General features: G+C 66.0%; 49 protein-coding genes and 2 pseudogenes. 15 read left to right on the forward strand and 36 right to left on the reverse strand.

Annotated elements, in window-relative coordinates:
• The first annotated feature begins 51 nt into the window (after window positions 1–51).
• From J2X46_RS20075 to J2X46_RS20085, 3 genes are read left to right on the forward strand one after another with little or no spacing between them, the layout of a single operon-like run.
• Window positions 52–432 (forward strand): hypothetical protein, encoded by a 381-nt coding sequence (locus J2X46_RS20075; protein WP_310253712.1) that lies wholly within the window; start codon window positions 52–54, stop codon window positions 430–432.
• On the forward strand, window positions 429–866 hold the full coding sequence (locus J2X46_RS20080; protein WP_310253714.1) for a MarR family winged helix-turn-helix transcriptional regulator: 438 nt from the start codon (window positions 429–431) through the stop codon (window positions 864–866). The genes J2X46_RS20075 and J2X46_RS20080 overlap by 4 nt, the downstream gene beginning before the upstream one ends.
• The gene (locus tag J2X46_RS20085; protein WP_310253716.1) at window positions 863–1,867 is read left to right on the forward strand and encodes an IS481 family transposase; all 1,005 of its coding nucleotides are present in this window, start codon (window positions 863–865) and stop codon (window positions 1,865–1,867) included. Before J2X46_RS20080 ends, J2X46_RS20085 begins: the two co-directional genes overlap by 4 nt.
• A gap of 1,126 nt (window positions 1,868–2,993) precedes the next feature.
• Here J2X46_RS20085 and J2X46_RS20090 read toward each other — a convergent pair.
• The 3 genes from J2X46_RS20090 to J2X46_RS20100 all read right to left on the reverse strand — a co-directional run bounded on the left by J2X46_RS20090 (window position 2,994) and on the right by J2X46_RS20100 (window position 5,431).
• Window positions 2,994–3,227, reverse strand: a complete 234-nt coding sequence (locus J2X46_RS20090; protein WP_310253718.1) for a LapA family protein — start codon at window positions 3,225–3,227, stop codon at window positions 2,994–2,996.
• A gap of 75 nt (window positions 3,228–3,302) precedes the next feature.
• On the reverse strand, window positions 3,303–3,614 hold the full coding sequence (locus tag J2X46_RS20095) for a PLD nuclease N-terminal domain-containing protein (RefSeq protein WP_310253719.1): 312 nt from the start codon (window positions 3,612–3,614) through the stop codon (window positions 3,303–3,305).
• A gap of 239 nt (window positions 3,615–3,853) precedes the next feature.
• Window positions 3,854–5,431 carry a LuxR C-terminal-related transcriptional regulator gene (locus tag J2X46_RS20100; RefSeq protein ID WP_310253720.1) on the reverse strand — a complete coding sequence of 526 codons (1,578 nt, stop codon included), beginning with the start codon at window positions 5,429–5,431 and terminating at the stop codon, window positions 3,854–3,856.
• A 269-nt stretch (window positions 5,432–5,700) separates the two neighbouring features.
• Here J2X46_RS20100 and J2X46_RS20105 point away from each other — a divergent pair, with 269 nt between their 5' ends.
• A complete protein-coding gene (locus J2X46_RS20105; RefSeq protein ID WP_310253722.1) occupies window positions 5,701–5,994 on the forward strand; it encodes a hypothetical protein in 294 nt (97 codons plus the stop codon).
• 194 nt (window positions 5,995–6,188) lie between these two features.
• On the opposite strand, the gene J2X46_RS20110 is transcribed toward J2X46_RS20105, so the two are convergent.
• Together J2X46_RS20110 and J2X46_RS20115 are read right to left on the reverse strand one after the other, a co-directional pair.
• Window positions 6,189–12,161: a DUF5979 domain-containing protein gene (locus tag J2X46_RS20110; protein WP_310253724.1), complete on the reverse strand. Its 5,973-nt coding sequence runs from the start codon at window positions 12,159–12,161 to the stop codon at window positions 6,189–6,191.
• Between the two features lie 542 nt (window positions 12,162–12,703).
• Entirely contained in the window at window positions 12,704–15,067 is a 2,364-nt protein-coding gene (locus J2X46_RS20115) for a LuxR C-terminal-related transcriptional regulator (RefSeq protein WP_310253726.1), read from the reverse strand.
• A 153-nt stretch (window positions 15,068–15,220) separates the two neighbouring features.
• Between J2X46_RS20115 and J2X46_RS20120 the strand changes: the two genes are divergently transcribed.
• Complete coding sequence (locus J2X46_RS20120) at window positions 15,221–16,174, forward strand: AraC family transcriptional regulator (RefSeq protein ID WP_310253728.1); 954 nt, start codon at window positions 15,221–15,223, stop codon at window positions 16,172–16,174.
• Between the two features lie 192 nt (window positions 16,175–16,366).
• Here J2X46_RS20120 and J2X46_RS20125 read toward each other — a convergent pair whose 3' ends face one another.
• The 7 genes from J2X46_RS20125 to J2X46_RS20155 all read right to left on the reverse strand — a co-directional run bounded on the left by J2X46_RS20125 (window position 16,367) and on the right by J2X46_RS20155 (window position 22,022).
• A complete protein-coding gene (locus tag J2X46_RS20125; protein ID WP_310253729.1) occupies window positions 16,367–17,137 on the reverse strand; it encodes an SOS response-associated peptidase in 771 nt (256 codons plus the stop codon).
• 126 nt (window positions 17,138–17,263) lie between these two features.
• The gene (locus J2X46_RS20130) at window positions 17,264–18,532 is read right to left on the reverse strand and encodes a Y-family DNA polymerase (protein ID WP_310253730.1); all 1,269 of its coding nucleotides are present in this window, start codon (window positions 18,530–18,532) and stop codon (window positions 17,264–17,266) included.
• A gap of 3 nt (window positions 18,533–18,535) precedes the next feature.
• On the reverse strand, window positions 18,536–18,937 hold the full coding sequence (locus J2X46_RS20135) for a S24 family peptidase (protein ID WP_310253733.1): 402 nt from the start codon (window positions 18,935–18,937) through the stop codon (window positions 18,536–18,538).
• 397 nt (window positions 18,938–19,334) lie between these two features.
• Window positions 19,335–20,063, reverse strand: a complete 729-nt coding sequence (locus tag J2X46_RS20140; protein WP_310253734.1) for a hypothetical protein — start codon at window positions 20,061–20,063, stop codon at window positions 19,335–19,337.
• 100 nt (window positions 20,064–20,163) lie between these two features.
• The gene (locus J2X46_RS20145) at window positions 20,164–20,559 is read right to left on the reverse strand and encodes an MmcQ/YjbR family DNA-binding protein (RefSeq protein ID WP_310253735.1); all 396 of its coding nucleotides are present in this window, start codon (window positions 20,557–20,559) and stop codon (window positions 20,164–20,166) included.
• Window positions 20,560–20,600: 41 nt separating this feature from the next.
• Window positions 20,601–21,248 (reverse strand): nitroreductase family protein, encoded by a 648-nt coding sequence (locus J2X46_RS20150; protein WP_310253737.1) that lies wholly within the window; start codon window positions 21,246–21,248, stop codon window positions 20,601–20,603.
• A 234-nt stretch (window positions 21,249–21,482) separates the two neighbouring features.
• Window positions 21,483–22,022 carry a carboxymuconolactone decarboxylase family protein gene (locus J2X46_RS20155; protein WP_310253738.1) on the reverse strand — a complete coding sequence of 180 codons (540 nt, stop codon included), beginning with the start codon at window positions 22,020–22,022 and terminating at the stop codon, window positions 21,483–21,485.
• Window positions 22,023–22,151: 129 nt separating this feature from the next.
• Between J2X46_RS20155 and J2X46_RS20160 the strand changes: the two genes are divergently transcribed.
• Window positions 22,152–22,796: a TetR/AcrR family transcriptional regulator gene (locus tag J2X46_RS20160; protein ID WP_310253741.1), complete on the forward strand. Its 645-nt coding sequence runs from the start codon at window positions 22,152–22,154 to the stop codon at window positions 22,794–22,796.
• A 763-nt stretch (window positions 22,797–23,559) separates the two neighbouring features.
• On the opposite strand, the gene J2X46_RS20165 is transcribed toward J2X46_RS20160, so the two are convergent.
• The gene (locus tag J2X46_RS20165) at window positions 23,560–24,279 is read right to left on the reverse strand and encodes a TetR/AcrR family transcriptional regulator (protein ID WP_310253743.1); all 720 of its coding nucleotides are present in this window, start codon (window positions 24,277–24,279) and stop codon (window positions 23,560–23,562) included.
• 95 nt (window positions 24,280–24,374) lie between these two features.
• Here J2X46_RS20165 and J2X46_RS20170 point away from each other — a divergent pair, with 95 nt between their 5' ends.
• From J2X46_RS20170 to J2X46_RS24125, 3 genes and pseudogenes are all read left to right on the forward strand, one after another.
• On the forward strand, window positions 24,375–25,286 hold the full coding sequence (locus tag J2X46_RS20170) for an SDR family NAD(P)-dependent oxidoreductase (RefSeq protein WP_310253797.1): 912 nt from the start codon (window positions 24,375–24,377) through the stop codon (window positions 25,284–25,286).
• A 262-nt stretch (window positions 25,287–25,548) separates the two neighbouring features.
• Window positions 25,549–25,689 (forward strand): hypothetical protein, encoded by a 141-nt coding sequence (locus J2X46_RS20175; protein ID WP_310253745.1) that lies wholly within the window; start codon window positions 25,549–25,551, stop codon window positions 25,687–25,689.
• A 41-nt stretch (window positions 25,690–25,730) separates the two neighbouring features.
• Window positions 25,731–26,159 (forward strand): annotated as a pseudogene (locus tag J2X46_RS24125) (SDR family NAD(P)-dependent oxidoreductase); the annotation flags it as partial.
• Between the two features lie 91 nt (window positions 26,160–26,250).
• On the opposite strand, the gene J2X46_RS20180 reads toward J2X46_RS24125, so the two are convergent.
• A complete protein-coding gene (locus J2X46_RS20180) occupies window positions 26,251–27,468 on the reverse strand; it encodes a helix-turn-helix domain-containing protein (RefSeq protein WP_310253747.1) in 1,218 nt (405 codons plus the stop codon).
• Window positions 27,469–27,624: 156 nt separating this feature from the next.
• Here J2X46_RS20180 and J2X46_RS20185 point away from each other — a divergent pair, with 156 nt between their 5' ends.
• From J2X46_RS20185 to J2X46_RS20195, 3 genes are all read left to right on the forward strand, one after another.
• Complete coding sequence (locus J2X46_RS20185; protein ID WP_310253749.1) at window positions 27,625–27,831, forward strand: hypothetical protein; 207 nt, start codon at window positions 27,625–27,627, stop codon at window positions 27,829–27,831.
• A 174-nt stretch (window positions 27,832–28,005) separates the two neighbouring features.
• Entirely contained in the window at window positions 28,006–29,502 is a 1,497-nt protein-coding gene (locus tag J2X46_RS20190) for a class I adenylate-forming enzyme family protein (RefSeq protein ID WP_310253799.1), read from the forward strand.
• 82 nt (window positions 29,503–29,584) lie between these two features.
• Complete coding sequence (locus J2X46_RS20195; protein ID WP_310253751.1) at window positions 29,585–30,859, forward strand: thiolase family protein; 1,275 nt, start codon at window positions 29,585–29,587, stop codon at window positions 30,857–30,859.
• A 62-nt stretch (window positions 30,860–30,921) separates the two neighbouring features.
• On the opposite strand, the gene J2X46_RS20200 is transcribed toward J2X46_RS20195, so the two are convergent.
• The 5 genes from J2X46_RS20200 to J2X46_RS20220 form a co-directional block, all read right to left on the reverse strand.
• On the reverse strand, window positions 30,922–32,487 hold the full coding sequence (locus J2X46_RS20200; protein ID WP_310253753.1) for an AMP-binding protein: 1,566 nt from the start codon (window positions 32,485–32,487) through the stop codon (window positions 30,922–30,924).
• 162 nt (window positions 32,488–32,649) lie between these two features.
• Window positions 32,650–33,249 carry a hypothetical protein gene (locus J2X46_RS20205; RefSeq protein ID WP_310253754.1) on the reverse strand — a complete coding sequence of 200 codons (600 nt, stop codon included), beginning with the start codon at window positions 33,247–33,249 and terminating at the stop codon, window positions 32,650–32,652.
• Window positions 33,250–33,708: 459 nt separating this feature from the next.
• Window positions 33,709–35,256 carry an AMP-binding protein gene (locus J2X46_RS20210; RefSeq protein WP_310253755.1) on the reverse strand — a complete coding sequence of 516 codons (1,548 nt, stop codon included), beginning with the start codon at window positions 35,254–35,256 and terminating at the stop codon, window positions 33,709–33,711.
• Window positions 35,253–36,515, reverse strand: a complete 1,263-nt coding sequence (locus J2X46_RS20215; protein ID WP_310253757.1) for a thiolase family protein — start codon at window positions 36,513–36,515, stop codon at window positions 35,253–35,255. Before J2X46_RS20215 ends, J2X46_RS20210 begins: the two co-directional genes overlap by 4 nt.
• 307 nt (window positions 36,516–36,822) lie before the next feature.
• A complete protein-coding gene (locus J2X46_RS20220; protein WP_310253759.1) occupies window positions 36,823–37,623 on the reverse strand; it encodes an SDR family NAD(P)-dependent oxidoreductase in 801 nt (266 codons plus the stop codon).
• 256 nt (window positions 37,624–37,879) lie between these two features.
• Between J2X46_RS20220 and J2X46_RS20225 the strand changes: the two genes are divergently transcribed.
• Complete coding sequence (locus J2X46_RS20225; RefSeq protein WP_310253761.1) at window positions 37,880–39,037, forward strand: helix-turn-helix domain-containing protein; 1,158 nt, start codon at window positions 37,880–37,882, stop codon at window positions 39,035–39,037.
• A gap of 66 nt (window positions 39,038–39,103) precedes the next feature.
• Here the strand turns inward: J2X46_RS20225 and J2X46_RS20230 are convergent.
• Window positions 39,104–39,490, reverse strand: a pseudogene (locus J2X46_RS20230) (transposase); the annotation flags it as partial.
• A gap of 168 nt (window positions 39,491–39,658) precedes the next feature.
• Here J2X46_RS20230 and J2X46_RS20235 point away from each other — a divergent pair.
• On the forward strand, window positions 39,659–40,102 hold the full coding sequence (locus J2X46_RS20235) for a hypothetical protein (protein WP_310253762.1): 444 nt from the start codon (window positions 39,659–39,661) through the stop codon (window positions 40,100–40,102).
• An 82-nt stretch (window positions 40,103–40,184) separates the two neighbouring features.
• Here the strand turns inward: J2X46_RS20235 and J2X46_RS20240 are convergent, their stop codons facing one another.
• From J2X46_RS20240 to J2X46_RS20305, 14 genes are all read right to left on the reverse strand, one after another.
• Entirely contained in the window at window positions 40,185–41,438 is a 1,254-nt protein-coding gene (locus J2X46_RS20240; protein ID WP_310253763.1) for an ABC transporter permease, read from the reverse strand.
• The gene (locus J2X46_RS20245; protein ID WP_310253764.1) at window positions 41,435–42,160 is read right to left on the reverse strand and encodes an ABC transporter ATP-binding protein; all 726 of its coding nucleotides are present in this window, start codon (window positions 42,158–42,160) and stop codon (window positions 41,435–41,437) included. The genes J2X46_RS20240 and J2X46_RS20245 overlap by 4 nt, the downstream gene beginning before the upstream one ends.
• Window positions 42,157–43,413, reverse strand: coding sequence for a peptidoglycan-binding domain-containing protein (locus tag J2X46_RS20250; RefSeq protein WP_310253766.1), 1,257 nt, complete (start codon window positions 43,411–43,413; stop codon window positions 42,157–42,159). Before J2X46_RS20250 ends, J2X46_RS20245 begins: the two co-directional genes overlap by 4 nt.
• Window positions 43,410–44,306 carry a hypothetical protein gene (locus tag J2X46_RS20255; protein ID WP_310253767.1) on the reverse strand — a complete coding sequence of 299 codons (897 nt, stop codon included), beginning with the start codon at window positions 44,304–44,306 and terminating at the stop codon, window positions 43,410–43,412. Before J2X46_RS20255 ends, J2X46_RS20250 begins: the two co-directional genes overlap by 4 nt.
• Before the next feature lie 76 nt (window positions 44,307–44,382).
• A complete protein-coding gene (locus J2X46_RS20260) occupies window positions 44,383–45,393 on the reverse strand; it encodes a hypothetical protein (protein ID WP_310253768.1) in 1,011 nt (336 codons plus the stop codon).
• Window positions 45,380–45,988, reverse strand: a complete 609-nt coding sequence (locus J2X46_RS20265; RefSeq protein ID WP_310253801.1) for a sigma-70 family RNA polymerase sigma factor — start codon at window positions 45,986–45,988, stop codon at window positions 45,380–45,382. Before J2X46_RS20265 ends, J2X46_RS20260 begins: the two co-directional genes overlap by 14 nt.
• A gap of 109 nt (window positions 45,989–46,097) precedes the next feature.
• Entirely contained in the window at window positions 46,098–47,198 is a 1,101-nt protein-coding gene (locus tag J2X46_RS20270; RefSeq protein ID WP_310253770.1) for a CU044_5270 family protein, read from the reverse strand.
• The gene (locus J2X46_RS20275) at window positions 47,185–47,703 is read right to left on the reverse strand and encodes a sigma-70 family RNA polymerase sigma factor (RefSeq protein WP_310253772.1); all 519 of its coding nucleotides are present in this window, start codon (window positions 47,701–47,703) and stop codon (window positions 47,185–47,187) included. Before J2X46_RS20275 ends, J2X46_RS20270 begins: the two co-directional genes overlap by 14 nt.
• Window positions 47,704–47,760: 57 nt before the next feature.
• Window positions 47,761–48,261, reverse strand: a complete 501-nt coding sequence (locus tag J2X46_RS20280) for a peptidase inhibitor family I36 protein (RefSeq protein ID WP_310253774.1) — start codon at window positions 48,259–48,261, stop codon at window positions 47,761–47,763.
• Window positions 48,262–48,877: 616 nt separating this feature from the next.
• On the reverse strand, window positions 48,878–49,519 hold the full coding sequence (locus tag J2X46_RS20285) for an ABC transporter ATP-binding protein (RefSeq protein ID WP_310253776.1): 642 nt from the start codon (window positions 49,517–49,519) through the stop codon (window positions 48,878–48,880).
• A 58-nt stretch (window positions 49,520–49,577) separates the two neighbouring features.
• On the reverse strand, window positions 49,578–50,384 hold the full coding sequence (locus tag J2X46_RS20290) for an ABC transporter ATP-binding protein (RefSeq protein ID WP_310253778.1): 807 nt from the start codon (window positions 50,382–50,384) through the stop codon (window positions 49,578–49,580).
• Window positions 50,377–51,399 (reverse strand): branched-chain amino acid ABC transporter permease, encoded by a 1,023-nt coding sequence (locus tag J2X46_RS20295; protein WP_310253780.1) that lies wholly within the window; start codon window positions 51,397–51,399, stop codon window positions 50,377–50,379. Before J2X46_RS20295 ends, J2X46_RS20290 begins: the two co-directional genes overlap by 8 nt.
• The gene (locus J2X46_RS20300; RefSeq protein WP_310253803.1) at window positions 51,396–52,247 is read right to left on the reverse strand and encodes a branched-chain amino acid ABC transporter permease; all 852 of its coding nucleotides are present in this window, start codon (window positions 52,245–52,247) and stop codon (window positions 51,396–51,398) included. Before J2X46_RS20300 ends, J2X46_RS20295 begins: the two co-directional genes overlap by 4 nt.
• Window positions 52,248–52,347: 100 nt before the next feature.
• On the reverse strand, window positions 52,348–53,502 hold the full coding sequence (locus J2X46_RS20305; protein ID WP_310253781.1) for an ABC transporter substrate-binding protein: 1,155 nt from the start codon (window positions 53,500–53,502) through the stop codon (window positions 52,348–52,350).
• Between the two features lie 770 nt (window positions 53,503–54,272).
• On the opposite strand from J2X46_RS20305, the gene J2X46_RS20310 reads away from it, so the two are divergent.
• Window positions 54,273–54,641, forward strand: a complete 369-nt coding sequence (locus J2X46_RS20310; RefSeq protein ID WP_310253782.1) for a hypothetical protein — start codon at window positions 54,273–54,275, stop codon at window positions 54,639–54,641.
• Window positions 54,642–55,672: 1,031 nt separating this feature from the next.
• On the opposite strand, the gene J2X46_RS20315 is transcribed toward J2X46_RS20310, so the two are convergent.
• Together J2X46_RS20315 and J2X46_RS20320 are read right to left on the reverse strand one after the other, a co-directional pair.
• Window positions 55,673–56,791 (reverse strand): hypothetical protein, encoded by a 1,119-nt coding sequence (locus tag J2X46_RS20315; RefSeq protein ID WP_310253784.1) that lies wholly within the window; start codon window positions 56,789–56,791, stop codon window positions 55,673–55,675.
• A 257-nt stretch (window positions 56,792–57,048) separates the two neighbouring features.
• The gene (locus J2X46_RS20320; RefSeq protein ID WP_310253785.1) at window positions 57,049–57,519 is read right to left on the reverse strand and encodes a hypothetical protein; all 471 of its coding nucleotides are present in this window, start codon (window positions 57,517–57,519) and stop codon (window positions 57,049–57,051) included.
• Window positions 57,520–57,671 lie beyond the last annotated feature (152 nt).

The raw sequence follows: 57,671 nt of genomic DNA on the forward strand, positions 1-57,671 counted from the left end.
TGTCGCGGCCACTTGAGCGTAGATGTATGCGAAGCGCATACACTTCTGGTCATGGAACCCAACCTGGAAGAAGCGATCAACGAGTGGCACGCGAGCGTCAATGCCGGCGACCTGCACCGATCGGCGCGGGCGGTCGGTGATCCGGTCGTCGTGCTCGGCCCGAAGGGCGCGGGTCCGATCACACCCACACAATTCGCCGAGTGGGTGGAGCGGTCGGGGATCAAGTTGATCCCTCGGTCCTGGCACCCAGTCAGCGAGCGACTGATGGTGGTCGAGGAGGACGCGACCTGGCCCGAGAGCCCCGAATCCACGCGAGTAGCGACGGTCTTCCGCGCTTCCGCCGGCAAAGTCACGGCTGTTCTGAGGCTGCCAGACCTCAAGTCCACTCTCGAGCTGGCCTACATCTGCCGCGAGATGGCGGCAACCGAGTGAAAGACCTTGGCCCGGGACAGGTCCTGTTCCATTTCGTCAGGCACTGGTCACGACGGTCTGTCGCGGCAGACACGGGCGGTGAGCAGGGGCGGCTCGTCCTCGTTTGCGAGGCTGTCCATGCACTGAGTCTGCGCGCGACCTCGGCAACGGTGAACGCGATCGCGCAGGAGGTCGGGATCGACCAGAGCGGCGCGTCACGGTTGATCAAGAGCGCCACGGCAGCCGGGTATCTCGTCATGGCGGCGTCTGCGACCGATGGGAGACGACGCGAAGCATCGCTCACCTCTGCGGGTCAGTTGATGCTGGACCAGGCGCATCGTTGGCAGGAAGAAGTGTTCGTTGAGCTGACCCGAGGCTGGAGCGACAAGAAGTGCCGCGACTTCCAACAGGCGATGACCGGCCTGATCGAGCGTTCCTACGCGATGGACGTATGAGCCACGCTGACGCCCCGCTCAGCATCGAGGGCCGCCGCCGACTGGTCGAGCGATGCAAGACACGTCCCATCGCTCACGTGGCCGCCGAGATGGGTATCTCACGTGCCTGCGCATCGAAGTGGGTCAATCGGTGGCTGCATCACGGCGATGCCGGACTGCGCGACCGCTCATCGGGCCCCCACCGGAGCCCGAATGCCACACCATCCTGGGTCATCGAGCAGATCGAGACCTGGCGACGCGAGCACAAGTGGTCAGCGCAGCGCATCACCGATGAGCTCGCCTACCTCGGGTTCACGATCAACCGCCGCACCGTCACCCGCCACCTGACCAGGCTCGGGCTGGGCAGACGCAGATTCATCGACCCCGGCGGCGAAAATAACCGCAAGCCCGGGAAGATCACCGCCCACTGGCCCGGACACATGGCGCACCTCGACGTGAAAAAGGTAGGCAGGATCCCTGACGGCGGCGGTTGGCGCATCCACGGCCGCGACAGCGACCAGGCCAAGATTGTCGATCGAGCGAAGTCAGCTGGTGCGAAGCGCGGCTACACCTACCTGCACTCAGCCGTCGACGGGTTCTCCCGACTCTCCTACACCGAGCCCCTGCCCGACGAGAAGGGAGCCACCGCTGCAGCGTTCCTGGCCCGAGCCAAGGTCTGGTTCGCCGCCCACGGCATCACACACATCCACCGGGGCGTCACCGACAACGGGGCCTGCTACCGTTCCGGTGACTTCGCCCGAATCGTCGGCCGACGCACGCGACATCGGAAGACGAAGCCGTACACCCCGCGCCACAACGGAAAGGTTGAGCGCTACCAGCGAATCCTGGCCGAGGAACTGCTCTACGCCCGCGAGTTCAATAGCGAGGACGCCCGCTCTTCCGCGATCGCTGTCTGGAACATCCACTACAACTACCACCGACCGCACAGCGGAGCCGCTGGACGGCCGCCCGCATCTCGACTTCGCGGTGGCGTCACCAACGTCCTGCCCTCATACACCTAGTCGTGGTGCACGGTCGATTCGCTGGCAACGACGCTGGTTCGCTAGAACCGATCTCACCTAGCTGAACGTGCGCTCTTCTCCTCGGTCAGTGCGCGAGACCGCGACCAGTGCCGGCAGATGGGGCCCAGCCGCCGGGACGAGGCGCACATCGTTCCCTATGTCCTCGCCCGCCGAAGCGACCCAGTGTCTGCTCGACCAAACCCCAAGTGGGTCACAGCGCCGATCGCCCAACGAGGTCGGGCCGAGGTAAGACCATCGCGCCAAGCCGTCACAAACACCCCGACAGTGCGCTGGCCCGCCCATCGCCCGGTCGGCCAACTGACGACGCTCGCTGAACGAGGTGCATGGGCCGTGAGTATCCGCTTTACGACAGAAGCGCTGACCGGTCTCAATGAGCCGTCAAAGCGCCTCAAGCGCGTCGGCGAGCACGCCGTCGTTCGGAGCACCTTCGCCGACGCCAAGGCCGACGTGGCCGCGCGAGCTGAGGTCTTGCGAGAACACCTCCACTCGATCAGCTGCGATTATCAAGTGCACTCCACTTCTGGCGCGCGCCTGTACGAAGTCCGGTTCGACTACGGACCATCCTCGTCCGACCCGAATCTGCCGTTCAGGACGGTCGTCCGCGTCCACCTGTGCGATGACACCAGTCCGTTGCCATGCGAGAGCCACCCGACCCGACTACCCGGGAGCAATCCCACCAGTTCGCACCCCCGAGTCTTCGGACCACGCGGCATCGACGGGAGGGGTGGATACCCTCACCCCGGCTGACGTGAGACCGAGGCATCGGGACGCTCTAGGAACGCCTCGACATCCGAGGGCTCATACGGGTCCCCCGGCCCGCACGGCTCCGTCTGGTGCACCAGCCGCACCACCGGCGCATTCCGCGCGGCCAGGCTCCTGGCCGCCGTGTCCTACGCAATGTCGCCCGCAGCGTCGCCCGCGCTGTCGCCAGTGGTGTCTCTCACCGCGTCTGCCGCGTCGGCTGGTAATGCGAGCCCGACGGTGACTGTGACGGTGAGTGTCGCTAGGAGGACGGCGACGACGGTGATGGCTACCGGCCGGTCGTTCCGGGGCGGGTGCAGCCTGATGGACGCCATGCCAGTTCTTCGCTGAGGTTAGGTCGAGGTCAGGAGCGCTTCTTCCGGGGCCGCAGCCACGGGAAGATCGACCCGACGACGAGACCGGCAGCGAAGATGACCAGCAGCCAGATCCAGGCCGGCATCGACAGCGTCCAGAAGAGGAAGTCCACCTCACCCTTTCCTGTGTTCTGGACAACGAAGACGAGGGCTAGCACGGCGATGATGGCGGCGATGATGAGCCGAGGGCCGGGCGTGGTCGATGCTGGCGTCTTCTCTGACATGCGTTACTCCTTTGTTCGGCATCCCGGCCGGCAGCGCGTGCGTGCGGCCGCGGGGGCGGGTGGTGTCTGTTCTGGTCAGTCGATGAGGGCCGCCTTCGCGGTGGCGAACTCGGCGTCGCTCAGGTCCCCGGCCCGGTGGAGGTCAGCGAGGTGTTGGAGCTGGGCAGGCAGGTCAGCCGATCGGCCCGGCGCAGCCTGGCTGGAGGTCTGGCCATCGGCGGTGACGACTGCGTGGTTGCCGTTGACGACGAGGTAGACGAGCGCTCCCAAGATGGGGAGCAGGAAGATGACGATCACCCAGAGAGCTCTCGACCAGCCGGGCAACGAGGAGTTGACGATGATATGGAAGAGCGCCGAGATCCACAGCAGCGTCACCGGGATTACCACGATCGCGATCCACACTGCATGCCAGAACCAGTTCATTTCGAGACTCCGTATTCGTGAAGGGATGGCCGCCGCACCTCGTCGGTTGAAGTGCGGCGATGTCTGGGCCGAGGGTCCGGGTCAGTCGCGTACCCCGGTGAGCCACGGGGCGGGTGGTTGGCCCGCGGGGCCACTCCCCGTGCGAACGGGCTCTGCTGGATCGCCGACGGCTCGTCTCCAACCGTTGATGCGGACGCGCGGCTTCATTCGATCAACCCGAGCTCATAGCCCTTGGCGATGGCCTCCGGCAACGATGCGACTCCGAGCTTGCGGTAGATCGAACGCACCTGTGTCTTGATGGTGTTACGCGAGACGTACTGGCGGCGCGCGGCCTCTTCGAACGTCAGGCCCTGGGACAGCACCGTCAGCACTTGCCACTCCCGGGTAGAGAGCAGAGTGCGGGTGAGCTTGGGAGTCGGGAACGGTCGCGTGCGCGCAGTCCTCAACCGCTCCAGAACGGGTGCGAGTCCGTCCAGGCTCTGCACAGGGGCCGGTACCTCTGGATCCAGCGACGCCCAGGGTGTGGTCATGCCGTCGGCTTGACCCATCGCGAGCGCCCGACCCAGCAGTGCTGCCACTTCGTCGGAGTGTCCCAGGCGGTGGCGAGCATTCGCCGCGAGGATGAGGCCCTCCATCCTGGCGTAGAGCCACGGATGCACCGTATGAAGAATGGGAGCTAGCTCGGCCAAGGCCTCCCACGGCTCGTCGCGGGAGAGCTGAAGCCGGGCTCGGTTGACTTGCAGCATCGGGTGCCGGAGCGACGTTGCAGCCAGAGTCTGTGCAGCCTCTTCAGGCTGGCCGAGCGCCAACAGAAGGCGTACTTCACACGCGGTGATGACCGTCGCGGCCAGGCTGTCGCCGCTCAGCGGGGTGATCCTCTCGCGGCGGTCCTCGCGTATGTTGCTGAGAACGGCTGCCGGTTCCCCCCATGCCAGCGCCCAACGGGTCTCGACCAGCCGTCCGCCGAACCAGAACTCGTCCGCCGAGGTCTCCGCGCCGATGCCTGTCACGGGAAATTGGATGCTCGTTGGATCGAGTGCTTCGACCCGGGCCAGGGCCGCGCTGCTCTTCAGCGTGGACTCAGCCAGGTCGTGGAGCCAACCGGTGCGACGTGGGAGCGGGTCGGCGGTCTCGACGAGGCCACGGGCGCTGTGCATGTGTCCGGTGACCGCGGCGATAAAGGCCAGCTTGCCGAGGACATCGCGGCGCTGCCCCACACTGATCGACTCCTGCACGGGGCTGCTGATGCGGGTCAGGCAGCGTCGAGCGTGGTGGACCTCGCCTGCGAGCAGGTGACACGACCCGGCTTGCTCGAAGTAGACCCGGAACTCGGCCGCGGGAAGCTGGATCTCATGGCCCATTGCCCGCTCTGCCCGTGCCTCGCTCGCCAAGGCCGTCCTCGAGGCCGCCGCGACCTCGCCGCGTAGTCGGGTGTCGATCATCTGCAACGTGGCGTCGGCCAGCCCTAGCTCGGTGTGCGGGCGAGTGTCAGCGGGGATCTCTCGGCCGGGGCAGATGATCCGGCTCAGGGTTCGGGCCCGGGGATAGGAGACGAAGGCATCCTCTGGCACGTCTCCCAGAGCGTTCTGGATCTCCTCGAACCCGTACTTGAGCAGGAGCCGCCAATGCTTCTCGGCCAGCTCGAGTACCTCATACCATTGCTGATGCCAGTGCGCGGTTCCGAGCTGTGTCAATGCCTCATCGGCTGCAACCTGCTCCCCCGCACTCACGGTAGAGCGGGGATCTGCCCCTGACGGTCCGTTCTGGTCCTGGGAACTCATCCTTGGGGCCGACCGTTGGCGGGCCTCAGTCGCTCGAGGTCTCCGGATGGTCTCGCAGCGTCCTCGTTCACGACCCTGCCCACAGGGCTGCTGCACCGACGCTCGATGGCCGGCCGAGGCCGGTGTTCGGGGTTGGTCGTCGCTTGGGTCACAGTCACTCTTCGTTTGTGTGCTCTCCGGGAGGGCCGCCTCGTCGTCGCCAGCCGTCATCGCCCGCCTCGCCCTGGTGGCCGGCTGTCTGAAACGGCGGACTGCGTCCGGCCGATTCGATGCTGCTGGTGGTGGACCAGGGCATGGATGAGGGCGCTGGCCTGGTAGAACTCCTGGGGTTCTGGGAGAAGGCCCTCGACTCGCCACCTCCGGAACTCGCGGGGCTCGACCTCGGCGATGAACATGAACTCCATCGCACTGATCTGCTCGTCGCCGCCGCGGCTCCGAATCGCTTCGCTGGTGACGTGCAGGCAGGCTGCGACCTCGTCGACGGGATATCCCAGGCGAAGTGTCCCGGCGATCAGCGAGCGGGTGAGCCTAAAGGCCCAGCGTCGCGCGCTGCCCTCGGTTGAACGTTCCTGCGCCTGGGCCCGAGTCAACGCCCGGGCCAGCCGATTCGGCAGGCCAGGTGGCTGCGGGCGCCGAGGGGCGAGGCGGGACACCTGGCCCCGTCCCGTCTCGCCCGGCGAACACATAGCGCTGCCTCTCACGTTCCCTCAGCGGACCGAGTCGACCAGTGGATCGGATCGATCGGATCTGATGCGTCTCAACGCAGTCGCCTCCTTGACACCAAGGTCAGCGCACCGCCCAGGCCGACCAGCAGCAGTGCTCCGGCCAGGAGCATCGGCGAGAACGGCGCGCCGGTGTCTGGGAGGTTAGTGTCGTCGTCCTGGGTTCCCTTACCTCCCACGGCCGGCTCTTTCTTGAAGGTGTTGGTCACGTGAATGGCGGCAGTGCCGTCCACGGCTACATGTCCCTTCCGAGCGCCCTGGGAGTTGAGGTAGCCGACCCTTGCCTCGTCGGGGACCTGAACTTCCTCCACGGTGCAGTCGGCCCCGAGCGAAACAGCGATGGTGCGCGACCCGCCACCCTTGAGCGTGAACGCTGCATCAGCGGTTGGCAGCTTCACTGGACCCTGCCCGGTGGTGCAAGCCAACTCGAACGAGTAGGGGCCGGGACCACCGTTGACGACCTTCTTGCTCACCGTCAGCTCACCCGCGTCGAAGGTGTTGACCACCGAGATGGATGACGCGACGCCCTGCCCGACCGCGACCGCGTCGGCCTGGGAGCCGTGGTCGATGGCCACCGTCGTGGCGCCACCGGTCTCGGTCTCGACCGCCCAGCACTGTGCACCGACCGGCAGGTCGGCGATCGTCACGGTCTGGCCTGCCCTCACCTGGTGCTCCTGGGCGGTCAGGATCGGCGTCGGCTGCGCGCCGCCCTGGTCCAGGACGCAGCTGACCTGGACCGTGAACGCCCGGTCGCCGACGAAGCCGCTCGCTCTGCCGTCGACGATTTTGGTGATCTGCAGGGGCGCGGCCTCGAAGGTGTTGGTGGCCGCGATCGTCATCGCCTGTGCCTGAGCTGGGTCGTCCTGGACAGTCGCCACCACCGCGTTGTCGAAGCTGTCGTGGTCCACGACGGCGGAGGTGGCGCCGCCGGTGTTGGTCTCCTCACCGAAGCAGTGGGTGCCGACGGGCAGCTTGACGACCTCGCCATCGGCGCCGGTGAGCGCCTCGATGCTCTGACCGCCCTTGATGTCGACGGGCGCGGAGAACACGGTTGTCCGTACGGGATCACCGTTCTGGTCGGTGGTCTCGAGCTGGCAGGTCACCTGGACGGTGAAGGTCGCACCGGTGGCGTAGTCGGCCTCGGCGGCGGTGCCCGTCAGCGTCTTGGTGAGCCCGATGGTGGCGGCCGAGAACTGGTTCGCCTCGTCACCGGTGAACCCGGCAGTGACGTTCTGGTTCGGCTCGATGGTGACGGTGACCGGGTCAGGGGTGTCGTCGGCGCCGCCGTTGTCGGTCTCGGTGACCGCACAGACCGCACCCGCCGGTAGACCGGTCAGCGGGTCGGAGGTGAACGTCGTCTGGTCGCCGTCGCCCTCGGGGATGGTGATCGACTCGACGACGGCGTGGTCGACGCCGTTGAAGGCGCAGTCGACGCTGAAGGTGAACGGGCCCTGGGCGAGCTCGGGGGTGCCGGCGCCGGTGGTCTCCTTGTTGACCACGACTCCGCCGGCGTCGTACCGGTTGGTGACGGTGATGTCCTGGGCCTGGCCGGTCTGCGTGGTGACCTCGCCCGAGCCGTCCTGGCCGGTGGCGCCGGCGGGGTCGTAGATCACGACGCTCGCACCGCCGGAGTCGGTCTCGAGCACCGAGCACTGCGAGCCGGACGGAACGCTGGCCTGGAAGACGCCCCGGTCGGGGTGCAACCTGATGTGCTTGGGGTCGAATCCGTCGATGGGCGTGCCGTTGAAGGTGCAGGTCAGGTCGACGTCGAACGCGTCCGGTGCGTACTGCTTGGCATCACCGGTGACCTGCTTGTCGAGCGCGACGACTGTCATCGGGAAGTCGTTGGTGATCACCGCGGTCTGCACCGAGGTCTCCTCGGTCCCCGGTGTGATGGTGACCTGGACGGGACTGTCGGCGTCGTGGTCGGACGTGCCGCCGCGCGCGTCGGTCTCCCACACCTCGCAGTCCGCGCCGGCGGGCAGGCTAGGCACCGTGATCGGCTGGTCGGCCGAGACCTGGTAGGTCTCATCCAACACGACCTGAGGGTCGTGGCCGATGGGCTCGATGGTGCAGGTGACCCGGAACGGGAAGGTCTCACCGTCCAGTGGCAGGTTGGAGGGGTTCTCTCCGATCTGCTTCTCCAGCCGCAGGTCGCCGTAGGCCAGGGCGACACCGACCTGGATCGGCTCGGTGGGCGGCAGGACGTGCGGTGCGCCGTTGCGGTCGGTGGTCTCGGCGTGGGCGTAGGAGTTCCAGGCGATGGTCGGGTCACTCACCTTGGTCACGTCCAACGGCGTGTCCATCGCGAAGGTGATGTCGACGTCCTCGCCGGGCGCGAGTCCGGGGTCGAAGCTCAACTCCATCTCGGCGGCGACGACCTCGGGCCCGAAGTCTGCATTCCATGCGGACTCGGGGCACTGGGTTGCGTCGGATCCGACCCCGCCCATGGCCAGGTCGTCGGTGCAGATCGGCTCTGACGTGGTGTAGCGGGTGGTGAGCGTGCCTGGGCCGCTCAGCGAGGGCCGGGAGGCCAGGGTGGGCCGCTGGTCCCACTCGGTGCCGCGGTCGGCGTCCACGATCACGCCCTGGTCGCCCTGAACGGGGAACCGGTCGATGATCCGCATGTTGGTGCCCGACTCGGTGCCGGAGTTCTGGACCCGCAGGAGGTATTTGTACTGGTCCCCGGGGTTGACCAGCGCGATGCACGGGTAGGCGGTGTACTCGCGGCCGGCCGCATCGGTGGTCGAGGCACACGAGGCGTCGCCGACGGGCACCGCTGCGTGGTCGCGGGTGTTGTACCAGCCCAGGTCGGGGTTGCCGGCCACCCACTTGCGGGCGTTGAACGCGGCCCCCGCCTGCGCGGTCAGCGCGGCGTCATCCGTGCAGTAGAGGCCCTCACCGAACGGACCGTCCTTGTCGGAGCCCGAATCAGCACTGCAGGTCAGGTCCGGTGCCGTCGAGGTCGCGCCCATGGTGTTGCTGATCTCGTCGCCGGCAAGGACACCAGCCTCGAGGCTGACGTGGATCTCGATCGTCAACGTAGCGCCGGGTGCGAGCACCCAGGGGTTCCCGTCGGCATCCTTGCTGAAGTCCCAGGCCAGGCCGCTGACGCGCTCGCCGGTGTTGGTCGTGGAGAAGACCGGCGAGGGAACCGGTGGTGTCCCGTCGGGGACCCGGGTGTCGATGACGGTGAAGGGTTGACCGTCATCGCCCACGAAGGTCTCGTCGAAGGCGATGCCGCGCGGCAGGGCGTCCTTGACGACCAGGTTCGGGATGTTCGCGGTGCCGGAGTTGGTGACCCTGAGCAGGAACGGCGCGTCCTCACCGGGGGCGATGGCGCTGTCCGGCGTCTTGCTCACCGAGAGCTGCGGGGAGCCTTCGGTCAGCTCCAGGGTGGCGTCGTTGGGGTCGATCTGTTTCGGGTCGTCGGGGTCTTGGGCCTGGGTCAGGAACTCACCTGTGACGGTGTTCTCCAGGTGCGCCGGCACCGGTCCGCCGTTGCTGCGCAGCGTCTCGCGCGGACTGATCTGGAAGACCAGCTGTCCTTGGCAATCGGCGCCGTCGGCACACGGCACGATGACATAGCCGTCGTTGTTGGTGTTGGTCGAGGAGAACCTCGCCCGGATCCCCTGTACGTCGCCGGGGTCGACCCCGGCTGGCAGGGCGCCCTCGGGCGCCGGCGTACCGTCAATCCAGGCGCCGTCGACGAAGGCGTCGATCTGGACCTGGTTCGCCCCGGCCGGCATGGTGACCGAGCCGATCTTGACGAAGTCGACGGCGTCGAAGAAGTCGGCGTCGTTGTCGCTGACTTCCAGCATGCTCGCCGAGAGGTTGCCGTCGTTGCGGACCTGGAGTGTCACATCGGCGAACTGTTGCGGGAGTCCGGGTACGAACTCGGGCAGCGTGCCTGGTGCGATGTTCTTGTTGAGCGAGGCGGAGTCGTCGACCGGGGCCGTCTCGATCTGCGGCGCGCAGGCCGGGTCGCCCTGGCCGAGGTCGGATGAGGGGGTGAAGCAGTTGAGGATGTCGACGCCGTCGGGGACTCCTTCGCGGCGTTCGGTGACCAGGTTCAGGGTCACCTTCTTGTCGGGTGTCAGCGCACCGTCGACGGTGGCCCGGATGCCCTTGGCCCGGGTCAGGAGGGCTGTGTCGGCGGCGTCGTAAGCGACCCAGGTGCCGCCGCCGGTGTTGGGGTCGAAGACCTCGAGGTCGACCTCAGGTACGTCGGCGGGCTTGGTGACGCTCGCCGAGATGATCTGCAGCGAGTCGAACGGGTTGGGGAAGTTCGGGTCCGGCTTGCCGTCCGGTCCGGTACGGGGGTCGGTGATCTGCGCACCCGGCAACGGCTTGTTGCCGTTGTTGGCCAGGGTGAGGGTGAACGGGATCGGCTGGCCCGGCGGTACGTCGGTCTGGCCGACCGTCTTGACGCCCTCCCCACTGGTGCGTGGCTCTTGGATGCTCAGGTCCTTGCAGGCGGTGCCGCTCGCGGTTCCGGTGCCGTCGACCCGGCCTGCGGAGCCCTCGAAGCCGGCACAGTTCGCGATGCCCGGGCTGGAGCCGTCGGGCAGATCCTCGGCAGTGACCTCGTCGGTCAGCGTGCCGTGCAGGTCGAGACTGGAGGTGGAGCCCTCGGTGATGGCCGGCTCGCCGTCAGCGTCGACACCGGTGTAGGTGACCTCCACCTTGGCGACCTGGGTACCGGCCTTGGCGACGTCGGCCGTGGCGTTCTCGGTGAACTGCTTGGTCGTGCTGGTGCCGTCGGCATAGGTGACGGTGAGTGTGGCGTCGGTGGCACCGGCCGGGAACCTGACCCGGACCTTGTCGATGTCGAGCTTCTCGAACTCGGTGGCCGAGTTGGCGTCGGGCTCGGTGATGGTCAGCGTCTTGATCGGGAACGGGGAGTTGTTCTTCACATCGATCGTGGTGCTGACCGGGGAGTTCTCGCCCAGGACCGCGTACTCGCCAGTGTCCTGTCCGAAGTTGCCATTGGTGTCGGGGAAGAACTTCTTGGTGCCGTTGAGCAGGAGTGTGTCGGGCAGGATGTCGTAGCCCTTGCAGGCATCGGCGCCCTCAACATCACCCTTCTGCTCTTCGACGGCAGCGGGGGTGGCGCAGTTGTTGACCGTCTGCTTGTCGGTCGGGCGCAGGGGGCTGCCATCGGAGCGGTGGGTGTCGCGCAGCTTCATCCCTAGTTCGACCTCGCCACCGGTGGCGTCGTAGGGCAGCACGGCGCCGCTGCTGTCGGTGAAGATGACCTGGACGCCGGTGACGTCACCCGCCGAGACGCCGGCGGGCAGCGCCAGGGTGCCGGGTGCCGAGATGGTCGCCCCCGTGTGGCTGTCCCCGTCGGGGGTGGTGACCACCAGCTGGGCCGAGTCCGCTCCGGAGGGGAACTGCGTGACCTCGACACGAGTCAGGTCGAAGTTCTCGAATGTCGCCTCGTCGTCGTCGGTGATCGAGAGCTGGGTGACCTGTGCCGAGGACGAGGAGCCGTTGCGGACTCCCAGGGTGATCGTCGACTCCTCACCCGTGCCGGCGATAGCCGAGCCGTCACTCCAGGTCTTGGTCGCCACCGGCGTGACCTTGAGTGGCACCGAGACCGTCACGTCACTCGTGCTGTCCTTCGGGTCCGCATTGTCGGCATCCGCAGTGGCCGTGTTGGAGATCGTCGTTCCATCCGGCACCTGGGAGTCAGCGGGCAGCCGCATCCCGAGCTCGAGGTTGACCGTCTCGCCGGCTCGTAGGCCCGCCGCTCCCACCGGCTCCTGCAACGGCTCGATGAAGACGATGGTGAGCTGACGGGTTGCCTCGTCGTAGGTGACCGTCCGGGTCGAGGTCGACTGCGGCAGGCTGGTCACATCCAGGCCCTCAGGAAGCGTGTCGGTCACGGTGAGGTTCACGCAGTCGACCGTCAGGCCCGAGCACTGCACCGTCAGCTGGTAGCGGAACTCACCACCCGGCTCCAGGGGCTGGTCGCCCAAGTCGTTGGACTTGGTGATCCCCACCGAGCTCTCCGGATCGGCGGCAGTCGCCGGCGTGGTCACACCAACCCAGCCGATCGACATCAGCACCAACGCCAACGCCAAGACGATTCGCGTGCGAACGCCGAACACGTGCATGAGACTCCTCACCAGATCCCGCCGATAACCAAGCCAGTGCGGCAGGAACCGATGCCCGACCCGACGGGGAATCGGGAACTGCGCCATGCGTGATGGCGAGCTTCCGAGAGGTGATCCAATCGAGAAGGTCCGTAGACGCGGAACCTGGCTTGGGGTGAAACGTGGGGTGATAACCCCGGGTTGCGTATTGCCTCGACGCTGCCCGACGTGCGACGCTCGCTCACCCCGTACTCCCCCACTGACTCGTTCGAGGCGCGTTCAGTCCAAGGCTGAACTGAAGCTCGCCTAGCGGTAGATGACCAGTCGTCGCCGGACCGAACCAGGCGATGTCCCGATGTGGGTGTTGTGGATGTCCCGATTCCGCACGAAGCGGCCGATGAGGACCCGGCCTCGATGGACCGCCCAGATGAACCTGTTCCGGACGTGACCTACTCGCTGGTGAGCTGCTCGGGGTTGCGCCTGGCCCAGGCGGTCAGTTGGGCCCGGGAGTTGAGCCCGACTTTGACCAGCACGCGTTGGAGGTGACCCTCGGCGGTCCGGGTCGTGACAACGAGCCTCGTGGCGATCTGTCTGTTGCTCAGTCCTTCAGCAACCAGTGCAACAACTTGACGTTCGCGCGGGGTCAGCAGTGGCCTCTGGCCCGCCGAGCCGTGTCGGGCTCGATGCGAGGAGCCCGATGGGGGCGTGGCTGCCGCGTCGCCGGCAACGGCATCAGCCAGAGAAAGGCTCGCGCCGGCGGCGATGGCCTCATCGAAGCGGCTCTCCCCCAACGCGGCGCGTGCCAACGGCTCCCAAACGCTACGGGGTCCGGGGATGGGGGGATATGACGGGTACTCCACGCCCGGGACGCCTCCGGAGTGGCGCCACACCACCCTGGCGGCACCGAACAGCTCGACGCCTCGGGAGAAGTCGCCCCGTGCGGCAGCTACCGCCCCGAGCGTCTCCAGCGCCCAAGCAACACCGACCAGGTCGCCGAGCTCACGCTTGAGCCGCAGCGCATGCGCCGCGAACTCTTCAGCTTGTTCGACATCACCACGCTCGAGGGCCATCATGCCCAGCGCCAGCAGGTTCAACGAGCATTCGTATCGCTCGCCGCTTTCGCGCCCGACGTGGAGCATCTGCTCGATGATCCGCGTCGCGTTGTCGTGGTCGCCGACTCGGGTGTAGGCGCGGGCCAGGCTGCCTTGGCTTCCCGCGCGACCGATCAGCTCCGGAACCCGGCCGAGGACCTCGAGTGACCGCTTGTAGGCGGCGATGGTTGCGACGTCGTCGCCTGCGACTTCGGCGAGTGCGCTGTCCACGGCCGCGACCGCCACCAGATCGCCCACCATCATCGCCTGCTCGCGAGCCTCACGCATCTGAGCGACCCCTCGGTCGACCTCACCCATCGCCGAAGTCAGGTGGCCACGCAGAACCATCGCTTGAGCCCGCAGCGGCGTGGGCGTACTGGTGGCATCCAGCACGCGGTTCAGCCACCCGTGAAGCTCGGCCTGTCTGCCCCAAGCCGCCCAGACGAACCGCCACGCCGGCACGATCAGCCCGAGAGCAGCATCCTCCTCACCGGGCTCGCAGAGACAGAACTCCAAGGCGGTCCGCAGGTTGTGCTGCTCGAACTGCAGCCGCGCAAGCCATTGGCGTTGTCGCGGGCCGATCCAGTCCCGTTCACACTCCAAGAGCAGCTGGAGGTAGAAGTCCCGCAGGCGCCTCGTTGTCGCCGCGACCTCTCCTCGGCGCTGCAGTGACTCCCGCCCGAACTCGCGGATCGTGTCCAGCATCGAATACCAGGACCGGCCCTCCGACTGGTGGCGTATGACCACCGACTTGGCCACCAACGTCTGAAGCAGGTCGAGGACCGGAGCAGCGCCATTGGCCGATCCGACAAACTCGGCTGCGTCCAGCTCGAAGCCGCCCGCGAACACAGCCAGGCGGGCCCACAGGTCCTGCTCCTCGGCCGTGCACAGCTGGTAGCTCCACTCAATGGAGGCTCGCAAGGTCTGGTGACGGTCCGGCCGACCTCGTTGGCCGCCTGTCAGTAGGGCATAGGGGTCTGCCAAGCGCTCGACCAACTGTCCAGGTGACAACACGACGCTGCGGGCGGCCGCCAACTCGATCGCCAAGGGAATGCCCTCAAGGCGACGACACACCTCCCCGATCGCTGCGAGGTCAGCCGCCTCGAGATGATCGTGGGGAGCCACGGCCATCATCCGGTCGAGGAAGAGACGCACCGACTCGACGTCACGCAGTGAGTCCAGCGCCGAGATGCTGACCGGTGTGAGGAGGTCGCCGGACGGGATATCGAGGGCCATGAGTGGGAACACGGCCTCTGCTTCGACCATGAGCCGCTCCCGGCTGGTCGCCAACACCACCGCTGCGGGACACAAGGTCACCAGCTCCGTGACGAACGCAGCGACCGCTTCCACCACGTGCTCGCAGTTGTCGACGACGAGCAGGCACCGTCGATCACCCAGATACGCGGCAACCGCGGCCGCTGAGGCGCCCCGTGGGGAGGTGATGCCCAGCGACGCCGAGACTGCGCTCGGAACCAGCGCGGGATCTGACACGCCCGAAAGGTCAATGAACCAGACCGCATCATCGAAGGCCCGGCGAAGGTTGAATGCCGTGCGGGTGGCAAGTCGGGTCTTGCCGACACCGGCACTGCCGCAAATCGTGACCAGACGTGACTGTCCCAGGAGGCGACGGACCTCCAGCAGCTCGGCCCGGCGACCGACAAAGCTCGTCAGGTCAGTGGGAAGGCTCGCCCCTGCCGCCTGATAGGTCTCACCCTCGCCCACTATTCGACTCCTTGTGGCCCAACACGACCCGAACTCACATGACCGCTGGTTGCGATCCGCCCGCACCAGCGCGAGGTCGCGCCCCGATGAGGTAACACCTAGGTAGTCCTACGCCGCCCGGGCGTAGGACCCGGCCACCAAGATAGCGTTCCTGTGGCCGGACTACGCAGCCTCGATACGCGGGCAATCGATCCCGCGCGCCGACGTGAAGCCTTCGAACGCTTCGTCGGCGAGGCGACGCACGGCGCCGTTTGGCCGAGCTTTCCCGGGACCTCCCCCGGCGGCCACATCAGCGTGTCCACGGCACTCTCCGGCGCCCGCAGTGGGCTGATCTACTCGCGCACTGCCGATCCCTGCACCTACCAGGTGGCGGCGGCCCCACACGCACGACCGCACGTCGTGTGGGTCGCCAGTGGCAGCGAGGTCACGATCGGCGACAACACGGAGCGCTTCGCGCACAACGAGCTCATACCCATCGTCTCCACCACACCTGTCGAGCTTCGAACAGCAATACGATCATGGATCCTCATACTCCGCCCCCACGCGGACGACATGAGGATGGATCGTCGTGAGCTCGAGCACCTGTCCCGCGAACCACTCACCCCCGGCCATTGGCAATACGCCGTGCTCCACGCCACAGCCCTCAGCCTGCACCGCGGACGCCACCTTGCCATCGCCTCCCACCTCGGAGGCGGCATCGATCGGTTCCTGGCATCCACCGCTGAGCTACTCCTGCACGCCAACAGCCGAGCGATGCGTTCCAGCCGGGACCACGCATCGAAAGAACGGCGTGCCGTTGCACTCCAACTCATCGAGCAACGATTCCACGAGCCTGACCTGACACCAGCCTCGATCGCGGCTGACTTGGGCCTCTCGGTGCGGCAACTCAACCGCGCCTTCACCGGAACAGTCAGCATCACGACCACGATCACCCGCAAACGCTTAGAACACGCCCGCAGCCTCCTCCAAGACCCCACCCTTGCCGCGACACGCATCAGCCAGATAGCCATCAGATCCGGCTACTCCTCAGCGACCACCTTCACTCGCGCATACAAGCGGCGGTACGGGCTGACACCCACCGAGGAGCGAACCGTCGCCAGCTCGTAAGCCGCCCGCGTACCAGTCCGGCGTCGAGGGACTCGACCCGAGGCTCCAGGACGCACTCCCCTGTCGAGCCCCCAAGGTAGGGCGCGAGCCGACCGATCGACCATGTCCACACGTACTGGGCCCAGAGCCGGCAGCCACGACACTTCTCACACGGACTCTTCTGACACGCGGATGTGGAGCGCGAGCAGCAGGTCAGGCAGCGCGCCGCAACTGCACCACGGGCTCGGCCTCCGACAGCGGCACGATCAGCTCGGGCCCCTCGTTGCCCACCTTGTTGACACGCGTCGAGACCTCCCTGACGCCCAACAGCGGAGGCTGGACCCGCGCCATGACAGGCGCGATCTCGTCGGGGTCCTTCATCCGTGGGTCAAGCCATGCGTCGATCCGGTCATCAGGGATAACGAACGGCGTGCGGTCGTGCACCTCGCCAGCGGGGCCGGTCGCTGCACAGGTGATGATCGTTGCTGACCACAACCACCGATCGGGCGCGTCCTCCGGCTTGGACGGGTCCGGCCAGAACTCGTAGAGGCCGGCGAACGAGAGTGGGCCCGTGTTGGCGGCGGGGTGTAGCCAGAACGGTTGCTTGTACTTACGGCCGGCCTCGTCGATGCGCTGGACCCATTCGTAGTAGCCGTCGGCGGGGATGATGCAGCGCCGCTGCTGGAAGGCCTTGCGGAACATCGGCTTCTGGCCAAGGGTCTCGATTCGGGCGTTGATCGCGCGAGTTCCGATTGATGGATCCCGGCTCCAGCTCGGGACCAGGCCCCATCGGACATCGTGCAGCTCGCGCCTGGTTTCGCCGGGGTTCTCGGGATCGGTCCTGTCGAGTACCGCGTAGATCTGGTCGGTTGGAGCGACGTTGTAACGCTCCCCCAGGTCGTGGGCCTTCGCGCCATCGCTCGGAACATCGTAGAGGTGAGCGAGCTCGCCCGGTGTGGTTCGAGAGGCATAGCGGCCGCACATGCTGCTCACGCTACCTGGCAGCCATCCAGACGGCCGCGGATCGCGGTCGACCCAGCACCCCCGGTTTGCCCGTGACCCGTCACGCCCTCCACTGCGGAGCATCGACGCCCCCGGGAGGTCACCGACTCATCGCACCCGCATCAGCTGATCCCATCGAGTCGTCGCGGCAGGTGAGAGCCGTTCACGGCGCATCGACCAACGTGGTCGTGCCCGCAGGCCGGCGCTGCCGAATCCCAGGGCCTCGCGGCCGAATCGTTGCTCCACCTTCGCGACCGCGTCGCCGAGCTGCGTGTCAGCAGCTGTGAGCAGGGATGGTTGTGACCCGGCCGGGGCGAGGCCGGACAGCAGGAGTCCTGCACGGTTGTAAGGGTGCCCGTCGACCATGGCGTCCAACACGCGCCACGATGCCCGGGCCAGGGCGAGGGGGTCGTTGGTGGGCGGGTCGAGGGTGACCCCGCTCGTGTCGGTTCGGGCGCCCTCGCGGAACCGGGACGAGGAGAGCCATACCTGCATCATTCCCGCCTCCAGCGCCTCGGCTCGGAGCCGGCGGGCAGTCACCTGGGCATAGGAGGTCAAGACTTCCCGCATCTCGGCCTTGGTGTCCACGGTGGCGCCGAGCATCCTGGTGTGCATCACCTGCGCACGCTCGGGCGGCTCGAACCCCACCGGCAGACACGCGGTACCGGCCAGCTCGCGGCCGACCCGTTCGACCGTAACCGACCACCGACTCCTCAGCAGCCGTGGATCGGTCCGTGCCAGGTCCAGTGCGGTGCGAACCCCGATGCCAACAAGTCCGCGGGTCAGGGCCGACCCGATCCCCCACACCTCAGAGACGGGGGTCTGGTCCAAGAGCTCCTCAGTCTGGCGGCGGGACCAACTGGATATGTCAACCAGCGGTACGCCGATGGCCTTGCCGTGGCGTTGCGCCACCTTCGCCAGCGTCTTGGTCGTGCCCACTCCACACGAGGTGGGGAGTCCGACCCAGTTCAGGACGCGAGCCTGGAGAGCGGCCGCGTGTCTGCTCGGGTCGCGGCGGTCCAGGAGGCACCAGCATTCATCGACGCTGTAGACACTCATCGTGTCGGTCAGGGTTTGCAGGGTGCGGTAGAACCTCGAGGAGAAGTCGGCGATCGCTTCATAGTTCGACGATCGTGCGACCACGGCCGCGTAGCGCGGGTCACCGGAGAGGTGGAACCAGGCATCCTGCATAGTCCGGATCCCTAGGGCCTTCGCCTCCGGGGAGGCGGCCACCACGACGCCATCGTTGTTGCTCAACACCACGACCTCGCGACCCTCCAAGGACGGATCCAGAGCTCGTTCGACACTCACAAAGCAGCAGCAGACATCGACCAGCGCCACCGGACGCGTCGCGCCCGGAAGAGTCGCGACAGTCATGACTCACACCCCGAAGGGAAGGTGCCGGATGCCGCAGATCGCCACCCCCCACGGGGCCACCTCCGATGAGAGCGCGATGGTCTCCACGCTCGAGACCAGCAGCGCACGGCCCCCGCGGACCTCCATCACACCAACCCGCCGCTCGCCATCAACCACGACCACGACCACGCGCCCGGGCGCCGGGTCCAAGGCCCGGTCGACGACCAGCTCATCACCGTCGAACAGGCCAAGATCGGCCAACGCCTCCCCGGCAAGACGGACGACGAACGTCGAGGCCGGCCTGCGGATCAGATGACGGTTCAGGTCGAGTGGTCCGGTGTGATGGTCGCGGCCAGGGTGCGGGAAGGACTCACTCGGCGCGAGATCGAGGGGTAGCATCTCCGCATCCACGGCACTCGAACGCATGTTCGAAGGGTAGACGACGTCTGCGCTCGGTCGTCAAGCCGGCCCACCATGCTGTTTGCTCATAGGCCAGCCGGGCCACGGGCGGTGGCACCAAGATCGCGGCGGCTAAGAACGGCGCTGACCCGGGTGGGCGGCGACCTGCCCTAGACGCACACCGTCGGACTGCGCGTCGAGGATCGACGGTCTCAAACCCGCGGCGCGGTCGGTTTCGCACACGGGTGCGTCCAGGGCCTCTCCGTCGCCCGCCGGCGCCAATATCGACCTGTGTCGATAGGCGAGTCAGGACGCTCCGCGCGCATGCCATGACGATCAGGAGACGATGCGGCTCCTCGACCCTGACGGAATCCCAATTACGGGAAGGCTGGGACGGAGCGGTGATGGGTCATCCCGCCGTTCGTCAGTGTCGCCAGGTCTCGATCTGGATCCGGGCTCGGTGCACGCCTTGGAAGTAGCCGAAGGCAAACGCGGTGAACCGCCCGGTGCGGCCAGGGCGGATCTTGGCGGGCTTGGTGTAGTTGTAGCCCTCGTTATAGCTGAGGATGCGGCCACTAGCATCGAAAAGCGTGACGTAGACGGCGGTGTGCCGGATCGCGAACTTGTTACGGTTGCGTACCCGGACCGGGACGTTCAAGCTGCCGGTGGAGTCGACGCCGATGTGCCCGGTGGTGACCTTGACCCGCTTGTCGACCGTGTGCCGGTGACTGCGTTTGCTGGTGAACCGCAAGGTGTAGGAACGCCAGCCGGCCGGGGCGGTGTCGGTGACCACGAACGGTGAACGACGACGCGGCCCGACGACCAGCGGATCACTGATCGCGAGCTCGTTTCCGATCACCCGACCCGCTGCGTCGTAGAAGCAGAGCTGGCCACGGATGTCACGGCGCCACTGCCGGGTCGTGTTGCGGATGTCGGCAAACACGCTGACGCTTCCTGAGGGTCGCGTCACCAGCCGTTGGCTGACGACCTTGAACGAGCCGTCACCACGCATACAGTCCAGCCCAGGCCCCGGGGCGACGGGGGCCGCCGCGGCCGGCACGGGTCCAGCGGTCAACCCGGCGACGAGCACGAGCAGGGTCGTGACCAACGCCCCGCGAAGTCCGCGTTTCATCGGATGCCGTCTCGTGTCCACCCATGCACCCTAACGCCGGGTCGCCACGCTGCGTCCGGACTGTGCGGCCAGGACACTGAGTTCAGGATCGGCGGGTCATCGGTCAGCGCCTCCTTCCCGGTCACGACGAACTCGATGAGACCAGGCCTGGCGGCGTTGTCCCTGCGGGTTGTTTGGAGTGTGGCAGCTTGTCGACGACGAGCTGATAAGAGTCGTTGACGAGTTCCTTCACCAGGCTCTCGTTCAGGCCGGGGCCACCCTTTGCGGTGATCCAGTGCGTCTTGTTCATGTGGTAGCCGGCGCTGATCTCCGAATGCTGCTCGCGGAGAGCTACGGCATCGCCTGGGTCAGCCTTGACGGTAACGACCGGGTGGCCCGGCAGATCGGTCATCAGCATGAAGACCTTGCCCGCCACCTTGTAGGTCACCCAGGGTGGGTTGTCCCGGTGCTCGACCGTGACCTCTGGGAGGGTCTGCGCATGCTCGTTGGCGAGGTCTTGCAGGTCCTGTCCATCCATGACGCGCACTTCCTTACTAGATCGCTACTGGATCGCCCCGCTCACGCGAATGTGAACAGTTGCTCGGGCTCGAAGCGAGAGATCGCGGTCGTGTACTGCTTCTCCAGGTCTGGGTAGCCCAGCGCCAGCAACACGGTGGTGGTGTGCCCGCTCTTGCGGATGTCGAAGGCGTTGTCCACGGTGATCGGGTCGAAGCCCTCGAGCGGCATGGCCTCCACACCCAGCTCGGCGGCAGCCATCATCACGAGACCCAGCACCATGTAGGTCTGCTTCTCCATCCAGTGATGGGTGTCCTTGTAGGTGAAGCTACGCAGGTTCACGAAGTCACGCGTCATCGACTCCCAGTGCTCCTGCTTCGCCAGAGTCGGGAACCGGCCGTCTTCACGCTCCTTGCCGAACACAGCGTCCAAGTGCTCCTCGGGGATATCGGCACGGGTCGTCATGATGATCGTGTGTGAAGAGTTGAGGATCTTCTCGCCATTGTCAGCGAACCGCTCCCCCAGGTTCGCCGCCAGCTTCTCCTTTCCCTCCGGCGTGGAGAGGACGTAGTAGTGATTGGGCTGGATGTTCGTGGAGGTAGGCGCCGAGCGCAGGAACGTCAGCAACTTCTGGACCGTTTCCTCCGGGATGGTCTTGGAGCCGTCGAAGTAGCGGCTGAGGTGCTTGTCCATGAGCTTGTCGAGATCCATGTCATGCTGCTTTCTTCATTGTGTGAGCTGGGGCCCGGCCGTGTGATCGGTACGGATGCCATCAGGTTGGTGTCATCGGGTTCGGCAGAGCTTTCTTCTGCGGTTTGCTCCCTCACCCGGTCGCAGGCGGTCGCCGTCGGGCCCGGCGGTCCTACGCCGGCCGCCGCACCAGTGATCTCGACAACCCAGTCGAGCGTCACCTTCGCCGCGGACGGGTGATGAGCTAGAGGTCGCTCATCCGGCTTCGACCGCGGGGACGGGGATGTCGATGATGGTCTGGTTGAGGTTGTTGAGGTAGTTGGTCAGAAGTGCTCGGACGGCCAGCGTGACGATCGCCAAGATCTGAGCGTCGGCGTAGCCGGCGCTTCTGATATCGGCGAGGCCCGCGTCGCTGATGTGCCCGCGGGTCGCGATCACCTCTCGGGCGAGACGGGCCGCCGCAGCGCGCTTTGGGTCGACCGAGCCTCCGGCCTTCGACAGGTCGATGTCCTCGGGAGTCATGCCGCCCTGGAGCGACCCAGCAGTGTGAATGGCCAGGCAGTAGTCGCAACCGTCGGCATCCGAGACCGCGAGCGCGATGGTGTGGCGGGTCTTGGCGTCCAAGAGCCGGTTCCCCTTGGCCTGCGCGGTCATGACGAAGTCAAGGACGCCGGGGCTTGCCGCAAGGGTGGCGAACATGTTGGGAACGAAGCCGAACTGCGCCTGGACCTGGTCGAGGCTGCTCTGCACGTCGGCGGTCAACTCGGCCGGAGCGGGGGCGGTGAGACGAGACATGAGTGATCGAACTCCTCAGCGTTGATGGGTGGTCGCCCGACTAGGTCGAACTGGGCTTACAAGCCCAGTTGCAGAGTGAACACGTACTCGACTGGGCTGTCAAGCCCATTCAGGGGGTAGAGTGGCGGCGTGAAGACGACGACGGCACCGCCCGAGCACCGCCAGCTCACGGCCAAGGGCCAGGCCACCCGCGCCCGGATCCTGGAAAGGGCCGCCGAGCTCATCTACACCGAAGGCGTCCAAGCCACGAACAACGAAAAGCTCCGCCAGGCCGCCGGCGTGAGTGGGTCACAACTGAGCCACTACTTCCCGACCAAGGAGAGCCTCGTCCTAGGAGTGATCGCCTGGCAGGCAGACCGGGTGCTCTCATTTCATCGTGGCGAGGAGTTCGACGGGTTCGAGGACTTCGCGGCGTTCCGCAAGTGGGTCACCTTCTACACCCGGGAGGAACGACCCTACGGCTGTAGCCTCGGGTCGCTGGCCAGCGAGATCATCAAGACCGACCTCGACGTCCGTGACGAGCTCGCCGCCGCGTTCACCCAGTGGCAAGAGATCTTCCAACACGCGCTCGCACGCCTCCAACAGCAGTCTCGTCTGAGCGAAGCGGCCGACCCTGCACGATTGGCGAACCTGCTGTTGGCGGCATTCCAAGGCGGCATGCTGCTCGCCCAGGTCGCCCGAGACGTCTCACCACTCAAGGATGCTCTCGAATCGGCCCTGGACTATGTGGCGACGTTCGAGATCGGCGCCACCGAGGAGTCCAGCGCAACCTGACTACCACCGGATCAGGCGATGTCGATCCCCGAAGAGGCCCCGCCACCGTCGCCGCTCTGCACGTCACGGACCGGCGATACCACCGCCCCGATGGCCGCCCCGATGGCTGGCGCCGCGTGGATACCTACATCGAGGCACTGCCCATCTGGCAGCGTGAACGGTCTCCGCAGCTACGCCAGATCGTGCACGCCGCCGACACCGAGGTCCCAAACGTGTGATCAAGAGGAGCTCCAGCCCTACTTTGTGTTCGAACCCGCCACGCCATCACCGCGGCGGGCGTATTGGTCGCGGAGGTCGCACTTGAGCACCTTCACGTAGGCGTTGCGGGGCAGTTCTTCGACCCACTGGATCCGCTTCGGGACCCGATAGCCAGACACGGCCGCGCGGCACGCATCAAGGACCGCGTCGGTGTCGATCCCGGCGAAGTCGCGGTCAACGCCGCCGTCACTGCCTCACCCCAGATGCCATCGGGCAGACCGATGACAGTCGCGTCGCCGAACCCGCGAAACGGAACCGGGCTCCGGCTCATGCCCAACTGCTCGGCCAACGCCACGACGCTGACCCGGCCGCCGTTCAGCTGTCGGCCCGAGAGCACCCTCCCCCAGCTCGCTGTAGGCGAGGTCGGTCAGCGAGGCCGGGCGGACCACTGGCTTCAACATCGGCACCTCCATACTGCATTCAGGATAGAGACCGGCCATCGGCGGGGGCGGGCACTGCGTGAGCAGACCGCGAACGAGCACGAACATCGTCCAGGCAGAGGTGGTCAGCAGGCGGGATTCTGGATTCCGTCGAAGATGATGACGTACAGCTGTGTCATGGCGTCGATGTATGCCAGGCCTACATCGTCAACGACCTGCGGGTCACGGAAGGTGAACATGGCGGCCAAGCAGGCTCGGGCGATGAGGCGGGCATTGACGGGACGGAACTCCCCTTCCTCGATGCCGGCTTGGATCAACGCCTGGAGCTTGTTGAGGGCGGCAACAGTATGGAAGTCGAGGATCTCCCTGCTGCGTGGCCACGCCACCAGGTCGGCCTGGAACTCTGGGCTCGAGCGCGCCAGCTCCTGTGAGGCCAGGTAGGCAAGCGCCTGTCCACGGCGGGTGCTGGCTGAGGTGATGGCGACCTCGGCGTCGTGCCCGGTACGGGCGAAGAACCGTCGAATGACACGGACGACGAGGTCGTCGCGGCTGGGTGCCAGTTCGTAGAGGGTACGCCGCGAGCAACGCAGCTCGCGGGCGATGTCGGCGACAGTGAGCTTGGCGAAGCCACGTGCCAGCATCAAGCTCTCCAATGAAGTCAGCAACTCATCGCGACGCGCATTAGTCAATTCCGACACCCCGCACACCTTACGGATGACGGTCTCACAGAAGGAGCATTCGTCCGTACGGTACCAATCACACTGAATCGGTACCTGATCGGAAGAATGAAGGGACGCATGAACGAGCGTCACTTGACGGCACGGTTTGCGCACCGGTACCGTCACGACGCTTGACGGTACCCGTTCGAACCCGCGGTCGTGCCGACCTGACTCGGCTGTTGTCGAGCTTCCGATGCGAAGGAGAGGACTTGTCGACCATGATGTCGTTCGCTGGCAGAGTCGCCGTGATTTCGGGGGGTGGGCGAGGGCTGGGCCGGACCTATGCTCTCGAGCTTGCTCGTCGGGGAGCGAGCGTCGTGATCAATGACCCGGGGTCGAACGTCCAGGGAGCAGGAGGCGCTGCCGCAGCCGACGAGGTGGTGGCTGAGATCGAGTCTCTGGGCGGCCAGGGAGCAGCGTCGCGTGTGCGAGTAGTGGACCAGGCCTCCGCCGCAGAGGTCGTCGACACCGCGATCGACCGTTTCGGCTCTTGCGATGTTGTCATCAACAGCGCCGGAGTCCTGCGCGACCGCACCTTCGCGAAGATGTCCGAAGAGGAGTACGACACGGTCATGCAGGGACATGCCACCGGCCCGTTCTTCCTCACCCAGGCGGCCTTCCGGCACATGAAGCAGCGGAACTACGGGCGCATCGTCTTCACCTCCTCGGCCGCCGGACTGTTCGGCAATTTTGGGCAGTCGAACTACGCTCTCGCCAAGAGTGGCGTCGTCGGTCTGACCAAGGTGCTCGCCCTGGAGGGCGCCAGGCATGACATCCAGGTCAACGCCATCGCCCCGGTGGCCGCGACCCGAATGGCCGCGGAGGGCCTGGCCGCTGGGCTGCCCGAGGCGATGGATGCGCAACTGGTCGCCCCGTTGGTCGTCTACCTGGCATCCGAGGAATCTCGTCACACGATGAAGACCTTCTCGGCCGGCGGAGGGCACTTCGCGGAGGTGTTCGTCGTCGAATCCCGAGGATGGACGTCGCAGGGCGCGGTGAGTCCCGAGGACGTGGCGGCGAACATGCACCACGTCATGGGACGCGACGACACACTCGAGTTCGGCAGTGCCTTTGAAGAGATGGGGCACGTGTGCCGAGAAGCAGGTGTCCGGAGCCCGTACGGCGACGCCTGACTCTGCCGCCGATGTCCGAGACATCTGTCGTGCCTCGATATCGGGCGGCCGGACGCATACCCAGTCCGGGCGGTCGCCCAGCCGCCACCGGGGCCTACGCGCCCTTCAATGCGGATCGTCGCGCGACAGGCCCGGAGAGCAAGCCAATGCGACTTGTAGATTGCGCTGCCATCGTCACCGGGCCGCCTCGGGCCCCGGCGCGGCGACTACCGCCAAGTTCGTCGAGCTCGGCGTCTATGCGGTAGACCCGCCTTCGACGCTCGTGAGCCTGACCGTCGAGCAGCAGGCGAACGGGGTCACCTATATCGGCGCCGATGTGACCGTCGAGGAGAACGTCCGGATGGCTGTGGACGCAGCGACCCGGAACGGACCGCTTGGCGCCCTCCTCAACCGCGGCGGGTAGCCCGGTCAACCCACATCCTCGGTCGCCAGGGAGTCCATGAGATCACGTGGCTCCGGCGAGTCGTCGACGTCAGTCTCACCGGCACGTTCACCGTGCCTGCTCGTGGGCCAGCGGCGATCGCACGAACCGATCCCGACGACCACGGACAGCGGGGTGTCATCATCGACACGGCCTCGATCGCAGCCTGTGACGGTCAGGAGGGACAGGCGGCAGTCACCGCGTCGAAGGGTGGGGTGGTCGGCCTGACGCTCCCTGCGGCGCGGGACCTCGCCCGTTACGGCATCCGGGTCTGCACCGTCGCGCCCGGGATGGTCGACACCCCATTGCTGTCCGCGGTGAGCGAGGAGTTCAGGACCGGCCTCACCTCGGCGTCCAGTTCCCCGGACCGCATGGGCCGTCCGTCGGAGTACGCACAGCCGGCGGTGATGATCATGAAGCACGGCTACCTCAACGGAGCGACGAACCGCATGGACGGCGGCCTCCGGATGGCCGCCCCGCTAGAGTCGGTCGTCGTCGATGGGCTCGGCCGGGGGTCGCCTCGAGTGAGGCCGGCGTGCTCGGCTACGACTCGTCCGTCCCTGTCCTCTGCCGGATCACGTCGTATTCCAGGGCCCACCAGACCCGGACCGTCTCGTCGGTGCGGTCGAGATTTGCACCGGTCGAACATCGGAACTTCTCCAGCCGATATCGCACCGTGTTGGGGTGGACGAACAGATGTTCGGCGGTCCGCTGGACCGATTTGTCCTCGCGCAGGTAGGTCCGCAAGGTCTCGGTCAGCGCCTCAGCCGCAGCGCCCTCACCCAGCGGAGCGACGTACTGACCGCACAGGGTCTCACCCACCTCCGGCTGCCGCAGAAGCGCGAGATGCAAGGCGAGGTTCTTCGACGTCACCACACCCATGATGTTGAACAGCCGCGCGCTGCGCAGCAGCTCCAGGGCGAGGCCGACGCCCTCATGTATCGATGCCGGACGAAACGGTCCCACGCACGCCATCAAGGACGTGCTGAACTCCTGGGAATCGGGAACAGCCGCCGTGGTGAGCGCCGCCAGGTGGCCGTGGACGAAGCCGACGATCGAGCGGTCCAGGGTGCTGGGCACGAGTCTCTCGACGAGGCTGGCTGCGGCAGAGTCCTGTCCGTCGAACAACGTGAGCCAGTAGTCCGTCTCTGCCTTGAGCCCATGGAAGTCACCGATCTCGGCGATCTCCTCAGTGGGGAAGCCACCGTTGAGAACGCGCGAGAAGAAGTCCGCGCGCCTTCCCTCACGCCGGATCGACTTCTCGAGCTCGATTCCGTGGCGGTCTTCGACGATGCTGTCGACGACCGTGTCCGTCCAATCCCAGATGCGCCGCACCCCTGCCAGCACGGCGTCGGTCGATATCCCCTCGCTTCGGCCGATTTCCACGAACTCGTCGACCAGTATCGCGACGACCGCCCGGTGCGCACTTCGGACGACCTCGGGAGGCACGCCTTGGTCGACTCGCCGACGCGTGCTGACGTCCTTCTCTTCGAGCAGCGCCGAGGACGCGTCCCTCTGTCCGCTGAGCAGGTCCGCGATCCGCAGGACGTTGCGCTCGGTCGACCGCTCCAAGTCTCCCAACGGGACACGCTCGTAGTGCGAGAAGGCTCGGAGCTCCTCGAGCTGACGCAGTCGGAGGTAGGGCACCTGCTGACGGATCTTGTCGGCTACGAGTGCCAGCGCCTCATCGATGCCACCCCCCAAGCCGGCGTTGCCGTTGGCGGCGACGCTCCGGCCTGCGTCGGTGTCGATGTTGCCCATTCTGCTCACTGTACGTGCTCACAAATGTCGGCCGGTAACTCTGAGATCCCGAGACATAGTGTTGTCAACCTACCTCGGCCAGACTCGACGAACCCGATTCGCAACGGAGGTTTTCACTATGGCTGAGCGTTCGAGCCGTCCCTCGGCCTTGCTCCGGTGGTCCTCGACCGGATCCTGCAGGCGGTCGATGTGATGCGAGACGCGGGCAAGGCCATCCTCATCGTCGAGCAGGACACCGAGGTGGCGCTCTGCTGTTGCGACCACGGATACGTCCTGGCGGACGGGTGCATCGTCGCGTCGGGGTCCGCTGCGGAGTTGAGAGCCGACAAGACGCTCGAGCACGCCTACCTCGGCGACGGATAGCCCGTCAGAAGACCCGACCAACCCGACGGTGCGCGTCCTGGGTCCGGGGAGGCAGGTGCCTTCCCCTGCTCGCAGGCGTGCACAGACAGCAATCGCGCCACCCTTGCCGCCCAAGACGAAGGAAGCCTCGTGACGATTCCGCAACCGTTCGTTTCGTTGTCCCACATGATCGAGATGAACGCCCGCTCCAAACCTGGAGACATCGCCTGGTCGGATGCTCGCCGGGAGTACAGCTGGCGAGAGTTCTCCGAGGAGGTCAACGCCAACGCCAACGCCCTCATCGGCCTGGGACTGGGCAAGGGGGACGTCGTCGCGATGCTGGCCGACTCGTCGTACTGGACGTGGCACATGGCGTTCGGCGCCATCCGGGCCGGAGGCGTGATCGCGCCCCTGAACACCATGCTCCATCCCACGGTGGTCGCAAGCACACTGACCAAGTCAGGTGCCAGTCACCTTCTGGTGAGCGCGAGGTTCTTCGAGCTCGCCGAGGCGGCGCTGGCTCTCCTTCCCGACGGCGAGCGGCCGAGCGTCGTCACAGCCGAGGGTGACCTTCCCGGCAGCATCGACTTCCGGGAGGAGCGGCGGATGGCCTCGACCGCACCTCCCTCGGTCGTCCTCGAGGGGACGGACGGATTCACGGTCGTGTACTCCTCCGGCACGACCGGTGTGCCGAAGGGGATCCTGCACACCCACGCGGCGCGTCTTGCGATGGCGGCCAGCTACGCCTCCGCCTACGAGTTCGAGCCTTGGACGCGTCTCTACCTGACCACACCGCCCCACACCAACGGGTCATGGATGGTGGTGCTGCCGGCGATCTACGTCGGAGCGCGATCGCACCTGGCCGAAGGCTTCGACGTGGACCGGTTCCTTTCCGACGTGGAGAGCTACCGGCCGACCGTCTCCTTCATCGTCCCGACGATTGGAGCGAGACTGCTCAAGCATCCCGGTGTCACAGAGGTGGACTGGTCGTGCTTCAAGTTCATCCTGACCGCTGGAGCGCCGATGCCCCCGGAGATGAAGCAGCGGTTGCGCGAGCTGTCCGACGACGCGTTGGGCGAGGTGTGGGGATTCACCGAGGGCGTCTCCTCGGTCATGCATCCGAGGCAGATGGGTGGGCGCCTCGACTCGGTCGGCCGTGCGATGCCGGGCTGTGAGTTCCGCGTGGTCGACGACCACGGGCAGGAGCTGGGACCAGGTGAGATCGGCGAACTCGTCGGACGATCGAACTTCATGCTGAGCGAATATCACAACGAGCCTGCTGCGACCCAGGCGCTGATCTGGCACGGCCCCGACGGGAGCGTCTACCTGCGCACGGGCGATCTGGGGCAGATCGACGACGACGGCTGGATCTACGTGCGCGGCCGGAAGAAGGACATGATCATCTCTGGTGGCCTGAACATCTATCCCATCGACATCGAAGAGATCCTCCGGCAGGAGCCGGCCGTCGAGGAGTGCGCGGTGGTCGGAGTGCCCCACCCCGACTGGGGTGAGACGCCAGTTGCCTTCGTGGTGCCGGCACCCGGAGTTGACCTAGTGACCGAGGACCTGCGTGCAACTGCGAACGGCCGACTGGGACGGCATCAGCGGATCTCCGAGATCCGGGTGATCGACGAGCTGCCGCGCAACACCCTCGGAAAGGTGATGAAGCACCGACTTGTCGAGAGCTACTGAGCTCGGCATCACTTGACCGCGAACCGCGGTCCGTATCGCTGATCCGCCTCTCGAATGGGGCACCGCAGATAGGAGAAGTCCCATGTCCGCGCCCGTCTACATCGTTGGTGTCGGTTCGACCCCGGTCGGCAAGCACCCTGAGCGAAGCTTCACCGACCTCGTCGCCACCGCGCTCGACGCAGCTGCCGACGATGCCCGACTGGAGAATCGAGATCGCATCGAGGCGACCTGGTTCTCCAACTCGTTGATGGACTTCTGGGGTCAACGAGCCGTCCGCGGTCAAGCGGTCCTCACGCCGCTCATGCTGAGCGGCAGGTTCCCCAACGGCAACACGATCATCAACGTCGAGGACGGGTGTGCGAGCGGTTCGGTCGCGTTCAACGGTGCCTGGTCGGCCGTTCGCCAAGGTGCCGATCTGGCATTGGCGCTCGGAGTCGAGAAGATGCATGACCCGTCCCGTTCCGCATCGGAGTTCCTGCAGTGGATGGACGGCACCGGCAACATGCTCGACCCCGATCTGTTCTGGGGGCCGTTCCGCTCGATCGCAGCGGAGCACGGTCTCGATCTCCAACAGGATCCAAACCGCTCTCTCGGCATGGACGCCTACTCGGTGTTCGCGTTGACACACATGAAGAGATACGGAACCACCATCGAGCAGATCGCCTACGCAGCTGCGAAGAACCACACCAATGCAGTGGGGAACCCACGAGCGCAGTACCGGTTCCCGATGACGATCGAAGAGGTACTCGGTGACCGAATGGTGGCAGAGCCCTTGACCCGCGCGATGTGCGCACCGCGAGGCGACGCCGGTTCAGCCGTGCTGGTGTGCTCCCAGCGGTACCTCGACGCGCAGCCGAGCGAAGTGCGCAACAGGGCCATCCTGGTCCGCGGGCACTCCCTTCGGGGCGGGCTGATCGATACCGACGGCGCGACGACCTGGGAGAAGCGCCGGGCCCCGGTGCGCGCCGCGGAGGAGGCCTATGCGCTGGCAGGGGTGGCCCCGTCGGAGTTGGACCTGGTCGAGCTACACGATGCCGCATCCTTCGCTGAGATCGCACTCGTCGAAGACCTCGGCCTGTGTGCCCGAGGCGAGGGAGGCCCCTTCACTGAATCCGGTGCGACCCGCATGGGGGGGCAGATCCCGGTCAACCCGTCGGGTGGCCTGGTCTCACGGGGCCACCCCATCGGTGCCACCGGCCTGACCATGCTTCACGAGGTCGTCCTCCAATTGCGCCACGAGGCGGGGGAGGTCCAGGTGCGCGACCCTCGCATCGGTCTGGTCGAGAACGGGGGCGGACTGCTGGGCCTCGACAACGCAGTGAGCGCGGTGACGATCCTCGAGGGCGCCGCAGACTAGCCGATGTGTCCCCACGGTCGCGCCCGTGGGGACACCCCGGCGGGCCCAGCAAAGATGGGGTGTCACCTCTTCGAAGCGCGACGGCCCTCGGCGAGCTGCGCACGGATGACCTTCTTGTCGACCTTCCCCACGGCGGTGGACGGGAGTTCGCCCACAAACCGAACGGTCTTCGGCGCCTTCACGGACCCGAGAGCCGCTTTCGCGGCCGCGATGATCATCTGAGCGTCGGCGAACGACGGGTCGGTCGGGACGACGATGGCGCAGACAGACTCGCCCCACTGATCGTCGGGAATGCCGACGACCGCGCAATCGCGGACCTGAGGCATCGCCAGGAGAGCGGCCTCCACCTCAGCGGGATAGACGTTGAAGCCGCCGGTGATGATCATGTCCTTCTTGCGATCGACGATGTACAGGTAGCCCTCGTCGTCGACGTAACCGATGTCGCCGGTGTGATGCCACCCGAACTGGCGCACGTCGGCCGTCTCGACCGGGCGCCGGAAGTAGCCGACCGTCACCAGGCGACCGCGCACCACCAGCTCACCGCGGTCGCCCGTTGACAGGAGATTCCCGTCGTCGTCCATGACCTGCACCTGGCATGAGAAGGTCGGACGTCCGCAGCTGCGCAACCGTTCGGGGCGATCGCCGGCCGCGGCAGCGGCGACGTCCTCGGGAGAGAGGTAGGTCGCCATGAAGGGGACCTCCGCCTGGCCCCAGGACTGCGCCACGCACGGTCCGAATGCGTTGACGCCTTCGGCGAATCGGTCTGGCGATACCGGCGCGGCCGAGATCAGCATCATCCTCAACGAGGAGGTGTCGCGTGCTCGCGAACGCTGACACTCCAACATCCGGTAGTAGGCGGTCGGCGGCAGGAACATGTGGGTGACGCCGTGACGCTGGACATGGTCGAGGGCGTCCTCGGCGTCGAACCCCGGCCGAATCACCACCGTGCCACCCTGTGCGGCCAGCATGACGGCCATCACCCCTGCGGCATGCGTGATCGGCGCGACCATGAGATTGACCGGACGGTCGGCCGCCGGCCAGTGCCGGGTAGCGATGTCCATCAAGGTGGCGAACACCTGGTTGGTCCATTCGACGGCCTTCGATGCTGCCGTCGTGCCGCCGGTCGGCCAGGCTGCGCACATCACGTCCGACGCCCCGTGGGGATCACTCCAGTCGGGCACCTCAGTGTCAGCGCCCGCCGCGACGAAGTCCTCCATGGCCTCCCCCCCGACGAAGGGCCTGTCCAGGCACACCACGTGAGCGAGCGAGCCGACCTCGGCGCGGATGCGCGCCACCTGGCCTGCAAAGCGCGAATGAAGGAAAAGCCACTTGATGCCGACCTCGTTCATGAAGTCGATGGTGGCGCCGAGGGCGTTCAACGGGTTCAGAGGCGACCAGGCGCCGCCGGCACGCCACAGCCCCAGCATCGCGATGAGCCCCTCGCTGGCGTTCGGTCCGAGCACACCGACCCGGTCGCCGACCTGGAACCCTCTGGCATAGAGACCGCGGGCGATCTGCCACGATTGCGCTTGCGCACGTCGGTAGGTGACGTTGCCTTCGTCGGTGATGGTGAACCAGCGCTCGGGGTCTATCCGCGCCCCTTGGTCGAAGTAGTCGATTACCCGCATCTGCTTCCTTCCCCTATTCGCTATCGGCTGCGCTCGAGGATCGTCACCGAGCACACCGCCACGTCATGACCGACGATCCCGCCGCCCTTCTCCACCAGCGCGGTGCGGGGATCCTGCAGCTGGATCGCCCCGCCTCGCCCCGCAACTGGAGGACCGCCTCGTTCAGCATGAGCAGGTTGTCCTGAGGTCTGCTGCGAGCTCGTGGTACCGCGCCCAGCAGGCGTCGGGATCGAGGCTGCCGGCCCCGGCACCGATCCAATCCAGCGCCTCGGAAGCCGGTCTCGTCGGATCGTTCACCTTCTCCGCACCGATCGCGATCGTCACGTCGTCGATCCGGGCCAGGACGTGCCTCCACGCTTCGTGGAAGGCCAGCGACCCACTGGCGCAGCCACCTTCGACATTGATGATCGGCAGGCCCGAAGGCAGCAGGCCGGCCACGGCGAGCGGGGTCGAGACCTCCTGGCCGCGGTATGCGCGCTGGCCCCAGAAGTCCATCATGTAGTTGCTGAACCAGATCTGCGTCAGCAGTTCCCGATCGACCTGCGCGTCAGCCAAGGCCTCGCGCACAGCCTCCGCGATCAGGTCGGTGAAGGTTCGCTCCGGCTGCCGCCCGACCGGCGAGGCGCCCCCTCCCAGGATGTACACATCATCAGCCCGCATGGGATCTCCCTCGACGTTCTCTGACGGGTCGCTCACCTCTCGCCGCGAACCCGCCTCGTGCACCCGGACGAGGTGATGGGCGTGGTGTCCGACGACGTCCATCGTCGCTAGCCGCCAGCGGATTGGCCATGGACGAGAGGACGAAGTCCGCGAGCTTGATGTGGAGCGGATTACAACGCCGGCGAGGCGTCCTCTCCCGAGCCGGCGCGTGACTGTGCATTGAGCTCCAACGCCCAGGCGAGCTCACACGAACCGGTGACAGGTTCACCTATTCGTGCAGCAGTCCCGAATGGCGCATCGTCGAACCAATCCTCCAGACCCGGGAACGTCCCTTGCCCTACTACCAAGGCACATGCGGCCCTGCTCGCGGCGGACCAATCGGTGGTGCATGGCACCCGGTATCGAGCATCCCATCACAGTGACCCGACCATCGGAACGCTGCGGCCGGGATCGCGACACCCGCCGAGTCGGTCACGACGACCACTGAGCTGTGTCCCGTGTTCAACGGTGCCCATTCCCAACCGACGGGTAGGCGGTCCGTGGTCGCGCAGGCATCTATCGTCAGGTTCCGTGTGATGGTTGCACGGAGCGGCTGAACTGAGTTCGCAGCTCTCGCTTCAACACCTTGCCGTACGCGTTGCGTGGGAAGGACTCCACTTGGATGACCCGCTTCGGCACCTTGTAGGAGGCCAGGTTTGCTCGACAGTGGGCGATGACTTCTGCTTCATCGACCTCGACGCCAGGTGTGCCGACCACGAATGCTGCGACTTCCTCGCCCCAGATGCGGTGCGGCAAGCCCACGACAGCAACCTGGTCGACGTTCGGCGCATCGGCAAGGGCGTCCTCGACCTCACGGGCGTAGACGTTGGAGCCCCCTGTGACAATCATGTCCTTCAGTCGATCCACCACGAAGAGCCGCTGCTCCTCGTCGATATAGCCGAGATCTCCGGTGTGCAGCCAACCGTCGCGGATGACCGCTCTGGTCTCATCTGAACGGTTCCAGTACCCCGTCATCATCTGCGGCGAACGAGCGACGATCTCGCCAACGACGCCTGTCGCAGCCGCCGTCCCGTCAGGTGCCTCGATCCGGACCTCACGATCGGGCAGGATCTTGCCTGCGGATCGTACCCATGGCGAGTCCGGGTCCGCCAGCGCCTTGCGATGCCCTTCCGCGTCGAGGACGCTCAGGAACAACGGCGTCTCCATCTGCGCGAAGCTCTGCAGCATCCGACAGTCGAACACGCGAGCCGCTTCGAAGAACGTCTCCGAGTCGATCGGTGAGCCTGCGTAGTACAGCCAGGCGAAACGCTCATGCGGTCTCCAGTCCGGACCGCCGGCGTCGAGCAACATCCGAATCATCGACGGGACGAGGAACAGCCCGTCAACCTCGCCAGCAGCGATACGCCCAGCGGTAGCAACGGGGTCGAATCGCGAAACCACCACATTCGTACCGGCGTTCTGGATCGTCGGCAGCATGAGGAAACCTGCGCCGTGCGTGAGCGGCGCAGCGTGCAGAACCCGAGTCCCGCGGCTGATCGGTAGGAGCCGCTGCGCTGTGTCCATCACACTGTGCCAAGACCCATGCGACAACATGACCGACTTTGGAGCCGAGGTCGTGCCGCTCGTGTACATCAGCGAGGCGATGTCAACGTCCTCACGCGGAACAACAGCGATCGGTTCCTGGCCGCGCATGAGGTCGTCGGCGGACATATGTGACGACTGGCCTGACATGTCGACCACGAGTCGGCCGGAGGTTGCGTCCGCATTGAGGAGCGGAAGAAATCTTGGCTCGGTGAGGATGGCGCGACAACCAGCGTCGTTGATCATGTACGTGAAGTCGTCGGCGGTAAGCCGAGTGTTGAGCGGGACGACGATCAGTCCGGCGGCGAGCGATCCGAAGAACGCCTCAACGTATGACCTCGAGTTGTCGAGGAGCAGCCCGACACGATCACCTGGGCGAAGTTCCTGGCCGGCAAGCCCCGCCCCTAGAAGCAAACACCGGTTGAGAAGTTCTTGATAGGTGGTCACCCGGTCAAGGTCGGGTTCGTCCAACGCAATCTCGGTAGGTGCATCAGCGGCACCGCGGGCGAGGACTTCGGCGATATTCATCGTGTTCCTTCCAGCAAGGTGACGAAGCAGGTGGCCTCTTCGAGTCCGAGCACGCCACCACCGTTCTCCGCCAGGCCCACGCGCGCGTCGGGCACCTGACGCGAGCCCGCCTCGTGCCGTAGCTGCTTCGTGAGCTCGTAGATCATGGATAGCCCCGTCGCGCCTACCGGGTGGCCCTTGGCGACCAGACCTCCAGATGTATTCACCGGCAGTGAGCCGCCCGGTCCGGTCTCTCCGTCGAGGGCGAGCTTTGCCGCTGCGCCTTCCGGGCACAGTTCGAGCATCTCCAACTGCAGGATCTCGGCGTACGACGTGGCGTCATGAACCTCCACCAAGTCGACCTGATCGGGCCGGAGACCCGCCTGGGCGAAGGCCCGGCGACCGGCATACCGACTCAGTGTCGGCTCGCTCGGGTTCCGCGTGTAGCTTCCGGACGCAATCCCGATTCCCGCCACGCGGACCGCCCTGCGCCGCAGATCGGGGTCCTGACGAGCAAGCCACTCGGCCGAGAAGACCATCACTCCCGTCGCCCCATCGCTGATCGGGGCACACATGGATCGCGTGAAAGGCGTAGCGACCATCCGATCCTGCAGAACCTGCTCCGGAGTCAGCGTGAACTGGTACTGCGCAAGCGGGTTCTCAGCGGCGTAGTTGTGTGTCTTGGCGCAGATCGTTGCGAGAGCCTCCACCCCGACGCCGTAACGGGCCATGTGCAGACACGCCTGCACCGCATAGGTCTCCATGAACATGCTGACATCGGGATTGGCTCCCCACGTCCTGCCCACATCCGCAGACGCCGCGGCGTACATGGACTCGAGGCGCCCCTTATCGAGACGCTCGGCACAGCCGGCAAGCAGGTCCAGGATCGTCCCGGCTGGGGCGCGTTCCCCCAAGTGCATCTTCTCCACGCCGAGCGCGACCGCGACCTCGCTCTCCCCTGCCCTGACACTCGTCACCGCCCCGTGGAGGGCGCTGGCTGATGTTGCACAGGCCGCTTCGACGTTGACGATCGGCACTCGGTTGGCGAGCTTTCCGGACTCGACCAACGGGGCCAGAACGGCTTGTCCTCGGACGTTCGGCTGGCCCCATGCATCCAGAAACGAGCTGCCGAACCAGATCTGCTCGGCAAGGGTGAGATCCTCCAGCTTGGCGTCGGCCGCCAGCTCGTCGACCACGCTGGAGACCAGGTCGGAGTGGCTACGATCCAGATGCCGACCGAAGTTCGTCGAAGCGACAGCGACGATGTATGCATCGCGCATTACATAACCATCCATTCGGTAATCGCGGGCCGCTGCACGGGAACCAAGAGGAATCCGCAGGCATGACGGGCACGCATGCGGGTGAGTTGGGGGCTCCCGGCAGCGCCCGACCGTCGGCCGCCAGACCCAGAGCGGCTCACGTGGTGCCTGCCAGAACGGTGGATGAGCATGTCGGGCTCGGGCACCATGGCGTGACGAATGGTGTACGCCAGGGACGTCTCGCCCGAGTCGGAGCGCGGCACCGGCGCGGCGGACGTTGTGTTTCCGTGCCCCCACGTTGTTCTTGCGAGGTTGTCGCTCGGGACGCTCAGCATTTCGAGGTCAGGCCTCCGTCGACAATGATGTGGGTGCCGGTGACGTATGCGGCCTCGTCGGAGGCAAGGAAAAGCGCTGCGTTTGCGACATCCCATGGGTCGCCCATCCGCCCCATGGGGACCTGCTCGGCGCGTATCTGCTTGAGCTGCTTGACGTCCTCGTCGCCGTAGGCGCCGCGAAGCGATCCCATCGCCATCGGCGTATCGATGAGGCCGGGAACGACGGCGTTCACGCGCACGCCGTTTGTTGCCTGCTCCACAGCTGTGGTCGCCGTGATGTGCAGCACTGCTGCTTTTGAGGCGGAGTAAGCCACATACGGCACGCCCACGTAGCGCAGGCCGGCTGCTGAGGAGACGTTGACGATGCTTCCGCCGCCGCTTTCAATCATTGCCGGGATCGCCGCCTGACAGGCGAGAAACACGCCGGTCAGGTTCGTCTGAAGGACGAGGTTCCAGTCCTCGAGCGACTGATCGAGGATGCCCCCGCGGCGCAGGATCCCGACGTTGTTGTGGAGGACGTCGAGTCGCCCCCATCTGTCTGTGGCGGCTTGGACGCCTCGGCGGCAGTCTGCTGGCTGGGTCACGTCACCGGCCACCGCGAGGGCTTCGCCGCCCTCGGCCTCGATCGATGCGACGGTCGCCTCAGCGGACGCCAGATCGCGGTCGAAGGCAACCACCCTGGCTCCCTCTCGCGCGAACCTGATCGCCGTCGCTCGCCCATTGCTCATCTGAGTCCCCGACGAGCCGGCCCCGACGACCAGGGCTACCTTTTCGTTCAGGCGCGGGGTCGTCACTGTGCAGCCTCCAGCATTGTCACCACGAACGTAGCCGCCACTCTCATCACTTCTCCTCGCTGTCTGGCCGACCGAACTCCGCCCCGGCCGATCCGTTCGGCACGGGGTTCTTCGGCTGCTCAGAACGCTACGATCAGCCAGGTGTCACAACTACGGAGAAGCGCACGAAGGTCGCTAGCGAGTATTCGTGGATCGGCACAAGACCCGGGAAATGTCGGCGACAAGATCACGTGCCCCGTGGGAGTCCAGGCGGACTATGAGCTCTGATGGCAAGCAGGAGACCACCCTCGAAGCGATCGCGGATCATCTGGAGGATGACCTCGACCGCTTGACTGAGCTGCAGCTCCAGGAGCTCGCAAGGTTCAAGTCGTACTCCGATGTGCCTGTCGACGATCTGGTGCGCTCCAGTGAGCGCAACGTGGCGCGGGTGGTGGCCACTTTGCGCGGCCAGGTTCGACTTCCACCCGAGGTGGTCGAGGACGAGCGCTCGACGGGCCGCTTGCGCGGCCTTCAAGGGATTCCAGTCGAGGACGTTGTCGAAGCCTACCGTGCAGTCATTGGGTGTCTGCGAGACGCGTTCCTCGAGGAAGCGACGGCCCGTGGCGTCGGGCTCGACACTGCGTTGGAGGGCGTACGACGCCTCTGGCAGCTCGCCGACAGCTATAGCAGCGAGCTCGTCAACGCACGTCAACAGGTACTCATCGAGCTGACCCGGCGTCGAGAACTGGACCGGTTCGCCTTCGTGCAGAACCTACTCACCGGCACTTACCGAGACGAGGAGTTGACCAAGGTCTGCGCCGCGCAGGGCCTCCGGCTCGACCAGCCGCATTACGTCATGGCATGCTCGTCGGGCCGCCCGCCCAGCGACCACCAACTCCTCCGCACCCTGGGTACTGCGATTCCGTCGGATGACGACGTCATGTTCGGCACGGTCAACGGCGTGATCGCCGGGATCTCGTCCTCGCCGCCGGCACGGTGTCCCGAAGGTCTCACGCTGCTCCATCTTGGTCCCGTGCCGATCACCGACATCCCTGCGGCGTACGCGGAAGCGAGGAGCCTGCTCGATGTGGCCCTACGGTTGGGTCGCGTCGGGATCGTGAGCTGGGACGAGGTCGCACTAGTGTCAGCCGTGCTCAACCAACCCCGGCTGGGTGAGGCACTTGTCGAACGTTACATAGCGCCCGTGTTCGCGAACCTTCCCCGCGGAGCGGAACTCATCGATTCGGTCCGTACCTACATCGAGTGCGACAAGAACGTCGCCGCCGCCGCGTCGAGACTTTCAATCCACGTCAACACCTTGCGCTATCGCCTCGACCGCTACGAGCACACGACGGGTGCCGATCTCCGCGACTTCACAGAAACTCTGCGAATATGGTGGGCGCTGATGTACGCCGAGTCTTCGCAGATCGACTGAATGAACCGCCCGCGTCGAGCCCCGGACACAACTACTTCCTGCACACGCGGATGCTTTGTGGGCTCTTCACAGTTGAGGGTGTAGGAGTTGGGGTCGGAAGCCGCCGGTCTCGAGCACCGATCTGGCGATGTAGTTGGTCAGGTTCCTGAACCCGAGGGCGCTGCCGCGCAGGTGTTCGAGCCGTCCGTTGAGCGCCTCGGTCGGCCCGTTGGAGGTGCCAGGCCGGTCGAAGTAGGCGAGCACGTCGGCGGCCCGCTTCTTCAAGGTGCGGCCGAGCTTCGCGACCTCGGCGAGTGCCTTCGGGACACCGGCGCCCAGGTCGCTGATGAGTTTGGTCATCAGTTCGCGTCCGCGTGTGCGGTCCTCGTCGCGGTAGGCGGCGATCATCCGCTGGTAGACACCCCAGGTCGCCTCGACCTCAACGTGTCGGTCGTCGGCGAACAACGTTGTGAGAACCAGCCAGCCGGGCGTGCCCGCGACACCGCCCTCCTTCCGACAGGGTCGCCCTTCCACCTTTGGAGTCCCCGGATCAAAGCAGCCGCGTGAGATCCGGGACCTGAGCTGACATCTAGTTGGTGAGCGGGGGTTCCCGCGATCCGTGACACCGAAGGAGAGCTCCACATGAAGAATCTTCGAACGCGTGTAGCCGTGGCCGCTGTTGGCACGCTGAGTGCCTGCGGCTTGTTGATGACGCCGCAGCCCGCGCAGGCTCTGGGCAACCAGACCCTCCCCACGGACAACGCATCAAACACGGCCTTTGCCGTCGGTACGTTCTGGCAGTTCAAGAACCATGGCGGGGTATGGATCAAGTGGCGGGGTGACCACGCTTGCTCTCCCAGCTACGGCAACATCGACTTCAGAGAGAGGACGTTCACGCAGGAGGACTTCGTCAACCGGACCTCCTCCGTCGCTGACTACAACCTCTGCGACACCCAACTCTGGAGTGCACCACAGTTCACCGGCTCTCACTCGGGCGGCGCTGACGGCTGGTTCAACGCGGGCGACACAGGTACCTACAACCTCAACGTTTGGGACAACCGGGCGCAGTCCGCGAGGTGGACGTGACCGGAAGCCCACGGGACCGCACCTGACTTAGCCGGCTGCGCAGACGTGTGCATGAGGGCGGATCGGCTTGGCCGGTCCGCCCTCAGCGGTTCAGGGCTTCGACAGGTTCGATCCGGGCTGCTCGCAACGACGGATAGGCGCCTGCTAGTAGCCCGACGACCGCGCCGAGTGCCGGGCCGCTGACGACGAGCCACGGCTCGACCGTGGCGGTCCAGTGTTTGGCCACCGATAGGGCCACGATGGACAGGACCCCGAGGCTGGTGCCGATGAGTCCTCCGAAGCCGCCGAGGAAGGTGCTTTCGATGAGGAACTGCGTGCCGATGTGTCGAGGTCGTGCGCCGAGGGCGCGCCGGAGGCCGATCTCGGGGACCCGTTCGAGGACGGCCACGAGTGTCGTGTTCGCAATGCCGACGGCTCCGATCACGAGGCAGATCAAGGCGAGAGCCAGGAACAGCACGCCGAGGTCGGCGGTGACGCTTTGCTGGAGCTTCTTGGGCTCGACCAGTGGGGCCACCTTCATCGCTTCTGGCTGATCGGGTCTGAGCGCGACAGGTGCCTGGGCGGCCACCACGGATGCGGCGCCAAGGTCGGTCTCAATTAGCATGCGGGCTGGCGTTAGCGGTGGCCCCCAGTAGCGTTTCGCGAACTCGGCTGGGATGGTCACTGAGAGGAGTGAGTCGGGCATCCGGCGTGTGTCGCTGATGATGCCGATGACGGTGACGGCCACGCCGTCGATGAAGACAGCGGGTCGCGCAGCGACGTCCACCAGATTCAGCTGCTTGGCGATGCTGGCACCGACCACCGCAACCGGGGAGTCAGCCAACGCCGGGCCAAAGGTCCGTCCCTGTTTGATCACAGGGTGACTGGCGTCCCAGAATCCGGGTGTCACTGCCGTCACGTTGATGGCGCCGGGGACTGGTGGGCTTCCCGCGCCCGGAGGTTGCTGGCCAACGCGTGGGTTGGAGCCTACCTTCCAGTAGAGACCTGAGTGCTGGACTCCGCCGATGACACCGACTCGCTGCTCGGAGTCGGTGGGAAACATGAGTGAGGCGCTGCCATTGTCTTCGGCGGCTTGCTCAACGGTCACCTGGGTGATCGCGAGGGAGTTGAAGCGTCCGCTGATCTGGCTGTTGGCGGTCGACGTGATGCCAAGAACTGCGATGAACGCACCGATGCCAAGGACCGTGCCCAGCGTCGTGAGCGCGGAGCGACCCGGTCGTTGCAAGAGACCAGCGATCGACTCCCCGAGAAGCTGTCGGCGCTTGACCCGTGGCCTCTTGATGCCTGGGATCCGCAAGGGCCTTCTCGATGGCCGCGCCAGGCGCCAGATGCTCATCGCGCGAGATCCTCAGCGGCATGGACGGTTCGGATGGAGTCGGCGGCGTGGTGGCGTTCTGAGAGTTGTCCGTCTCGGATGACGACGAGTCGACCGCCCCGCTTGGCAATACCGGCATCGTGGGTGATCAAGACAATGGTTCTGCCGCCCCGGTTCAGTTCCTCGATCAGGTTGAGCACGGAGTCTGCGTTCGTCGAGTCGAGATTTCCGCTGGGCTCGTCACACAATAGGACGCTGGGGTCGCCGGCGAGCGCCCGAGCAATCGCGACGCGCTGACGTTCTCCTCCAGACATCCGGGAGGGCAGAGCGTGGACCCGCTGTTCGAGTCCGACGCTTTCGAGGCAATCCACCGCCCGGGCGTACTGGTCCTTTCGGCTGACGCCTCGATAGAGCAGAGCCATCATCACGTTCTCCACCGCGGGGCGATGGGGCAATAGCTGGAACGATTGGAACACGAAGCCGATACGTTGGCCCCTGACTGCCGTCCGCTCGATGTCGGTGAGCGTGTCGACCGGGACGCCGTCAAACAGATAGGTTCCTTCGGTTGCCCTGTCGAGCATGCCCAGCAGGTTCAGCAGGGTCGACTTGCCCGAGCCGGAGGGTCCGACGATTGTGACGAAGTCACCGTGCTCGACGCGGAGGTTGGAGGGCCTCAGGGCCTGGACCGGCGGGTAGCCAGGGTAGGTCTTTGCCAGGGCGAGGAGTTCGATCGCCGGGCTCACTGGACTGCACCTGAACGACGCGATCCGACGATCACCCGGTCTCCGGGCTCCAGCGAGCCCTTCTTCGGTGTGATCTGGACGTATCCGTCACCGCTCACGCCTACCTCGACCTGCACTTCTTCGTGGCTCTTACCGATGAGCTTGGTGACGGTTGTGTTGCCGCTCGCCGATGTGGTGATCGCCGAGACCGGCACCGCCAGAGCGGCCTTGTCGGTGGCCGCTCTCAATATCCGTATCTGAATCTGCTGGCCGACTTGGTGGAACGAGAGCGGCTTCTTGGGTTTGATGTCGATCGGGACCACCAGTCCCCCGTCTTGGGACTGCTGCTGTTTGCCGATCCGCACGATCGTCCCCTGGATCGCCTTCTTGGTGAGCCCGACAATCTGGGCTTGACGCCCTACCTTGATCTGCCCGGCGTCGGCAGGGTTCATCTCTGCACGCACCATGACCGGCTCGGTGGTCAGCGTGATGGCCGGCCCATCTCCGAGGGTTGACCCGACATCGACGCTCGTGGCGAGTACTCGCGCGGGCAGCGTCTTGACAAATAGCAGCTCACTAGCCCGCGCAACCGGTGAAGGTGGTGGCGGCTGCGGTACACGATCTCCTGACCCTCGCGCCTTCTTCTGACCGTCTGAGCCTGGTTGCTCCGCCACGTCGGACGCAGCACCGAACTCGGGGACAGCGGCGTCGGTAAGGGGCACATCGAAACCAGCCCTCCGGTAGAGCTCAGCCAACGCGGCGCGGGTGCTTGCCCCGAAGACTCCCTCAGTGTCGTACACGCCGAGGCCCGCTAGGCGCAGCGCGGCTTGAAGCTGCTGAACGTCAGGTCCATGATCGCCTGGCTGGATGTCGCGATACATCGGTATCTGCCCCTCCAGAAGGAACGCCGGGCGACCTGCAACCTCCAGGGCAAGTTCACCGTTCACCAGGGTGTCACCGGTACGGGCCTGCACCCCCGTGACCACTGGACGTACCCCATCGGGCGGCGCACCCGGAGTGACAGCGAGAGAGTTCCCAACTATCACCTCGCCACGCAGGGGAACGGCGTCGACGATCTGACGACGTTCGACCGGGGCACTGAGCACGGTCAAGGGCGGTGGCGCAGTATCGGCGGCCACCTGAGCGGGCGACCGAATAGTCGTCGCGATCCCCGCTCCTAAGGCTGCGGAGAGCGCGGCCACGACGACCACGATCAGCAGCCCACGTCGTCGCCTGCTGAGCGTGCGATCCTCGGACAGTGACTGATCGGTCACTGTCGGTTCAAGATGTCTGAGACGCGTCGGACCTGGTCGTCATGCCACTTCCGCAACGCAGCGTCGGCTTCGGGGTTGTCTTGGATCTCCTGCTCTTGGTAGGCCGACTCCACCGCCATCCAGATCCCGACGAGGTTCGTCTCTTCACGGCAGTCAATGTCATCCAGTGCCGTGGTGATCTCCTTCTCTCCGACCTTTTCCGGCCAGTTGGCGTTGTTCGGGTCCCACGGCGACTTGTAGTCGTAGCCCTTGTCGTTCATGCACGATGCCCAGGCATCCCATGCCTCTTGGACCCTGGAGTCGTTCTGCGCCCGATCGTAGGTATCGGCCCCCGCCTCCTGGGCTGTGGAAGGAGGATCGCCTCCTAGCTCCTTCCATGCAGAGCCAGCACATCCGCCCTTGGGAACCGGATTGCCATCCTGGTCGTGAGGAATGGCCTGTCCAGGCTCGGCCATCGAAGGCCCTGAGATCACGATGAGCTCCGCAGCCGATGGGTTCCAAGCCGACCTGTCGTCCGCCTCAGCTGCCGAGGGCCGTGGACGGTAACCATGCCCCTTGGCGTATTCTCGGTCGACAATCCCGTACCTGCGGCCATTCAGCTCCCCAACTGTCGGGTTCTGCCCCACCGGCATCGTCACCTGAACCCCGTATTTGGCACCGCAGGTAACCACGAGCATGTGGTTGGCCTGCAGCAGCTGCTGGTCCTGTTCCCCCGTTAGCTCGTAGGCATCGAACGGTAGCTTGATCTGGTCTTCTGCCGTGACCGCCGGGTAGTCCCCGATATCGGGCTGAGTTCCTTCCTTCTTGCTCGTGGATCCGCAGGCAGCCGACAGCATCAGGACAGCAGTCGTCGCGGTGATGGCGCGGATGACGGTGAGGGGGCGTGAAGGCATGACGAGACTTCCCTTCGAGGTATCGGGGCGTGATGCTGCGGGCCGAGATCGGGTCGCACGGACGATTCGGGCAGGATCAGCGGGAGGCAGGCAGCGAGAGCCTCTGAGCCGCTTCCAGTGGTACGGATGAGACTGAGACGGCACGTTGATCGAAGGTGGCGAACCGGACCGGCTCGTCCGCGGCGAACGGATTTTCGGTCGTGGAGAGCTCTCCGAGGAAACGACCGCTTACCGGATCGAACACCAGCGCATCCTCGTCCTCGATGCTCAGCCCAACCCCGGATCGATGGCCCGGAAGAGAGACGTCGTTCTTGAGCTCGATGTCCGGCAGCAGCTTCATCGCTTCAAGGATGGCGACGCGAAGATCATCGGGAAGCCCGGGCTCGAGGAGGAGGCCGGATACATGTTCGAAGACCGCATTGTCAGCGCCCTCGCCGTCAGTGCGCAGTCGGTCCAAGAGCGCGTCGGGATCCCTCGGGTAGGAACTAAAGTCCGCCGCTTGTGGATATCTCCAGTGGGGGCCGAAGTCGCCGTCCGCAGCCCGCCAGGTTTCGTCAAGGTCGGGGTCGACGAGATGTCGCGCCTTCGGGCTGAGGAACCCGAAGGAATGGACCTGGTCTCGCGCCACCCACTGATCGTGAGGATCACTAGGCGACCAGACCGTTGAGATGTGGCGCTCCTTCCAGGCAAAGGGACGTCCGGCTGAGTCCTTGTCGACGTTGCGCTTTCCGTCGTAGGCCGCGGACCACGTCACCTCGACCAGCCTGGTTCGTAGATACTCGCCGGTCCCGGTCTGCATGGTGATTTCCTGATGGGCGCTGATCGCGTCATCGAGGACGCGCACGACTGCGGCGCTCGCCGTTGGCAGGTGAGCACCTGGCAGGACGACGAGACCAAGAACCAGTGCCGCCGCAGCTGCCGAGGCAATCGCGGCGCCAGAGACCAAAGCGAGGCGGCGACGACGAGAGCTGCGCTTGCTGCCCTCAGCATGAGCCATCAGGTTGTGTCGAACGCGTGCGATGGCCATCTTGTCGCTCGCCGAGAGATCGGACTCGACGAGCCGCTTGAGCTGCTCAACCTCGTCCATGTTGTTCCCCTTCTTCCATCGCCTCTGAGGTGGCTGATCGGACCTGTTGGCGCGCACGATTCAGGCGAGATCTGACGGTTCCGACCGGGATCTCCAGAACCTGGGCGATCTCGGCGTAACTGAGGTCTTCCCATGCGAACAGCAAGAGGACGTCACGGTCGCCGGGTGACAGGGCCATGACTGCCCCGGTCAGTCGGCTGCCGGCGGAGTCTGCGTCGACCTTGGCGATGATCTGGTCAACGTCATCGATGGGGCGCTCGCGTCGAAAGATGGCCTTGAGTCGGAGACCGTCATCCCGCTTCACTGTCCGCAAGTGAGCGCGCACCATATTGGTCGCAATGCCCAACAACCACCCTCGAACCGAACCCTGCCGAGAATCGAACCGGCTGCGGTGTTCGAGGGCTGCCAGGAAGGTCTGGCTGAGCAGATCTTCCGCGTGGCCGGTTCCCACCCGTCGGGTGATGTAGCGATAGACCAGCGGCGCGTAGGTGTCAAAGACATCGGCGAAGGCTGAGGCATCATCATCGGCCAATCGCTCGACCAGTTCATCCTCACCGAGAGTGACCTGTGGGTCACGCTCGGGTTCAGGCCTCATCTGCTTCACATCAATCTATTGTCAGATCGCCCCGGATGGGTTCACGCGGACACTGATCATGGCGCTTTGGCGCCGGTCGGGGCGCGCCTCTTCCCTACGTAGCTCAACATCATTGGTCCTTTGGAACCTGTGAACGAGCGACCCGCTCGGCCTCAACGAGTGCGCTGAACGACAGCACTGCCGGCGGGGTGAAATCGAACTGAGGAGATGACTCCGTGAGGATGACCTCCTCGCCGAGGTAGCGACCTGTGTTGGGATCGATGAGTAGGAGCTTTTGCCTCCTCCCGTCCTCGCCTGGTGTGGTGAACGCATCTGCTGGCCTGCCGAGTCGGTCATGGATTCTGCCGAGGTAGGTGATCGACGCGTCGACCGCGAGGACGCGCCACAACGCTGCCGTGAGTGCGGGCGGGACAACGTAGTTGTGGTTGAGATCGACGACGTCGCTTATCAGGCAAGCTCCAGACGCCGTGGCGCACACGAGTGGATCCTGGCCTTGGATCAGCCGTGCGCGGAGTTCCGTCGGTTTGGTGGGTAGGTCATCGGCGTACCTGGGACCTGGGTCGAGGCTTTCGAACGAAACGGTGCTCACAACGGTGCCTGTTGGCACGTGTGGGGCGTCGATGAGTCCGTCCTGGGAAACGGGTGCCCCTCGTCGCTCGATGGCCCGCAGCGTGCCGTTACGGTCGAAGTACGACTCGCGCTCCACTGGCACGACCAAACTACGAACGCCACTGTCCACAGACTCATCTGTTGTGGCCCACCAGGAGTTGAGAACTATGTGTTGGACGGGGCCACCCGCTGGTTGAGGCTGTTGGGCCGCCCTCGTCGCCAGATCCCTAAGTTTGGACGCCGCTGTACGGCCTACAGGTGGCATCGTCCCTTCCACCGCTCCGGGGAAGGTGAGCAAAGGCGGCGTCGACGCGTGAACCACCTGCGGCGCCTGGCCAAACACCACGAGCGAGAGGATCAGCACGATCCCAGCTGCGATGGTCAGGCAGGACCCCCACTTGATCCAGTTACGTCGTGATGATCGGATCCCACGTTCCGACTGAGGCGCCAGCTTCTTCGCGCGCAGTATCCGCGACAGCGCCTCCTCAGCTCGCTCTTCCTGGCCAGGCAGAGGGGTGAGGTCGTGCGGCTCTACGCCGGAGGAGATGAGCTCTTGGCGAAGCTTCTCAAGCTCTGCATCCGAGTCGTCACGGCTGCTCATCGCCCACCTCCTCCATCCAGAGTTGACGGACCTTCTCCTTGGCTCTGTAGATCCGCATACTCACTGCCGCGGGAGTGCAATCCAGGATGACTGCGATCTCGTTGACCTTGTACCCATCGACTACAAGCTGCAGAACCTCCCGGTCGGTGGCGGGCAACGTCTGAGCCCACGCAGGCCAGCGATTGCTCATGATCTGGTCAACAATGTCAGGTTCGTATCGCCCGGCGTCGTGTTGTCGTTCGAGCGCGTGGACAGCATTGCGGAAGGACGCCTCCGCACGCCCCGCGTTGCGCAGGAGACCCCTCAAGATGTGATACGCAAGGCTCTCTAACGCGGGACGATCATCGCCACCGCGAGGTGATGCGGACAGATCCTTAGCCCAGAGGGCTTGGAGTGCCGCTGTCGCCAGGTCTTCCGCCTGCTCAGGATCGACACGACGCTGGGCGTATCGAACCAGCTTTGGGTAGGTCGCGCGGAAGAAATCCTCGAAATCTGAGACCTCCACCAACAAGCGCCTCCCCCGCCCGACTGCGAGTCAGGCTACGACAGCTGGAGGCAAACCTCAGCATCTTGCGAGATTTGATAGATAAACTCTGCTTGGCCGGTAGAAGGAAGATCCGATCGTCGGTCGATCCTCGCCTGGAGCGAAGCAGACCGAGCCCGTGCCGGAGCTCGAGTACAAGCGAGCGGCGTGGCGCCTGTTGTTGGCGTACGACCGGGCAGTCCACCCCAAGTCCTTCATGACGTCGCTACCGGACGTCGAATAGAAGCTGCCTGAGTAGTTCGACTGGGCCCAGCCACAGAACTTCCCTGGGCCGCACTGCGACAACGAGCGGACCCCTTCCTCGACGACCACCAACACGGCACCGCCTGGGTACAGCACCTCGTTGTCGACGACGGTGCCGCCGGGTTGGATCGCCAGTTGGGCCTCAATGAGCTTCTCGATGCCCGCCGAGACCACCCCGTGGTCGCCCGCGTTCGCCTCGGCGGACCATGCCGCAAGCACGGTCGTGCAGGTGACCGCTCCAACAGCGATCCAGAGGTGGCGCAGTAGATGCTTCACACCTCTCTATTGACAGATTCGCCCGAAAGGTTCGCGGAGCGGCTCGCGGTCTCGAGTTCGCGCAGGCGATTCCTGCGGCGCACTGGTCAACGTGCCAGCCGCTGGCGGCAGTCCTGCTCGGCGTTGCCACCCCGCGAGGCCAGACCCAGGGCGCCTCTTGTTACGAGCACGCCGCCCGCCAGCACAGCATGAACAGGCCCCAGGACGAGCCCAACCCTCACGCAATTCAAGTGTCAGGTAGTACACGATCGAGCCGGTGAATCCGCCCGAGACAACGTCCGTGACTGGTTTCGGCATGAGTTGGGTTGCTCCTGTGGCGCCACCTAGCTGGCCGAAGCCGCTTTGTGTCGTGTCAAGGTCCTGACCTGAGCACCCCGGCGCGGACGCGGCCGGCGTTTAGAAGAAGTCCCGCCGTTCGCTGGCGCCCTTGAGCCCGGGTGTCGGTGGGGCCAGGGGCGGCGCCGCACCCGGCGCACGCCGGACAGATCCCGGGCATGACACCGGAGGGGTCAGCCGATTCAGGAGTCACAACGCGCACCGGGTGGCCGGCGTTAGCCCTACCAGCCAGCACCAGGCCAGCCGCGACGACGACTTGCAAGCGGGTCAGAGACTCCGCTCAGAGCCCGAGGTAGGAGTCCTTCAGCAGCTGGCTCCCCTGGAGGTCAGCCGCGGTCCCCTCGAAGGTCACGTGGCCGTTGGCAAGCACGTAGCCGCGGTCCGCGCAGGCGAGCGCTACCTCGGTGTCCTGCTCCACCAGGAGCACGCCGACGCCGCGCTCCTTGAGTACTCCAATGGTGTCTATGATCCGGTCCACGATGACCGGTGCCAGGCCCAGTGACGGTTCGTCCATCATCACGATGACCGGCTTCGGCAACAGGGCCCGTGCGATCGCCACCATCTGCTGCTCTCCCCCGCTCAGTGAGTAGGCAGCGCGTCCGCGTAGGCGTTCCAACTCGGGAAAGAGCTCGAAGGCGGGCCCAAGGTCCAGCGGTCCGCGACCCCAGACCGGGAATAGCCCCATCTCCAGGTTCTCCTGGACCGTCATGGTCCCATAGAGACGACGGCCCTCGGGCACGTGCGCCACACCCCGCCGCGCGATTTGATCTGCGCTGAGGGCGGAGATTGACGTGTCTCCTAGATAGACCTCGCCGGAGGCGATGGGGTGCAGCCTCGAGATGGTGCGCAATGTCGTCGTCTTGCCGGCTCCGTTGGCGCCAAGCAGGGCGACGACCTCCCCTGGCTCGACGTGGAGGGACACTCCAGAAATGGCGTGTGCGCCCGCAAACGTCGCGGCGAGCGACTCGAGCCGGAGTCCGCTAGCGGCGGCCAAGGTAAGCTCCGATCACTGTCTCGTCGCGGGTCACGTCGTCCGGTGTCCCTTGGGCGATCTTCCGACCGTGGGCCAGCACGACCAACTCGTCGCACACCGCACGGATGAGGGGCATGTTGTGCTCGACAACGACCATCGAGATCCCGTCGTCACGCAACTGTTCGATGAGTGCGAGCACTTCTGCGGTCTCCGCGGAATTCAGGCCAGCCGCCGGCTCGTCGAGTAGAAGGAGCTCGGGGTCCAGCACGAGCGCCATCCCAACGCCCAGAAGCTTCTTGGCGCCGTACGGCAGATTCCCGCAGGGCTGGTCGACCCAACGCTCGAGACGGGTGCGGACCAAGATCTGTTCGGCCCTTGCACTCATCTCACTCCGGGCCCTGCGGCGGGGGAGGAGCCCAGACCACGCCAGTGCGCGGTGCGCGCCGACCCGCACATGTCCGGCCGACACGAGTGCCTCACCGACGGTCATTGACGCGAAGGCGTGCGCGTGCTGGAACGTCCGCACTAGTCCTCGGCGTGCGAGTTGGTGAGGTGGTCGCCCGGTCAGGTCCCTCTCGCCGAGTAGCACCGATCCCGCCGTCGGCCTTACGAAGCCCGAGATCAGATTCACGGCAGTTGTCTTACCGGCTCCGTTGGGCCCGATCAGGCCGAGCACCTGCCCGCGGCGCACGTCGAAGGAGAGGTCATCAATCGCGTGCACGCCGCCGAAAGTCTTGACCAGCCCGCGCGCCGACAGCACAACCTCGTCGACCCTGTCTTGCCGAGATGGATCCTCGGCCGTCTGCTTAAACATCGTTCTCCTTTTCGGCGCCCGCTCGGCGACGTCGCACGAACGTCAATAGGGCGCGGCCCTGAGAGGCGATCCCACCGGGAGCCAGTACCACCACTAGGACGACGATCACGCCGAGGATCCCGGCCCGGGACTCACCAGAGACCGGAAGCACTTGGTAGAGCACTGTGTACAACACGCCGGCGATCAGCGGCGCGGCCGGCGAGCCAAGCCCGGCGAGAACCAACAGCATCACCGCCAGCAAGATGGCCTGGGTGTCGTACAGTTCCGGCACCACCAACCGGAAGTAGAGGGCCTGGAGGATGCCTGCCGCTCCGGCGACCAAGCCGCTCAGCACAAACGCAAGTGTCTTGATCGACAGTGGGCTATGCCCGAGGGAGGACGCCAGCTTCTCGTCGTCACGCACCGACTGCATCGCGCGACCCGCGAATGAGCGGGTCAGAAACAACGAGGCTGCGTAGGCGACCACGAATACGACGGCGCACAAAGCGTAGAAGTCACCGTAGCCGACCGACGGGCGCCAGAATGACAGCTCCGGCAGCACCGACCGCTGGACCAAGAGCCCAGACGTGCGCCCTGCGAGCTCCCAGTTGGCGAAGACCGTCGTGATCGCAAGGGCGAAGGCCAGGGTGAGGATCGCGAAGTAGAAGTTCCGCAACCGCAACGCGGCCACGCTCATCGCCAAACTCGCGACGGCCGCAAGTCCAATCCCGCTCAGCGCGGCACCGACGGGCCCGATGTCGGTGTTGTCGAGCATGAGCACGAATGTGTAGGCGCTCACCGCGCCCAGCCCCAGCTGGGCCAACGAGAACTGGCCGGCAGTCCCCCACACCATGTTGAGGCTCAGCGTCCACATCGCCCAGAGCAGGCCTGTCGTCGCCCATCCGTAGTACAGCGGCGACCCCCAGATGGCCGGTAGCGCGCAGATCAGGACAGCGGCAGCGAGGAGCCACCGGTCCGACCGCCGGCGTGTCACGCCCCGGATGGCGGGGGTCCTGGTCTCGAGTCGCGTGCTCATACGCGTTGACTCACCTTTCCGAACAGGCCCTGGGGGCGCACAAGCAGCACCATCGCCAGGACAGCGAGCGGCACGAGCTGGGCTACAGCGATGTCGAGGTATGCCACGCCGAACGCCTCAGCCATGCCCAAGATGATGGCGCCCCCGATCGTTCCCTTCGTGCTCCCGACCCCGCCGAGGATGATGATGATGAACGCCTTGAGGACGAACTGCTCACCGAGGGAAGCGTCGAACGTGCTGGCGGTCCCGATCAGGATCCCGGCGAATGCGGCAAGCGCGGCGCCGATGGTGAAAGCTGCGGTCTTCACCCGCCGCACTCGAATGCCATTCAGGTAGGCCGAGTCAGGGTCGGCGGCTACCGCGCGCAGTACCTTGCCCCAGCCGGCGCGGCTGATGTAGAGCTCGGCGGCGGTCAGCGCGACGGCAGCGATCCCGATGATGAGAAGTCGGTCGATCAGCAGATTCGCACCGAAGAACTCAACCGATCCCGTTGCCAGCCGCGGCAGCGAGTACGGTTCAGGCCCCCAGACCTGAAGGATAATGGAGCCCACGATGGCGATCACGCCGATAGAGGCCACGAGCCCAGCCGTGTGGTCCCGTTCGACCCGGCGGAACACACTGAGCTCCAGCAACGCTCCGACGCCCGCAATGAGGCCGATCGACAACAGCGCCGACACCCAGAACGGGACGTCATGAAGCACGAACTCTGCGGTCAGGTAGGCCGCCAGTACAAGAAGTGCACCATGGGCGAAATTCAGAATGTCTAGGACGCCGTAGACGATCGTTAGGCCGAAGGCCGCGAGCCCGTAGAGCGCCGCTAGGAACAGGCCGCTCGCCACTGCTTGCACGAACAAGGTGTCGCCTCTCTGAACTGATTGCTGAGGTCGCGAGGTCGGCGGCCGCCAGGCCCGAAGGCGGGTCCCGGCAGCCGCCGAAGGTGGCCGACGGTCATTCTCCGGCGATAGGTAGATCGGTGAACGTCACTTCGCCGTTGCGGAGCGTTGCGATCTGCTGGGTGTAGTGCGCCAGACCACTCTTGTCGAAGTACAAGTCAGCCAGGGCGGGGCTGGGCCACTCATCAACCTCGGGAAGGGCAGCACTGATGGCAGCAACGTCGGTCACCGTGCCCGCGGCCGCAATCGCCTCGGCGAGCATCTGCGTCTGGTCGTAGAAGGAAAGCGCGTAGAAGTCGATCGAAGCGGGTTCCTCACCGTACTTCTCCTCGTAGGCGGTCCGGAAGCCGGCGACGGTTTCGTCATCGGGGTTGTCCGGCGAGCGGGTGGTCACCCGCCACGTGAACGTGCTGATCTTGTCCTCGATGTCCGCGACTTGACCGCGACTGCCGCCGTCCGCCGCGAACACCGGCTGGGTGAAGCCGACCTGCGCTGCCTGCTGAAGGAACGGCGCCGCGACCGTGTCCAGATACGGCGTCATGACCAGGTCGGGCTTAGCGGAGCGGATGGCCGAAACGATCGGGATATAGTCCGTGGTGTCGGTGGCCACCTGGTTCTCGTAGACGACCTCGACGCCAAGCTTGTCGAAGGCCGCCACTTGGCCCTTGACGAATGCGTCGCCAGTGGGGTCTGCAGTGTTCAATACGGCGACCCGCTGGGGGTCGTAGAGGTCGACGAGTTTGGACACGTACGCGTCGATTGCCACGTCGTTCTGGCTCGCCTGCGTCTTGAACAGCAGACCACCGTCCTCCAGGTGCTTTTCGGCAGCGAGCGCCGGTGTGACCACCAGCCGGGTGTCGTCCTCGGCCAGCGCTCCGTAAACCGTGTCGAAGGACGAACTGACGCAAGGCCCGAGGAAGATCTGCACGTTCTCGGCCAGGAGGTCTTGGACCGCAGCCTGTCCGCCGGCGGGCGTGCTCTCGTCGTCCTTGTACACGACCTCGAGATCGCGCTTTTCGCCGTCGACGGTGATCCCGCCAGCGTCGTTCACGGCGTCGACTCCGAGTTCGATGCCCTTCTTGAAGGACTGGCCGATAACGGCGGCCGGCCCACTCAGAGGCATGACGGCGCCGACCACAACGGTGTCATCGCTGTCGGCGGAACCGCCGCGCGAGCATCCAGCGGCGACGATCGGCAGCAGCAGGGCCATGAGGAGCACCCAGGTATGCCGGAGCTTCCTCGGCGCATGACCGCGCACGGCGGTGGCACATCGATTCATGAGTAACCTTTCAAATGGGGCCTATTGCCGTCGTGCCGGGGCATGGCGGGCGCGCGCTCAGTGACTGGTCGCCTCGCAGGACCTGACGTTGAGATCAAGGTCCGCGTCTTGCACGGGCGGCACGTATTGAAGGTAGTGACGACGATCACGAGCACCAATGGAGGCGAGTACGACACATGCGAACGATTTTTGGGGGAATGTACGACTGGCCGAGACACGGCCACGGGTGCTGACGCGAGGCGGTCGGCCCAGCATCACCAATCACCACGTCTCGCCGCCGGGTAGCCCGCTGCCGGGTAGCCCGGATCCACGACGGGTCCTGCTCTTCGCTGCATGGGGGCCTGGGTGTGCTCAGGCTCGTGGAGTTGGCGTTCCACGCTGTCCGGGTCGTTCTGGTTTGGTCCCGGGTTGCGCAGTAGTGGTGCTGGGCTGACCAACCCAACTCGACGTGCGAGTTCTGCGTAAGCAGCGAAGCGACCACCGCGGTCAACGAGCAACGCGACAACGAGCACCGGGCACTCGGGGTCGCCGACGAGGCGTCGTGTCCCACCGGTCTGGGTTTCGTGCCCCGTCGGGGCATTTCTATCGACCGCCGGTGGAATCGTGGCCGGCATAGGCGCATCCACGCAGACCCGCTCGCGGGCGTCGTCCGGGTCCCCAGCACCGCATCCTCACGGCCGACCGCTGACGTTCTGGTCCGCATGGTCGACAGGTTCTCGCTCGCGGACGCGGCCTCCGATGGCGCCCCTGATGTCTCGATGCCGTACCTGGAGAAGATCGCCGAGGCGCTGGAAGACGGCGAGCTCTCCGACGACGAGGCCGCCGACCTGGCTGGGCTAGCGGCCGTCATGAACCTCTCGTCCGATGACATCGCGGCCGGGGCCTATCGAGCCTTTGTGCTCGCGCTGGCTCACGACGCCCTCGAGGACGGCAAGGTCCCCCGCGCCCAACGTGCCGAACTGCTGCACGTGGCCGAACTGCTCCAGGTCGACGCCAAAGTCGTGCCCACACTCCTCGACCAGGCCGAGCTGGCGCGAGACACCCGACTGTCTGACGGTCTCGCCGCATAGCCCGCCGATTGGGCGCACGGCGAGCCACTCCGCGTAGGCGACAAGGTCGCCTTCACCGGCCTGCGAGGCACACAGTCGACCCCAACTCGAGGCCGAGTCCGAAGCCCGCGGCGTACGGGTCCTGGGCACCGTGTCTCCGAAGGTCACGCTCCTGGTCTCCGACGGCACCATGGACGGCGGGAAGGCAACACGCGCCCGCGAGCTCGGCACCCGCGCCGTCCACCCCACCGACTACCCGGGTGTTGCTCGAACACCTGCAACCCACACTCCGCCGGCCCGTGAAACCCACCCCCGCATTGAAGACCCCGAAGCCGAAGCCGGCTCCCGCACCGGTCGACCTGCCCGCCGGCACCGCACCCTCCGAAGTACGGGCATGGGGCCGCGAGAACGGCTGGGACGTCGGCCTCCGTGGTCGCCTCAACCACGACCTGGCGGCGGCGTTTGTCGCCGGCCCAGAGCGGCAGCGAACCAGGCTAGTTGGCCGCGCCGGTTAGGGGGTGGTCTCGATGCCGTGGAACCGTTCTCGTGCCTCGTCTGGGTCGCGCGGCCCGCTGCTGCTCGCGTCGCCATCCTCGACGGCGTCGGACGAAGTGGTGGCCCTCATGGCTCCAGCCCTCGCCGAAGAGCGCTAGCAGGTACGGGGGCACTCGGCACCGCTGGTACGGGTCTGGTGCCTACATCGGCGGCCTCACTCTCTCGGAGCATCGAACGGGTTTGGTGTAACCGAAAGCAGGGGGGTGGTCTGGCCCTGTGCGAACTGCTGGCTCCCCCCTCCGGTCAGCACCCGGGTCAGCGCTCCGCCTGTCGGACTCGCCCGGCGTCGGCTCGTGTCGGTCGCGCTGACGAACAGTGGCGCGCGTACTCGCCGGGTGTGATCTCGCCGACGACGTACTGCACGGCGGCGTCGACATCGGCGCGAGTGGGTTCGTGACCGGCAGGGCAGGTCTGTGCAAGGTGACGGACGACGGTGTGCCGCTGGCCAGGGGTGAGGCCGACGAACAGTTCGAGCCATTCGATGACACTGCGGCGATTCATTCGCTCTGCGTCTTTCGCTGGGTTCGGGGCTTGGAAGCCGCTGCCCGGAATTGGTCGACCTGATCCTGAAGGCCGCTGCGCTCAGAGCGGAGCTCGTTGATCTGCTCCTGGAAACCGGCGCGGAGGTCGACGAGCCGCTGTTCCCCGTGGCCGCGTTCGCGTTCGACCTCGGCACGGGCGGCGTCGCGTTCGGCTCGCGCGGTGGCCTCGGTGGCGCGCAGTTCACCGAGCTGCTCGCGCAGGGCGTCGACCTGGCTCCGCACGGTGTCGACTTGTTCGCGCGCGGTGGCCGCGGCGGACTCTGCCCGGTCGCCGCGGGTCGTCTCGGCGGTGGCGCGCTCCACAGCTCCGCGCGCCCGCTCGTCCGCCTCGGCCCGCGCCGCTTGCGCTGTGTCGAGTTCCTGAGCCAGCCCGTCACGCTCGGCTTCGATGACGGCGACGCGTTCCTCGAGGCGGGTCTGTATCGAGGTGAACTCCGCCCGCAGCGTGGCGATGGTGGCCTCTGCCTCGGCCGCGACGGCTGCTGCGGCCTCCCGGGTCGTGGTGAGTTCGTCCTGCAGCGCGGCGGCCTCGTTCTGGTAGGCGTCGGCCTGCGCGTCGGCGTCGGCGAGTTGTTCCTCCAGGCGGGCCATCGCCTCGGTGGACTCGACCGCGGCCGCGTCCGCTTCCTCGCGCTCGGCCTCGGCTCGGCGCTGGGCCTGCTCGGCCCGCGACGCGCGAGCCACTGCCGCGGCGATGCGTTCCTCGGCTTCAGTGGTGACCGACTCGATCTGCGCCTCGGCCGCGTCGAGGTCTCCTGCCGTGCGGATCTCCTCGATCGCGCGTGGCAGCTGGTCGAGGAACAGCTCGGCCATCCCGGTGAGCTGAGCGACGAGCTCGCTTGCCTTCTGACGGGCGGCCTCGACGGGTCGCGCGTCGTCACCTGTGCCGCGGGCGTCGGGCTGACCGGAGTCCTTGAGGCGCTGCCGCTCGCGCCATGCCGAGGCCCGGTTGTGGCCTGCGTCGCCGCAGTACTCCGGTGGACGGCCGGTTCCGGCGTCCCCTGCGGCTGCGGGGCGGTCACAGCCGGGGAAGCGGCACGTCCGCTGATCGGTCTGCTGCACCTGTTCGCTCATAACGTCATCCTACCATGACGTTAGACGTAACGATACGTAATGACGGAACGAAAGACGAAACGACCGGATGTCACGCCACGAGACATGACCGCGGGCTCGACCTGGAGCGTTCGGGGGACATGTGGCGGCAGTGCGTGGAATGCTCGGCGCTCCGAGAGCCCGTCGGTGACCCGAGACGCTGGCGGGCTCTCCACTCCCTCGTGGTGACCCCAGGCAGAGCGACGGCGGCCGTCGCCCCCAGGCGGCCGGGGAGCCAGTCAGCGCCTTCGGGTGTCGGCGGCGTGGATCTGAGCAGTGACCTCGGGCACGAGCTCACTCAGAGAGACCGGCGCGGAGTCGTCGGCGAGCTGGTCGAGAAGCTCCTCGGCCGGCTCGTCGAGGCGTGGAGCGGCGTAGTTGTCCCAGTCGTCGGTCGCGGCCGCGAAGCGCCGGTAGTTCTCGGCGTTGGTGGGTGCCTGGAGCCAGGCCGAGGCGGTCGTGGCCACCTGGCCGGCGAGGTGGGCTGCCTCGTCATCCATGCCGTTCAGGGCTTGACGTGCTGCCCTGCGGATCTGGGCAGCCACACCGTCCTCGGTGGCCGGCAGATCAAGGGTCGGTGCGACGTACGTGTCCCAAGCGGCGACGGCGACGACCAGCCGGCGGTAGGCCTCGGTGTCAGCCTTCGCGTGACGCCAGGCCGATGCCGCCATGGCCACCTGGCGCGCGAGTAGGACCGCCTCGTCGTCCATGAGCAGCAAGTGTTGACGACCAGGCACCCACTGCGGAAGCCCCTCCCCCACGCGAACCCCTTCCGCTTAGGAACCCCCGGGCGCCGAAGAAAGTGGGGCCGGCTCTGTCCGATCGAGCGTGCGGCCGGTTGCTTCTCTCTGGCAAGAGAGCA

Origin of the sequence: Nocardioides sp. BE266 (assembly GCF_031457855.1) — a bacterium.
In the GTDB taxonomy this organism is placed as follows: Bacteria; Actinomycetota; Actinomycetes; order Propionibacteriales; family Nocardioidaceae; genus Nocardioides.

Excerpts from the sequence above, each read along its gene's own strand:
- J2X46_RS20260 (WP_310253768.1), bottom strand. The coding sequence starts at position 45,393 with ATGGACGAGGTTGAGCAGCTCAAGCGGCTCGTCGAGTCCGATCTCTCG.
- J2X46_RS20320 (WP_310253785.1), bottom strand. The coding sequence starts at position 57,519 with ATGGACGACGAGGCGGTCCTACTCGCGCGCCAGGTGGCCATGGCGGCA.
- J2X46_RS20270 (WP_310253770.1), bottom strand. The coding sequence starts at position 47,198 with ATGAGCAGCCGTGACGACTCGGATGCAGAGCTTGAGAAGCTTCGCCAA.
- J2X46_RS20205 (WP_310253754.1), bottom strand. The coding sequence starts at position 33,249 with ATGGACGTCGTCGGACACCACGCCCATCACCTCGTCCGGGTGCACGAG.
- J2X46_RS20170 (WP_310253797.1), top strand. The coding sequence starts at position 24,375 with ATGTCGTTCGCTGGCAGAGTCGCCGTGATTTCGGGGGGTGGGCGAGGG.
- J2X46_RS20195 (WP_310253751.1), top strand. The coding sequence starts at position 29,585 with ATGTCCGCGCCCGTCTACATCGTTGGTGTCGGTTCGACCCCGGTCGGC.
- J2X46_RS20085 (WP_310253716.1), top strand. The coding sequence starts at position 863 with ATGAGCCACGCTGACGCCCCGCTCAGCATCGAGGGCCGCCGCCGACTG.
- J2X46_RS20150 (WP_310253737.1), bottom strand. The coding sequence starts at position 21,248 with ATGGATCTCGACAAGCTCATGGACAAGCACCTCAGCCGCTACTTCGAC.
- J2X46_RS20105 (WP_310253722.1), top strand. The coding sequence starts at position 5,701 with ATGCTGCTGGTGGTGGACCAGGGCATGGATGAGGGCGCTGGCCTGGTA.
- J2X46_RS20265 (WP_310253801.1), bottom strand. The coding sequence starts at position 45,988 with ATGAGGCCTGAACCCGAGCGTGACCCACAGGTCACTCTCGGTGAGGAT.
- J2X46_RS20145 (WP_310253735.1), bottom strand. The coding sequence starts at position 20,559 with ATGGATGGACAGGACCTGCAAGACCTCGCCAACGAGCATGCGCAGACC.
- J2X46_RS20090 (WP_310253718.1), bottom strand. The coding sequence starts at position 3,227 with ATGTCAGAGAAGACGCCAGCATCGACCACGCCCGGCCCTCGGCTCATC.
- J2X46_RS20135 (WP_310253733.1), bottom strand. The coding sequence starts at position 18,937 with ATGCGTTCGAGTGCCGTGGATGCGGAGATGCTACCCCTCGATCTCGCG.
- J2X46_RS20235 (WP_310253762.1), top strand. The coding sequence starts at position 39,659 with ATGAAGAATCTTCGAACGCGTGTAGCCGTGGCCGCTGTTGGCACGCTG.
- J2X46_RS20180 (WP_310253747.1), bottom strand. The coding sequence starts at position 27,468 with ATGGGCAACATCGACACCGACGCAGGCCGGAGCGTCGCCGCCAACGGC.
- J2X46_RS20290 (WP_310253778.1), bottom strand. The coding sequence starts at position 50,384 with ATGTTTAAGCAGACGGCCGAGGATCCATCTCGGCAAGACAGGGTCGAC.
- J2X46_RS20315 (WP_310253784.1), bottom strand. The coding sequence starts at position 56,791 with ATGAGCGAACAGGTGCAGCAGACCGATCAGCGGACGTGCCGCTTCCCC.
- J2X46_RS20155 (WP_310253738.1), bottom strand. The coding sequence starts at position 22,022 with ATGTCTCGTCTCACCGCCCCCGCTCCGGCCGAGTTGACCGCCGACGTG.
- J2X46_RS20240 (WP_310253763.1), bottom strand. The coding sequence starts at position 41,438 with ATGAGCATCTGGCGCCTGGCGCGGCCATCGAGAAGGCCCTTGCGGATC.
- J2X46_RS20075 (WP_310253712.1), top strand. The coding sequence starts at position 52 with ATGGAACCCAACCTGGAAGAAGCGATCAACGAGTGGCACGCGAGCGTC.
- J2X46_RS20130 (WP_310253730.1), bottom strand. The coding sequence starts at position 18,532 with ATGACTGTCGCGACTCTTCCGGGCGCGACGCGTCCGGTGGCGCTGGTC.
- J2X46_RS20100 (WP_310253720.1), bottom strand. The coding sequence starts at position 5,431 with ATGAGTTCCCAGGACCAGAACGGACCGTCAGGGGCAGATCCCCGCTCT.
- J2X46_RS20295 (WP_310253780.1), bottom strand. The coding sequence starts at position 51,399 with ATGAGCACGCGACTCGAGACCAGGACCCCCGCCATCCGGGGCGTGACA.
- J2X46_RS20190 (WP_310253799.1), top strand. The coding sequence starts at position 28,006 with ATGAACGCCCGCTCCAAACCTGGAGACATCGCCTGGTCGGATGCTCGC.
- J2X46_RS20225 (WP_310253761.1), top strand. The coding sequence starts at position 37,880 with ATGAGCTCTGATGGCAAGCAGGAGACCACCCTCGAAGCGATCGCGGAT.
- J2X46_RS20125 (WP_310253729.1), bottom strand. The coding sequence starts at position 17,137 with ATGTGCGGCCGCTATGCCTCTCGAACCACACCGGGCGAGCTCGCTCAC.
- J2X46_RS20210 (WP_310253755.1), bottom strand. The coding sequence starts at position 35,256 with ATGAATATCGCCGAAGTCCTCGCCCGCGGTGCCGCTGATGCACCTACC.
- J2X46_RS20305 (WP_310253781.1), bottom strand. The coding sequence starts at position 53,502 with ATGGCCCTGCTGCTGCCGATCGTCGCCGCTGGATGCTCGCGCGGCGGT.
- J2X46_RS20215 (WP_310253757.1), bottom strand. The coding sequence starts at position 36,515 with ATGCGCGATGCATACATCGTCGCTGTCGCTTCGACGAACTTCGGTCGG.
- J2X46_RS20310 (WP_310253782.1), top strand. The coding sequence starts at position 54,273 with ATGGTCGACAGGTTCTCGCTCGCGGACGCGGCCTCCGATGGCGCCCCT.
- J2X46_RS20200 (WP_310253753.1), bottom strand. The coding sequence starts at position 32,487 with ATGCGGGTAATCGACTACTTCGACCAAGGGGCGCGGATAGACCCCGAG.
- J2X46_RS20255 (WP_310253767.1), bottom strand. The coding sequence starts at position 44,306 with ATGCCTTCACGCCCCCTCACCGTCATCCGCGCCATCACCGCGACGACT.